The 56,263-nt window shown below is 71.3% G+C and carries 53 protein-coding genes (1 of these 53 cut by a window edge); 33 read left to right on the top strand and 20 right to left on the bottom strand.

Annotated elements, in window-relative coordinates:
* Positions 1-478, top strand: partial view of a glutamate decarboxylase gene (locus ACH4U8_RS44810; RefSeq protein ID WP_395784410.1) — the end only. Its footprint begins 896 nt before the window's first position; 478 of the gene's 1,374 nt are visible here — the last part of the coding sequence; its start codon lies off the left edge, out of view; the stop codon is at positions 476-478.
* A 12-nt stretch (positions 479-490) separates the two neighbouring features.
* Here the strand turns inward: ACH4U8_RS44810 and ACH4U8_RS44805 are convergent, their stop codons facing one another.
* The 4 genes from ACH4U8_RS44805 to ACH4U8_RS44790 all read right to left on the bottom strand — a co-directional run bounded on the left by ACH4U8_RS44805 (position 491) and on the right by ACH4U8_RS44790 (position 3,351).
* Positions 491-1,630 carry an enoyl-CoA hydratase/isomerase family protein gene (locus tag ACH4U8_RS44805; RefSeq protein ID WP_395784408.1) on the bottom strand — a complete coding sequence of 380 codons (1,140 nt, stop codon included), beginning with the start codon at positions 1,628-1,630 and terminating at the stop codon, positions 491-493.
* Positions 1,631-1,698: 68 nt separating this feature from the next.
* A complete protein-coding gene (locus tag ACH4U8_RS44800) occupies positions 1,699-2,292 on the bottom strand; it encodes a TIGR03086 family metal-binding protein (protein ID WP_395784406.1) in 594 nt (197 codons plus the stop codon).
* A 164-nt stretch (positions 2,293-2,456) separates the two neighbouring features.
* Complete coding sequence (locus ACH4U8_RS44795; protein WP_395784404.1) at positions 2,457-2,672, bottom strand: hypothetical protein; 216 nt, start codon at positions 2,670-2,672, stop codon at positions 2,457-2,459.
* Positions 2,673-2,805: 133 nt separating this feature from the next.
* Positions 2,806-3,351 carry a carboxymuconolactone decarboxylase family protein gene (locus tag ACH4U8_RS44790; protein ID WP_395784402.1) on the bottom strand — a complete coding sequence of 182 codons (546 nt, stop codon included), beginning with the start codon at positions 3,349-3,351 and terminating at the stop codon, positions 2,806-2,808.
* A 110-nt stretch (positions 3,352-3,461) separates the two neighbouring features.
* On the opposite strand from ACH4U8_RS44790, the gene ACH4U8_RS44785 reads away from it, so the two are divergent.
* The 9 genes from ACH4U8_RS44785 to ACH4U8_RS44745 all read left to right on the top strand — a co-directional run bounded on the left by ACH4U8_RS44785 (position 3,462) and on the right by ACH4U8_RS44745 (position 12,900).
* Positions 3,462-4,019: a TetR/AcrR family transcriptional regulator gene (locus ACH4U8_RS44785; RefSeq protein WP_395784400.1), complete on the top strand. Its 558-nt coding sequence runs from the start codon at positions 3,462-3,464 to the stop codon at positions 4,017-4,019.
* 181 nt (positions 4,020-4,200) lie between these two features.
* On the top strand, positions 4,201-5,340 hold the full coding sequence (locus ACH4U8_RS44780) for a PP2C family protein-serine/threonine phosphatase (protein WP_395784398.1): 1,140 nt from the start codon (positions 4,201-4,203) through the stop codon (positions 5,338-5,340).
* A gap of 232 nt (positions 5,341-5,572) precedes the next feature.
* Entirely contained in the window at positions 5,573-6,229 is a 657-nt protein-coding gene (locus ACH4U8_RS44775) for a hypothetical protein (protein WP_395784396.1), read from the top strand.
* A 417-nt stretch (positions 6,230-6,646) separates the two neighbouring features.
* Complete coding sequence (fabG, locus tag ACH4U8_RS44770; protein ID WP_360321846.1) at positions 6,647-7,426, top strand: 3-oxoacyl-ACP reductase FabG; 780 nt, start codon at positions 6,647-6,649, stop codon at positions 7,424-7,426.
* Positions 7,427-7,449: 23 nt separating this feature from the next.
* On the top strand, positions 7,450-8,598 hold the full coding sequence (locus tag ACH4U8_RS44765) for an acyl-CoA dehydrogenase family protein (RefSeq protein WP_395784394.1): 1,149 nt from the start codon (positions 7,450-7,452) through the stop codon (positions 8,596-8,598).
* The gene (locus ACH4U8_RS44760) at positions 8,595-9,704 is read left to right on the top strand and encodes an acyl-CoA dehydrogenase family protein (protein ID WP_360321840.1); all 1,110 of its coding nucleotides are present in this window, start codon (positions 8,595-8,597) and stop codon (positions 9,702-9,704) included. The genes ACH4U8_RS44765 and ACH4U8_RS44760 overlap by 4 nt, the downstream gene beginning before the upstream one ends.
* Before the next feature lie 61 nt (positions 9,705-9,765).
* Positions 9,766-10,218 carry a MaoC family dehydratase gene (locus ACH4U8_RS44755; RefSeq protein ID WP_395784392.1) on the top strand — a complete coding sequence of 151 codons (453 nt, stop codon included), beginning with the start codon at positions 9,766-9,768 and terminating at the stop codon, positions 10,216-10,218.
* A gap of 106 nt (positions 10,219-10,324) precedes the next feature.
* Positions 10,325-11,866, top strand: coding sequence for a long-chain fatty acid--CoA ligase (locus tag ACH4U8_RS44750; RefSeq protein WP_395784390.1), 1,542 nt, complete (start codon positions 10,325-10,327; stop codon positions 11,864-11,866).
* The gene (locus tag ACH4U8_RS44745; RefSeq protein ID WP_395784388.1) at positions 11,863-12,900 is read left to right on the top strand and encodes an NADP-dependent oxidoreductase; all 1,038 of its coding nucleotides are present in this window, start codon (positions 11,863-11,865) and stop codon (positions 12,898-12,900) included. Before ACH4U8_RS44750 ends, ACH4U8_RS44745 begins: the two co-directional genes overlap by 4 nt.
* 69 nt (positions 12,901-12,969) lie before the next feature.
* On the opposite strand, the gene ACH4U8_RS44740 is transcribed toward ACH4U8_RS44745, so the two are convergent.
* Together ACH4U8_RS44740 and ACH4U8_RS44735 are read right to left on the bottom strand one after the other, a co-directional pair.
* The gene (locus ACH4U8_RS44740) at positions 12,970-14,034 is read right to left on the bottom strand and encodes a hypothetical protein (protein WP_395784386.1); all 1,065 of its coding nucleotides are present in this window, start codon (positions 14,032-14,034) and stop codon (positions 12,970-12,972) included.
* A 179-nt stretch (positions 14,035-14,213) separates the two neighbouring features.
* Positions 14,214-15,185: a zinc-binding dehydrogenase gene (locus tag ACH4U8_RS44735; RefSeq protein ID WP_395784384.1), complete on the bottom strand. Its 972-nt coding sequence runs from the start codon at positions 15,183-15,185 to the stop codon at positions 14,214-14,216.
* A 185-nt stretch (positions 15,186-15,370) separates the two neighbouring features.
* On the opposite strand from ACH4U8_RS44735, the gene ACH4U8_RS44730 reads away from it, so the two are divergent.
* From ACH4U8_RS44730 to ACH4U8_RS44720, 3 genes are all read left to right on the top strand, one after another.
* Entirely contained in the window at positions 15,371-16,024 is a 654-nt protein-coding gene (locus tag ACH4U8_RS44730) for a M15 family metallopeptidase (protein ID WP_360321822.1), read from the top strand.
* A 236-nt stretch (positions 16,025-16,260) separates the two neighbouring features.
* Positions 16,261-17,631 (top strand): alkaline phosphatase, encoded by a 1,371-nt coding sequence (locus ACH4U8_RS44725; protein WP_395784382.1) that lies wholly within the window; start codon positions 16,261-16,263, stop codon positions 17,629-17,631.
* Positions 17,632-17,792: 161 nt separating this feature from the next.
* Positions 17,793-18,227 (top strand): GNAT family N-acetyltransferase, encoded by a 435-nt coding sequence (locus tag ACH4U8_RS44720; protein WP_360321816.1) that lies wholly within the window; start codon positions 17,793-17,795, stop codon positions 18,225-18,227.
* A 44-nt stretch (positions 18,228-18,271) separates the two neighbouring features.
* Here the strand turns inward: ACH4U8_RS44720 and ACH4U8_RS44715 are convergent, their stop codons facing one another.
* The gene (locus tag ACH4U8_RS44715) at positions 18,272-19,024 is read right to left on the bottom strand and encodes a helical backbone metal receptor (RefSeq protein WP_395784380.1); all 753 of its coding nucleotides are present in this window, start codon (positions 19,022-19,024) and stop codon (positions 18,272-18,274) included.
* 66 nt (positions 19,025-19,090) lie between these two features.
* Between ACH4U8_RS44715 and ACH4U8_RS44710 the strand changes: the two genes are divergently transcribed.
* The 3 genes from ACH4U8_RS44710 (at position 19,091) to ACH4U8_RS44700 (ending at position 20,941) form a co-directional block, all read left to right on the top strand.
* Positions 19,091-19,792, top strand: coding sequence for an MSMEG_1061 family FMN-dependent PPOX-type flavoprotein (locus tag ACH4U8_RS44710; protein ID WP_360321810.1), 702 nt, complete (start codon positions 19,091-19,093; stop codon positions 19,790-19,792).
* A 61-nt stretch (positions 19,793-19,853) separates the two neighbouring features.
* Positions 19,854-20,540, top strand: a complete 687-nt coding sequence (locus ACH4U8_RS44705) for a CatB-related O-acetyltransferase (protein ID WP_395784378.1) — start codon at positions 19,854-19,856, stop codon at positions 20,538-20,540.
* Between the two features lie 167 nt (positions 20,541-20,707).
* Entirely contained in the window at positions 20,708-20,941 is a 234-nt protein-coding gene (locus ACH4U8_RS44700) for a hypothetical protein (protein ID WP_395784376.1), read from the top strand.
* Positions 20,942-21,096: 155 nt separating this feature from the next.
* Here ACH4U8_RS44700 and ACH4U8_RS44695 read toward each other — a convergent pair whose 3' ends face one another.
* The 5 genes from ACH4U8_RS44695 to ACH4U8_RS44675 all read right to left on the bottom strand — a co-directional run bounded on the left by ACH4U8_RS44695 (position 21,097) and on the right by ACH4U8_RS44675 (position 26,750).
* A complete protein-coding gene (locus tag ACH4U8_RS44695; protein WP_360321801.1) occupies positions 21,097-22,014 on the bottom strand; it encodes an SDR family oxidoreductase in 918 nt (305 codons plus the stop codon).
* Between the two features lie 226 nt (positions 22,015-22,240).
* Entirely contained in the window at positions 22,241-23,422 is a 1,182-nt protein-coding gene (locus ACH4U8_RS44690) for an ROK family protein (RefSeq protein WP_360321798.1), read from the bottom strand.
* Positions 23,423-23,478: 56 nt separating this feature from the next.
* Entirely contained in the window at positions 23,479-24,741 is a 1,263-nt protein-coding gene (locus ACH4U8_RS44685; RefSeq protein ID WP_360321795.1) for an ABC transporter permease, read from the bottom strand.
* Positions 24,738-25,547, bottom strand: a complete 810-nt coding sequence (locus tag ACH4U8_RS44680) for an ATP-binding cassette domain-containing protein (protein ID WP_360321792.1) — start codon at positions 25,545-25,547, stop codon at positions 24,738-24,740. The genes ACH4U8_RS44685 and ACH4U8_RS44680 overlap by 4 nt, the downstream gene beginning before the upstream one ends.
* Before the next feature lie 96 nt (positions 25,548-25,643).
* Positions 25,644-26,750 (bottom strand): substrate-binding domain-containing protein, encoded by a 1,107-nt coding sequence (locus tag ACH4U8_RS44675; protein WP_360321789.1) that lies wholly within the window; start codon positions 26,748-26,750, stop codon positions 25,644-25,646.
* Positions 26,751-27,495: 745 nt separating this feature from the next.
* Between ACH4U8_RS44675 and ACH4U8_RS44670 the strand changes: the two genes are divergently transcribed.
* Positions 27,496-27,963 carry a MarR family transcriptional regulator gene (locus ACH4U8_RS44670; protein ID WP_395784374.1) on the top strand — a complete coding sequence of 156 codons (468 nt, stop codon included), beginning with the start codon at positions 27,496-27,498 and terminating at the stop codon, positions 27,961-27,963.
* A 118-nt stretch (positions 27,964-28,081) separates the two neighbouring features.
* Complete coding sequence (locus ACH4U8_RS44665) at positions 28,082-28,681, top strand: DinB family protein (protein WP_379992366.1); 600 nt, start codon at positions 28,082-28,084, stop codon at positions 28,679-28,681.
* Between the two features lie 91 nt (positions 28,682-28,772).
* Here the strand turns inward: ACH4U8_RS44665 and ACH4U8_RS44660 are convergent, their stop codons facing one another.
* Positions 28,773-30,503 carry a dolichyl-phosphate-mannose--protein mannosyltransferase gene (locus tag ACH4U8_RS44660; RefSeq protein ID WP_395784372.1) on the bottom strand — a complete coding sequence of 577 codons (1,731 nt, stop codon included), beginning with the start codon at positions 30,501-30,503 and terminating at the stop codon, positions 28,773-28,775.
* A 201-nt stretch (positions 30,504-30,704) separates the two neighbouring features.
* Between ACH4U8_RS44660 and ACH4U8_RS44655 the strand changes: the two genes are divergently transcribed.
* Complete coding sequence (locus ACH4U8_RS44655; protein ID WP_395784370.1) at positions 30,705-31,181, top strand: DUF6069 family protein; 477 nt, start codon at positions 30,705-30,707, stop codon at positions 31,179-31,181.
* 133 nt (positions 31,182-31,314) lie between these two features.
* On the opposite strand, the gene ACH4U8_RS44650 is transcribed toward ACH4U8_RS44655, so the two are convergent.
* Positions 31,315-32,208 (bottom strand): NAD(P)-dependent oxidoreductase, encoded by an 894-nt coding sequence (locus tag ACH4U8_RS44650; protein ID WP_360322142.1) that lies wholly within the window; start codon positions 32,206-32,208, stop codon positions 31,315-31,317.
* A gap of 106 nt (positions 32,209-32,314) precedes the next feature.
* Here ACH4U8_RS44650 and ACH4U8_RS44645 point away from each other — a divergent pair, with 106 nt between their 5' ends.
* From ACH4U8_RS44645 to ACH4U8_RS44630, 4 genes are all read left to right on the top strand, one after another.
* Complete coding sequence (locus ACH4U8_RS44645; protein WP_360322140.1) at positions 32,315-32,656, top strand: helix-turn-helix transcriptional regulator; 342 nt, start codon at positions 32,315-32,317, stop codon at positions 32,654-32,656.
* Positions 32,657-32,909: 253 nt separating this feature from the next.
* Positions 32,910-33,191: a hypothetical protein gene (locus ACH4U8_RS44640; protein ID WP_395784368.1), complete on the top strand. Its 282-nt coding sequence runs from the start codon at positions 32,910-32,912 to the stop codon at positions 33,189-33,191.
* Positions 33,192-33,360: 169 nt separating this feature from the next.
* On the top strand, positions 33,361-34,053 hold the full coding sequence (locus ACH4U8_RS44635) for an alpha/beta fold hydrolase (RefSeq protein ID WP_395784366.1): 693 nt from the start codon (positions 33,361-33,363) through the stop codon (positions 34,051-34,053).
* Positions 34,054-34,236: 183 nt separating this feature from the next.
* Entirely contained in the window at positions 34,237-34,986 is a 750-nt protein-coding gene (locus ACH4U8_RS44630) for an alpha/beta fold hydrolase (protein WP_395784364.1), read from the top strand.
* 1 nt (position 34,987) lies between these two features.
* On the opposite strand, the gene ACH4U8_RS44625 is transcribed toward ACH4U8_RS44630, so the two are convergent.
* Positions 34,988-35,476: an SRPBCC family protein gene (locus ACH4U8_RS44625; RefSeq protein ID WP_360322125.1), complete on the bottom strand. Its 489-nt coding sequence runs from the start codon at positions 35,474-35,476 to the stop codon at positions 34,988-34,990.
* A gap of 306 nt (positions 35,477-35,782) precedes the next feature.
* Here ACH4U8_RS44625 and ACH4U8_RS44620 point away from each other — a divergent pair, with 306 nt between their 5' ends.
* The gene (locus ACH4U8_RS44620) at positions 35,783-37,018 is read left to right on the top strand and encodes an alpha/beta hydrolase family protein (RefSeq protein ID WP_395784362.1); all 1,236 of its coding nucleotides are present in this window, start codon (positions 35,783-35,785) and stop codon (positions 37,016-37,018) included.
* Positions 37,019-37,386: 368 nt separating this feature from the next.
* Here the strand turns inward: ACH4U8_RS44620 and ACH4U8_RS44615 are convergent, their stop codons facing one another.
* The 3 genes from ACH4U8_RS44615 to ACH4U8_RS44605 all read right to left on the bottom strand — a co-directional run bounded on the left by ACH4U8_RS44615 (position 37,387) and on the right by ACH4U8_RS44605 (position 40,258).
* Positions 37,387-37,602 carry a DUF397 domain-containing protein gene (locus ACH4U8_RS44615; protein WP_360322119.1) on the bottom strand — a complete coding sequence of 72 codons (216 nt, stop codon included), beginning with the start codon at positions 37,600-37,602 and terminating at the stop codon, positions 37,387-37,389.
* Positions 37,586-38,368 carry a helix-turn-helix domain-containing protein gene (locus tag ACH4U8_RS44610; protein ID WP_395784360.1) on the bottom strand — a complete coding sequence of 261 codons (783 nt, stop codon included), beginning with the start codon at positions 38,366-38,368 and terminating at the stop codon, positions 37,586-37,588. The genes ACH4U8_RS44615 and ACH4U8_RS44610 overlap by 17 nt, the downstream gene beginning before the upstream one ends.
* A gap of 309 nt (positions 38,369-38,677) precedes the next feature.
* Positions 38,678-40,258, bottom strand: a complete 1,581-nt coding sequence (locus ACH4U8_RS44605) for a cellulose binding domain-containing protein (RefSeq protein ID WP_395784358.1) — start codon at positions 40,256-40,258, stop codon at positions 38,678-38,680.
* Positions 40,259-41,177: 919 nt separating this feature from the next.
* Between ACH4U8_RS44605 and ACH4U8_RS44600 the strand changes: the two genes are divergently transcribed.
* The 4 genes from ACH4U8_RS44600 to ACH4U8_RS44585 all read left to right on the top strand — a co-directional run bounded on the left by ACH4U8_RS44600 (position 41,178) and on the right by ACH4U8_RS44585 (position 47,170).
* Positions 41,178-42,080: a lytic polysaccharide monooxygenase gene (locus ACH4U8_RS44600; protein WP_379991344.1), complete on the top strand. Its 903-nt coding sequence runs from the start codon at positions 41,178-41,180 to the stop codon at positions 42,078-42,080.
* A gap of 302 nt (positions 42,081-42,382) precedes the next feature.
* Positions 42,383-44,482, top strand: a complete 2,100-nt coding sequence (locus tag ACH4U8_RS44595; RefSeq protein ID WP_395784356.1) for a glycosyl hydrolase family 18 protein — start codon at positions 42,383-42,385, stop codon at positions 44,480-44,482.
* Between the two features lie 831 nt (positions 44,483-45,313).
* Positions 45,314-46,252, top strand: coding sequence for an AraC family transcriptional regulator (locus tag ACH4U8_RS44590; protein ID WP_395784433.1), 939 nt, complete (start codon positions 45,314-45,316; stop codon positions 46,250-46,252).
* 78 nt (positions 46,253-46,330) lie between these two features.
* Positions 46,331-47,170 carry a carbohydrate-binding protein gene (locus ACH4U8_RS44585; protein WP_360322104.1) on the top strand — a complete coding sequence of 280 codons (840 nt, stop codon included), beginning with the start codon at positions 46,331-46,333 and terminating at the stop codon, positions 47,168-47,170.
* A gap of 207 nt (positions 47,171-47,377) precedes the next feature.
* Here the strand turns inward: ACH4U8_RS44585 and ACH4U8_RS44580 are convergent, their stop codons facing one another.
* Entirely contained in the window at positions 47,378-48,061 is a 684-nt protein-coding gene (locus ACH4U8_RS44580) for a TetR/AcrR family transcriptional regulator (protein WP_395784354.1), read from the bottom strand.
* 284 nt (positions 48,062-48,345) lie between these two features.
* On the opposite strand from ACH4U8_RS44580, the gene ACH4U8_RS44575 reads away from it, so the two are divergent.
* From ACH4U8_RS44575 to ACH4U8_RS44555, 5 genes are all read left to right on the top strand, one after another.
* The gene (locus ACH4U8_RS44575) at positions 48,346-48,909 is read left to right on the top strand and encodes a hypothetical protein (protein WP_395784352.1); all 564 of its coding nucleotides are present in this window, start codon (positions 48,346-48,348) and stop codon (positions 48,907-48,909) included.
* 107 nt (positions 48,910-49,016) lie between these two features.
* A complete protein-coding gene (locus ACH4U8_RS44570) occupies positions 49,017-49,967 on the top strand; it encodes a metal-dependent hydrolase (RefSeq protein WP_395784350.1) in 951 nt (316 codons plus the stop codon).
* 80 nt (positions 49,968-50,047) lie between these two features.
* Positions 50,048-51,097 (top strand): PDR/VanB family oxidoreductase, encoded by a 1,050-nt coding sequence (locus ACH4U8_RS44565; RefSeq protein WP_395784431.1) that lies wholly within the window; start codon positions 50,048-50,050, stop codon positions 51,095-51,097.
* Positions 51,098-51,250: 153 nt separating this feature from the next.
* Positions 51,251-52,081 carry a M24 family metallopeptidase gene (locus ACH4U8_RS44560; protein ID WP_395784348.1) on the top strand — a complete coding sequence of 277 codons (831 nt, stop codon included), beginning with the start codon at positions 51,251-51,253 and terminating at the stop codon, positions 52,079-52,081.
* Complete coding sequence (locus ACH4U8_RS44555; RefSeq protein WP_395784346.1) at positions 52,078-53,898, top strand: SDR family oxidoreductase; 1,821 nt, start codon at positions 52,078-52,080, stop codon at positions 53,896-53,898. Before ACH4U8_RS44560 ends, ACH4U8_RS44555 begins: the two co-directional genes overlap by 4 nt.
* On the opposite strand, the gene ACH4U8_RS44550 is transcribed toward ACH4U8_RS44555, so the two are convergent.
* Complete coding sequence (locus ACH4U8_RS44550; protein WP_395784344.1) at positions 53,801-55,078, bottom strand: Cmx/CmrA family chloramphenicol efflux MFS transporter; 1,278 nt, start codon at positions 55,076-55,078, stop codon at positions 53,801-53,803. The genes ACH4U8_RS44555 and ACH4U8_RS44550 overlap by 98 nt on opposite strands.
* Positions 55,079-56,263 lie beyond the last annotated feature (1,185 nt).

Here is a 56,263-nt window from a genome sequence, read left to right as displayed (position 1 = left end):
CCTCGGCGGGGTCACCCCCAGCCTGGCGCTGAACTTCTCCCGCCCCGGCGCCCAGGTCCTGCTCCAGTACTACCAATTCCTGCGACTGGGCCGCAGCGGCTACCGCGCCGTGCAGAAGTCGTCCCAGGACGTGGCCCGCCGGCTCGCCGAGGGCATTGCCGGGATGGACGCGTTCGAACTGTGGAGCGACGGCTCGGACATCCCGGTGTTCGCCTGGCGACTCAAGGCCGGCCACACCGAGAACTGGAACCTGTACGACCTGTCCGACCGGCTGCGGATGAAGGGTTGGCAGGTACCGGCCTACCCGATGCCCGACGACCTGGCCGACCTGACGGTGCAGCGGATCGTGGTCCGCAACGGCCTCGGCATGGACCTGGCCCGCGACCTCCTGGACGACATCCGCGAGGCGACCACCTTCCTGGACCGGCTCGGCGGACCGATGCCGACCGAGGCCCGGGCGCCGGGCTTCCACCACTGAGCCGCCACCCGCTCAGCCCGCCGTCGAGCCCGCTCCCGTCCTCGACCTCGGTGCCAACCCCAACTCCCGCTCGCCCAGCGGCGCGAAGAACGCCTCGACCTCGGCCGCGCCGACCTGTGCCAACGTCGCGGGCGACCAGCGCGGATCGCGATCCTTGTCGACCACCTGTGCCCGGATGCCCTCGACCAGGTCGGCCGTGGCCAACGACGCGCACGAGACCCGGTATTCCTGGTCCAGCACGAGCGCGAGCGAATCCAGCGCCCGAGCCCGACGCAGCGCGGCCAGGGTGACCTTGAGCGAGGTCGGCGACTTCGCCGCGATCAGTTCGGCGGCCTCCTTCGCCGCCGGTTCGCCGCTGCCGAGCAGCCGATCCACGATCTCCTCGACGGTGTCCGCCGCGTAGCACGCGTCGATCCACCCACGCCGCTCGGCGAGTTCGCCCGCAGGCGCGGCCTCGGCGAAGCGTGCGGCGGCGTCGGCCGGGGCCTCGACGGCGAGCGCGTCGAGCAGCGCCGGCAGGCGGTCGGCCGGTACGAAATGGTCGGCGAGCCCGCACAGGATCGAGTCGGCGGCGCCGATCGCCCCGGCGGTCAGGGCCAGGTGGGTGCCCAGTTCGCCGGGGGCGCGGGAGAGCAGGTACGTGCCGCCGACATCGGGTACGAAGCCGATTCCGGTCTCCGGCATCGCGACGGTCGAGCGCTCGGTGACGATGCGGACGTCGCCGTGGGCGGAGATGCCGACCCCGCCGCCCATCACCACGCCGTCCATGATCGCCACGTACGGCTTCGGATAGGCCGCGATCCGCGCGTTGAGCAGATATTCGTCGCGCCAGAACGCGCGCGCCGCCTGCCCGCCCCGGAGCGCGTCCGCGCGAATCGCCCGGATGTCGCCGCCCGCACACAACCCACGCTCGCCCGCGCCGGTCACCAACACCGCCGCGACCTCGTCGTCGTCCGCCCAGTCGACGAGCGCGGCCCGCATCCGGCGCACCATCGGGTGGTCGAGCGCGTTGATCGCGCGTGGGCGGTTGAGCGTGATCCGGCCGAGTCGGCCGCCCGGGCCGACCCGGTCGAGCAGCACGGTGTCCTCGTGCGGTGGCTGCGCCCGCTCCGGTTGCTGCGGCTGCTCGGGCTGCTCCGGTTGCGAGGTCATGGGCCGCTCGTTCCCTTCGCGGTGCGATCGGATTCGGTACGTCCGTGCACCGTACCCGGCCGCCCGGGCTACGCCTTCGACGGCTGCCAGGTCGGTGCCCGGCCGGCCAGGGCCACCACCCGGTCGAGCAGCGGGGCGTCGGCGGGCACAGGCAGCGGGCGGGCGAACAGGGCCTGCTCGTCGGGGGTGTCCTCGGCATCCGGCGCCGGGGTCAGGAACGCCAGCGAGGTCTCCAGGTTCGCCGGGTCCACCGTGTAGTCGCGGCCCAGCGCGCGGGCCAGGTCCCAACCGTGCAGCACCAGCTCGTTGTGGGCCACCAGCCCCATGATCTCGGCCGGCAGGGTCACCCCACCGGCCTGGGTGACGCCCGTCCACGCGTCCGGCTCGTGCCAGGTCTCCACCAACTCGTCCAGTTGTCGGGGCAGGACCGTGCGCCAGTCCGCGCCGAGCGGGGGCATCTCGGCGCCGGGGGCGGTCTCGGTCAGCACGCCGAGTTCCTTGCGCCCCGCGGCGCGGAAGGCGGCGGTCAGGCCGACCAGGTGGGAGAGCAGATCGCGGATCGTGTAGTGCGTGCACGGAGTCGGATCGTCGAGCCGGGAGTCGTCGAGTCCGACCACGAGCGCGGCGATGGTCGTTGCGGGCGGTTGCAGATCCGGTGTCATGGGGTGATTCCTTTGCGCGTCGTCGTCGCGGTCCATGAGGGGTGGACTGCGGCGGGCCGGAAAACTCATCGGGACTACCCGACCTCGACGGCGCGCATGCGGGACGCGATGTGGACCGGGTGCGCCGGCCGGACCCCCGTACCGGCCGGCGCGCCCGGGCCCGTTCAGTCCGAGGCACGCTCCGTGCGGTAGGTGATCAGCCGTACGGCCGGCGCCGAGACGATCTGGACGACAGCGGTACCGGGGATGTCCAGGTGCGCGAAGCCGCCCTCGACGGCCACTCGGACGGCCGGCACCGAAGCGGTGGCCGTGCCGTCGGCGTCGATCACCGAATAGCCGTCCACGAGTTCGACGGACGCGTCGTGCCAGGTGCGGTTCATGCGGGGGCTCCGATCGTGGTGGTGCGTTGGGCCGAGGCGGCGTGTTCGCCGTCGGTGGTGGCTCGGGGGCTTTCGGTGGCCGGGTCCGTGCCCGTGGCTCTTCGGCTGCCTTCGGTCGGGCCCGTGCCTTCGGTCACGCCGGTACCTCCGGGAAGTCCAGCTCCGGTCGGGCCAGGTGGTTGTAGTAGTTGGAGAGCGTGTTCAGCGCGATGTGCGCGACGATCTCGGCCTGCTCGGCGTCGGTGACGCCGGCGGTGTGGGCCGCCGCCCGGTCCGCGTCGGTGACCCGGCCGCCGGTGCGCATGATCGCGAGGGCCAGGCGCAGGACCCCGTCCGTGTGCGGGTCCGTGTCGTGGCCCTCGCGGGTGGCCCGGAGCTGCTCCTCGGTCAGCCCGATCAGGCCGCCGCGGAGGGAGTGCGCGCTGACGCAGTAGGTGCACTCGTTCTCCTGTGCGATCAGCAACGCGAGTTGCTCGCGCAGACGCGCGCGCAGCACACCCCGGGTGAGCTGGTCGCGCATCGCGAGGTAGCCCTCCAGGGCGGCCGGGCCGCTCGCGAGCGCCGCGTAGAGGTTGGGCACCCGGCCGAGTTGCCTGGCGACCCGGGCGAGGAGGTCCTCGGTGTCGGGCTGGGCGGGGGCGACCGCCGGAGCGGTGGCCGGGGCGGGTGTGGACGACATGCGGACCCCCGTGGGTGTGGCGCGGAAACAGAAACGGTACCGATCGGTGCCGTTTTCCAGACGGTACTGATCGGTACCGTTTCCGGTCAAGGGGGGTTAGGATTCCGAACGTGCCCGTCAAAGCCCGAGACCGCCTGCTCGCCACCGCCGAGGAACTCTTCTACGCCGAGGGGATCCGCGCCGTCGGCATCGAGCGCATCCTGGCCGAGTCGGGCGTCGGTCGGGCGTCGTTGTATCGGCACTTCCCGAGCAAGGACGACCTCGTGGTCGCCGTGCTGGAGGCGCGCGACCGGCGCTGGCGGAGTTGGCTCGCCGAGCGGGTCGAGGCGCTCGGTGGCCGGCCGCTCGCCGTCTTCGACGCGCTTGCCGAGCGCTTCGTCCGCAACGACTTCCGGGGCTGCGCGTTCATCAACACGATGATCGAGTCCGCCGACCCGGACAGTCCCGCGCATCGGGTCGCGGCGGCGCACAAGGAATCCGTGGTCGGCTACCTCGAACAGCTCCTGACCGCCGCCGAGGTCGCCGAACCGGCCCTACTCGCAAGGCAGTTCGCCCTTCTGATGGACGGCGCCGTGGTCACCGCCCTGCGCGAGCGCACCGCCGCCCCGGCCGAACGAGCCCGCCGGCTGGCCGAAACCCTGCTCGCGGCGGCCGGTTCCACCGCCTGAACCCGCCCGGCCGCGCCGTTGCCGGTCGCCGGCGCCGCATGGGGACGGTCGTCCGGTGCCGGGGACGGGCGTTTGCGATGGTCAGCCGTGTGGCGTAGCTGGACGGAGGGTGGATCGGGAAAGGGGTGGGAGGGCCGATCTGCACGGCCCCTTGCGGGTGAACCAGGGTGGTGGCTTCCCGATGAGCGAGACCCCGGCGGTCGGCGGGGGCGGTGGCCGGCCGACGCGGCGGCTGATCCCGCTGTTGCCGGCGCTGCTGTACATCGTGATCGTGGCGGTCGACTTCGGCACACCCGACGAGTTTCGGACCGACACGATGTTGTGTCTGGTGCCGATGACCGCGTCGAGCCTGACCACGGTGCGCGCGACCACCGTCTACGCGGTGCTGGCGACGTTGACGTTCCTGGTGTTGGATCCGTGGCTGGCGCCGAGCGGCTACACGCACGACTGGGCCGGGTTCGTGGTGGTGGTGTTGGGCGGCGCGATCGCGGTGGCCACGGTGTTGTTGCGGACCCGATTGCAGGATCGGGTGTCGCGGCTGGGCAATGTGGTCGAGCACGTGCAGCGCGCGTTGTTGCCGCCGGCGCCGCCGGTGGTGGGCGGGGTCCGGGTCGACCGCAGCTACCTGGCGGCCGAGCGCGACGCCGAGGTGGGCGGGGACGTGTACGACGTGGTGGCCACGCGGTACGGGACGCGTGCGTTCATCGCCGACGTGCAGGGCAAGGGCATGACCGCCGTCGGCGCCGGTGCGGCGTTGGTCGGCACCTTCGACGAGGCCGCGTTCACCGAGCCGGAGTTGCACCGGGTCGGGGATCGTATGGGCGAGGCCCTGGAGCGGTTCGGCCGCAACCAGGTGCTGCTCGGTGGGCCGGACACGGACTGGTTCGCCACGGCGCTGCTCGCCCGGTTCGGCCCGGACGGGCTGGTCGAATTGGTCAACCACGGCCACGAGGCGCCCGCCCTGATCGGCCCGTCCGGGGTGCGCTGGATCGACGTACCGCCCGAGTTGCCGCTCGGGTTGGCCGGGTTGGTCCCCGCCGAGGAGCGGGCGCCGGCCCATCGTTTTCGGATGGCACCGGACGAGTTGTTGCTGCTGTACACGGACGGCACCACCGAGGCCCGGGACGCCGAGGGGCGGTTCTTCCCGCTGCGCGAATGGCTCGCCCGGCATGCCGATCCGAGGATGTCCGGAGCCGAGTTGCTCGGCCTGCTGCAACGGGCGCTGCTGGCGCACGGCGGCGGCCGACTCACCGACGACGCCGCGCTGATGGTGCTGCGCCCGGAGCCGGCGGCCCCGGCCGGCGCCGGGTCGTCGGGATAGGGGTTGCGGAAGGGGTCGAACTCCCTTTCCGCTCCGCTATGTTCGCAGCATGTCGATTCCGGGAGAACCGCCTCGGCCGGTCCCACCGCACGGATATCCGCAGTCGGCCCCGCCGCCCGGTCCGGCGTCGGCGCCGCCGGGGCCCTACCAACCCGGCTCGTTCCCCTCGTCGGCCGACGTCGGGCCGGGGTTCGGACCGGCGGGTGGACCCTATGGTCGCCCGCCGGGATCCGTGGATGGGCGCGGCCGAGGGTGGTTGTGGGCCCTGGCCGGAGCGGGGGTCGCGTCGGCGGTGTGGGCGGGCACGCTGTTCGCCACCGGTGGATTCGGGGGTGGGGACGAGGGGCCCGGTCAGGCCGGCTACCGCTATACCGCGGACCTGTGCGCGGCGACCGATGCGGAGGTCTTCACCGGTTACGTGGTGACCGACGATCCCAAGCCGAAGGCCACTGGCATACGGGAGCCCAACCTCGAAACCATGGGCTGCAGCCTTCCGTTCGATCCGAAGGACGCGATCGGCGCCTCGAGCCCGACGGCTTGGATCACCGAGACGGTGACGCTGCACAAGAAGACCGATCCCAAGGCCGAGTTCGGCCCGTCCCTGCGTTCCTTCGAGGCGCAGAAGACGGAACAGACGCACTACACGATCGACCGGGTGCGCAACCTGGGCAGCGAGGCGTACCTGGTGGTCCAGGTCCCCGAACCGGGCAAGGGGGACACCGGGTTGGTGTGGGTGTTGCTGGCGGTGCGCGAGGGCGGCATGACCTACCAGACCACGTGGGTGAGTACCGGCACCGGAGGCGACGGCGCACCGAGAACCACGCCCAAGCAGGCCGGCGACATGCTGGTGGCCAGTGCCAAGGCGACGTTGGCGAAGCTCAGGGTCTGACTCCGGCGGGAATCGGTGTCTGGTTGCCCGCCGCCCGCCCGAGGCCGAGCAGGGGATGGTGCACGGCGGGTCGGTGAGCGCCGCGCAAGGGCGCCGCGCAGAGCCGCTGCGCCATGCCGTCGCGCAAAGCCGTTCTGTGAGCTTTCCACCCGATTCCACACCGTTTCGCTCGCGGCGGTAGCCCCGGTCCCGCCGCGACCACTCGAACGAGTTCGCGTTGCGCTCTAGCCTTGATACCGACCGGTCGGTACCGTGACAGGCACAGTAAGAATCCCGCTCCGCCGCTTCCGCCGCAATGCACATACCGACCGGTCGGCACTTCGTCGATCGGACGCGCGGGTCGGCTCCTCGGACGGTGGGGCGCGGTATTCGCCGGCCGACCTCGTGACCAGTGACGACCCGGAGGATCCAGCACCCATGACCGAGACAACCCCCGCGCCCGCGACCACACCGCGAGTGGCCGTGGTGACCGGCGCCGCGCGCGGCATCGGTGCCGCCACCGCGCGCCGGCTCGCCGCCGAGGGCATGGCCGTGGCCGTGCTCGACCTGGACGAGGCCGCCTGCGCCGATACCGTGGCCGCGATCGTCGCGGCCGGCGGCAACGCGCTCGCCGTCGGCGCGGACGTCACCGTCGGCGAGCAGGTGGACGCCGCCGTCGCGCGCGTGGCCGACACGCTCGGCGCGCCGACCGTGCTCGTCAACAACGCGGGCGTGATCCGCGACAACCTGCTGTTCAAGATGTCCGACGGCGACTGGGACACGGTCATCGACGTACACCTGCGCGGCGCGTTCCTGATGAGCCGCGCGGTCCAGGCGCACATGACCGCGGCCGGCTGGGGCCGGATCGTCAACCTCTCCAGTTCGTCCGCGCTGGGCAACCGCGGCCAGGCGAACTACTCGGCGGCCAAGGCCGGACTCCAGGGCTTCACCAAGACGCTGGCCTTCGAGCTGGGCAGGTTCGGCGTGACCGCGAACGCGGTGGCACCCGGGTTCATCGTCACCGACATGACCGCCGCCACCGCGGCCCGGGTCGGCATGGAGTTCGAGGCCTTCCAGCAGGCCGCGGCCGAGCAGATTCCGGTCCGCCGGGTCGGCCGGCCGGAGGACATCGCGCACACCATCGCGTTCCTGACGAGCGAGGGCGCGGGCTTCGTGTCCGGCCAGGTCATCTACGTGGCCGGCGGCCCGCTGTGCTGACGGCGGCCGAACTGGACGCGAGGGTGGGCGAGTTCATCGAAGCTCGCCCGGACACCGACGACGCGCTCGGCTATCTGCGGGCGCGCTTCGACGCCGGACTGGCCTGGGTGCACCACCCGGTCGGGCTGGGCGGGCTGGACGCGCCGCGAGCCTTGCAGGACGCCGTGGACGCGCGGTTCGTCGCCGCCGGTGCGCCGAGCAACGACCCGGGGCGGATCGGCATCGGGCTGGGCATGGCCGCGCCGACCGTGCTCGCGTACGGCACCGAGGAGCAACGCGCGCGCTGGCTGCGGCCGTTGTGGACCGGCGAGGAGGTGTGGTGCCAGCTGTTCAGCGAGCCCGGGGCCGGCTCCGACCTGGCCGCGCTGGGCACCCGCGCGATCCGGGACGGCGACGAGTGGGTGGTGGACGGCCAGAAGGTGTGGACGTCGATGGCGCACGAGGCGCGCTGGGCCATCCTGATCACCCGAACCCACCCCGAACTGCCCAAGCACCAGGGGATGACCTACTTCGTCTGCGACATGAGCGCGCCCGGCGTCGAGGTGCGTCCGCTGCGCCAGGCCACCGGCGAAGCCGAGTTCAACGAGGTCTTCCTGACCGGCGTGCGCATCCCCGACGCGCACCGGCTGGGCGAGGTCGGCGACGGGTGGAGCGTGGCGCGCACCACGCTGATGAACGAACGGGTGGCCATCGGCGGCGCGGCCGGACCGCGCGAGGGCGGCATGATCGGCATCGTCGCCGACACCTGGCGCACCCGCCCGGAACTGCGCGGCGCCGGGCTGCACGACCGGCTGTTGCGGCTGTGGGTGGAGGCCGAGGCGGCCCGACTCACCGGCGAGCGGCTGCGTTTGCAGTCGGCGGCGGGCGAACCCGGCCCCGAGGGCTCGGCGGCCAAGCTCGCCTTCGCCCGGCTCAACCAGGACATCTCCGGCCTGGAACTGGACCTGTTGGCCGAGGAGGGCCTGCGCCACGACGAGTGGACCATGCGCCGCCCCGCGTCGGTGGACTTCACCACCCGCTCGCCCGGCTACCGCTACCTGCGCGCCAAGGGCAACTCGATCGAGGGCGGCACCTCGGAGATCCTGCTCAATGTGATCGCCGAGCGCGTCCTGGGTCTGCCCGCGGAACCTCGGGTGGACAAGGACACCGCGTGGAAGGACCTGCCCCGATGAGCGTCACCGAGCACCTCCTCTACACCGAGGACGAGAACGAACTGCGCTCCGCCGTCCGGGATCTGCTCACCGAGCGGGTGACGCTGACCGCGCTGCTCGCGCGGATCGAGACGAACGAGCCGTACGACCCGAAGTTGTGGCGCGTGTTGACCGAGCAGATCGGCGTCGCCGGGCTCGCGATCGACGAGGCGCACGGCGGCAGCGGCGCCTCCTGGCGGGAAGCCGCGGTGGTCATGGAGGAGTTGGGCCGCTCGGTCGCGCCGACCCCGTTCCTGGGCAGCGCGGTGTTGGCGACCGCGGCGCTGCGGGCGGTGCCTGCCGACGCGTTGCTCGCCGACCTGGCCGGCGGCCGGCGCAGCGCGACCCTGGCGGTCTCCTTCGCCGCCGTGCCCGGTGCGGAACTCCCGTACCCGGTGCGGGCCGACGCGAACGTGCTGACCGGCACCACGACCTCGGTCGTGGACGCCGGCGGCGCCGACGTGCTCGTCGTCCCGGCCGATACCGCGCACGGGCCGGTGCTCTACGCGGTCGAGGCCGAGCAGGCCGGCGTCGAACGACGCCCGGTGGTCTCGCTCGACCTGACCCGGCCGCTGACCGACCTGGTGTTCACCGGCGCGATCGGCACCGTGCTGGCTCGCGGCGAGCGGGCCGCGGCGGCGTACGCGACGGCGCTCACCACCGGCGCCGCGCTGTTGGCGTCCGAGCAGCTCGGCCTCGCCGAACACTGCCTGGAGAGCACCGTCGCCTACCTGAAGACCCGGCAACAGTTCGGCCGCCCGGTCGGCTCGTTCCAGGGGCCCAAGCATCGGCTGGCCGCGCTGTGGGTGTCGATCACCCAGGCCCGCGCGGTGGCCCGGCACGCTGCGGCCTGTGTGGCCGCCGACGACCCGGACAGCGCGATCGCCGTCGCCGTCGCGCAGGCGCACTGCTCGGAGATCGCCGTCCGGGCCGCGGAGGAATGCGTGCAACTGCACGGCGGCATCGGCTTCACCTGGGAACACCACCCGCACCTCTACCTCAAGCGCGCCAAGGCCGACGCGCTCGCGTTCGGCACCCCCGACCGGCACCGCACGATCCTCGCCCGGTTGGTCGACCTGCCCGCCTGACCCGGCCCGGGGGCGGCGCACCCGCCCCCGGATCCCGCCGACGCCACCACGAAGGAGCATCATGCGCGTCTTCGAGACCATCCCCGAGGTGTTCGCCGCCCGGGGCGAACCGCTGGGCACCAGCGCCTGGTTGACCGTCGACCAGGACCGGATCGACACGTTCGCCCAGGCCACCGGGGACCACCAGTGGATCCACGTGGACGTCGAGCGGGCCAAGGCCGGGCCGTTCGGCACCACCATCGCGCACGGCTACCTGACCCTGTCGCTGATTCCGGTGTTGTCCGCCGACCTGTTCACCGTGCGCGGAGTGCGGATGGGCGTCAACTACGGCTCGGACAAGGTGCGTTTCCCCGCGCCGGTCCCGGCCGGCGCCCGCGTGCGCGACCACGCCGTGCTGATCGACGTGACAGAGACCGCGCAGGGTGTGCGGTTGACGGTGCGGCACACCGTCGAGATCGAGGGCGTCGCCAAGCCCGCGTGCGTCGCGGACACCCTCTCCCTGCTCGTTCCCTGAACACCCGTTTCCCGCTCGTCCCCGGAACGTTGTTTCCTGCTTGTCCCCGGGCCGCCGTTCCCCGACGGCCGGCCACCCCGGCACCTCGACCAGGTAAGGATCACGAGTGAGCTTCAACCTCGCCGTCATGCTGCGCGAGTCCCGCCTCGCGACCCCCGACACGGCATGTCTGATCTACCAGGGCAGGCCGATCACCTACCGCGAACTCGACGACCTCAGCACCCGGTTCGCCCGAGGGTTGCGGGCGAGCGGGCTCGGTCGCGACGACGTGGTGGCGATCTGCCTGCCCAACGTGCCCGAGTTCGTGGTGGCCTACTTCGGCGCGCTCAAGGCCGGCGTCACGGTGATGCCGCTGAGCCCGCTGCTCAAGGCGACCGAGATCGAGTTCCACCTCACCGACTCCGGCGCCCGGACGCTGATCGCCTTCGACGTGTTCGCCGCCGAGGCCCAGGGCGCCGCGGCAGCCGTACCCGGCACCACCGTCCACATCGTCACCCTGGCCGAGGACGGCCCGGTGCCGCAGGACACCCACGCGTTCGGCCTGCTGCTGCCGGACGGCCCGCCGGATCGGGCCGAGTCGATCCGGGGCGACATCGAGCCGACGGCCGGCGACGACACCGCGGTCCTGCTGTACACGAGCGGCACCACCGGCCGTCCCAAGGGCGCCGAACTGACGCACTTCCAGCTCTACTTGAACTGCACCACCTCGGGCGACCTGTTCGACGTGCTGCCCGGCGACGTCTCGCTCGGCGCGCTGCCGTTCTTTCACGTCTACGGCCTGTCCAGTGTGCTGAACGTGTGCGTGCGCTACGGCGGAACGGTCTCCCTGGTGCTGCGCTTCGAGGCGCAGGAGGTGCTGGACCAGATGGTCCGCGACCGGGTGAGCGTGATCGTGGGTGTGCCCACGATGTATGTCGCGCTGCTGGCCGCCGACCGCACCGGGCGGGATCTGTCCCGGCTGCGGGTGGGCAGTTCGGGCGGGGCGTCGATGCCCGGCGAGGTGATCCGCGAGTTCGAGAAGGAGTTCGACATAGTGATCCTGGAGGGCTACGGCCTCTCCGAGAGCGCGAGTACCGCGACGTTCAATCGCAGCGTCGACGACCGGCGGGTGTTGTCGGTGGGCAAGCCGATCTGGGGCGTCGAACTGCGGATCGGGGACCCGGACGACCTGCCGCTGCCGCCCGGCGCCGAGCACGTGGGCGAGATCCTGCTGCGCGGGCACAACATCATCACCCGCTACCGCGACAACCCCGAGGCCACCACCGAGGCGTTCCGCAACGGCTGGTTCCACACCGGCGACCTCGGGTACCTGGACGAGGACGGCTTCCTGTTCGTCGTGGACCGCAAGAAGGATCTGGTGATCCGGGGCGGCTACAACGTGTATCCGCGCGAGGTGGAGGAAGTGCTGTACACCCACCCGGCGATCGCCGAGGCCGCGGTGATCGGCAAGGCGGACGAGCGGCTCGGCGAGGAGGTGGTCGCGGTGGTGGCCCTGCGTCCCGGCCGGGCGGCCGACCCGGAGGAGATCATCGCGTTCTGCCGCGAACGCATGGCCGCGTACAAGTACCCGCGCGTGGTACGCATCCTGGACGAACTGCCCAAGGGCCTATCCGGCAAGATCATCAAGAAGGAGTTGCGTTCCGAATGACGATGGCCGCCGGCGAGCCGCTGCCCGCCGACCTGAGCAACCGACAGATCCGGCTGGCCGCACGCCCGTTCGGCCTGCCCAAGCCCACCGACTGGGAGCTGGTCACGGAACCGGTGGGCGAACCGGCGGACGGCTGGCTGCTGGTGGAGGTCTCGCACATCTCGCTCGATCCGGCGATGCGCGGATGGATGAACGACGTGCGTTCGTACATCCCGCCGGTGCGGATCGGCGAGGTGATGCGAGCCGGCGCGATCGGCCGGGTGCTCGCCTCCCGGCATCCGGACTTCGCCGTCGGCGAGCATGTGTACGGTCCGTTCGGCGTGCAGGAATACGCCGACTCGGACGGGCAGGGGCTGCGCCGGGTGGATCCGCAGGTGGCGCCGTTGTCGACCTACCTGGGCGCCCTGGGCGTCACCGGACTGACCGCGTACTTCGGGCTGTTCGACATCGGCGACCCGCAACCGGGACAGACAGTGCTGGTGTCCGGCGCGGCCGGCGCGGTGGGCAGCGTGGTCGGGCAACTCGCCGCGCTCAAGGGTTGCCGTACCGTCGGCATCGCGGGCGGCCCGGACAAATGCCGGGTCCTGGTCGAGGAGTTCGGCTTCGACGCGGCCATCGACTATCGGAACGAGGACGTCCGGGCGGCGCTGCGCAAGCATTGCCCGGACGGCGTGGACGTCTACTTCGACAACGTCGGCGGCGAGATCCTGGACGCGGCGCTCGCCCGGTTGGCCCGGGGCGCCCGGGTGGTGATCTGCGGCGCCATCTCGCAGTACAACAACACCGAACCCGCTCCGGGGCCGGCCAACTACCTTTCCCTGCTGGTGAATCGGGCGTCGATGACCGGGATGGTGGTGTTCGACTACGCCGATCGCTACGCCGAGGCGAGTGCCGAACTGGCCGGGTGGCTCGCGGACGGTCGGTTGCGCTCGCGTGAGGACGTCGTCGAGGGCGATGTGACCGCGTTTCCCCAGACGTTGTTGCGACTGTTCTCCGGCGCGAACACCGGAAAGCTGGTGTTGCGGATCCGGTGACCGACCGGCCCGCGGCGGCTGCCGAGCCGGTGGTACGGCCCCGTCGCGGTCCACGTCGCCGCCGGGGGATCAGGTGTGGTGCAGGGTGGCGAGTTCGCGGCCGAAGGCGATCACCAGGCGGTTGCCGGGGGCTACGGTCAGGGCGTCCACGGGCAGCGGGAAGAGCAGGCAGGGGCCGAGCGGGGCGCGGGCGGCCAGGTCCCACACGCGGACCGTGCCGCGCTCGTCGGTGGCGCCGGTGGAGCCGCCGATCGCCGCGACCGGCCGACCGTCGAGCAGTCCGGTGGCCACCGCGGAGGCCCGGCCGGCGAGGGGTTCGCCGATCGGCTCGCGCGTGGCCAGGTCCCACACCCGCGCCGCGTCCCGGCCGCCGGTCACCGCGACCGGGCGGTCCCGCACGACGGCCGTGGCCACCCCCGTGACCGCGCCGGTGTGCCCGGTCAGGGGTGCGCCGAGTTCGGCCCCGGTGGTCAGGTCGAACACCCGTACCGCGTCCGCGCCGGCCACCACGACCGGGCGCCCGTCCAGTACGGCCGTCGCCACCGCCCACACCGCGTCGGTCAGCGGTTCGCCGACCGGCAGGCCGGTGGCCGGATCCCACACCCGGACGCCGGCCGCGTCGCCGGTCACCGCGACCGGGCGGCCCGCCACCACGGCCCGGGCCGCGCCCACCCACGCGGTCCGGCCGACCAGGGGCCGGCACAACTGGTGCCCACCGTCGAGGTCGAACACGCGCACCGTCGCACCCCACCCGGCGGTGCCCGCGACCACGACCGTACGGCCGCCGACCCGCGCCGTGGTCACCGCGCCCACCCGCCCGTCGTGTCCGACCAGCGGCTCGGCGATCGGCTGCTCGGGCACCAGCGCTCGTACCCACGGGACGGCATCCGGGGCGCCGACAGCGGTCGGGTACGCACCCGCCGACACGACCGGACGGTCGGCCGCGGCCCACGGGCCGGTCACCCAGTCCAACCGCCACCGCGAGGGGAGTTCACGCCCGACGGGGTGGTCCGCCGACGCCGACCCCGTCACGGTGCCGTCGCCGCCGCGGACGTTCCCGACGTCGCCCGTCGCAAGCCCGGACGCGAGCCCGGGCACGAGCCAGGAAATATCGCCCTGCGCAACATTGGACATATCACCATTGTGCCCGTCTTCACCCCCCGGTCGCACGGCCGCCGGGCCGGACCGCACCCGAGAAATCGACGCCCGGACCACCGTCCCGTCCACCCGCCGCTCCCACGCGCACGGCCGGGCAGGCCCAGGAGTCGGGCGCCGGAGGCCGAGCGGGCGGACCGGGTCGCGTTTCGCCCCGGCTACACGGTCAACACCACTTTCCCCTCCGCCGTGCGATTCTCCAGCGCGGCATGCGCGTCCGCCGCCCGGGCCAGCGGGAAGCGGGTGATGGCCGGGACCAGCCGACCCGAGGCCGCCTCGTCCAGCGCCCGGGTGATCAACTCGCGCCCACCGCCCGGCGGCACCATGTTCGGGCCGATCGCCCAGGTCGCGCTCAGTTGCCGCTCGACCAGGTCGCGGGTGCCGATCTCGGTCGGCTCGCCGGACGCCCACCCGTACATCAGGAACCGCCCGCCGGGCCCGAGCAGTTCCAGCGCCTGCCGGCCCAAGGCACCGCCGACGCCGTCCAGGACGACGCCGACCTCGTGCCCGGCCAGGGCCTGGCGCACCCGCTCGGGCCAGTCCGGCACGCGGTAGTCCACCGCGACATCGGCGCCCAGCGTCCGCACCCGATCCACCTTCGCCGGGCCGCCCGCGACCCCCACCACCAGCGCGCCCGCGGCCCGCGCGGCCTGCACGAACAGGCTGCCCAGGCCGCCGGCGGCGGACATCACCAGCACCACGTCCCGCTCGGTCAACCCGGCCACGCCGAGGATGCCCTGCGCCGTGGCACCGGTGGTGATCGCCGCCACCGCGACCTCGTCGGCCAATTCCTCGGACAGCGGGTACAGCGCGCCCACGTCGGCGAGCGCCTGTTCGGCGTACCCGCCCACACCGACCTGGGCGACGACCCGGCGGCCCAGCCAGTCCGCGGCCACCCCGGGGCCGACCGCCCCCACCACACCGGCCACTTCGGCACCGGGTGTGATCGGCAACGGCGGCGGTCGATGCGGGCCGACCGCGATCCCGCGCCGAAGTCGGGCCTCGATCAGGTGCACGCCGCTCACCCGAACGTCGATGCGTACCTGCCCCTCGGCGGGCACCGGGTCGGCGACCTCCTCCAGGCGGAGGTTTTCGGCCGGACCGAAGGTGTGCAGTCGGATCGCGCGCATGACGGTGTCTCCCGAGTTCGACGGTGGGCGGTGGCGGGCCGGACGGTCCGCGAGCGCCGGGTACGGGGACCACTATCGAACTTCAAGCCGACTTGAAGTCAACCCTTCCTCGGCCGTCGCGTCGCCGATCCCGGGCACGGGTGGGGCGCGCAAGTGCGGTGGGCCCGACGCGAGATGATCACCGCATGAACCAGATTATTCTGATGAGCGATCCGCGCGTGGCGGCCATCCCGGTGCGCGACTGTGCCGAGGCTCTCGTGGACGTCCGCGCGGACGGCTCGCTGCCGGTGGACCTGCGCGAGGCGGAAGGCAGCGCGGCGTTCTCGTTTCTGCGCGTGGGCGTGCTCGACCGGTTGATCAAGGCCCAGACGGCACTGCCGCACGGGCTGCGACTGCTGTTCGTCGAGGGGTATCGGAAACCGTCCCTGCAACGGCACTACTTCGAGGAGTATGCGGCCGAGCTGCGCGCCGCCAACCCCGACTGGTCCGCCGACCGCGTCCACGTCGCGGCCAGCCGCTACGTCTCGCCGCCCGAGATCGCCCCGCACAGCGCCGGGGCGGCGGTCGACCTGACCCTGGTGGACCCGGACGGACGCGAACTCGACCTCGGCACCCCGATGAACGCCAGCCCCGAGCAGAGCGACGGCGCGTGCTACACCGGCGCCGCGAACATCACCGCCACCGCGCGGGCCAACCGCGACGTGCTGGGCGCCGCGCTGACCGCCGCCGGCCTGGTCAACTACCCCACCGAGTGGTGGCACTGGTCCTACGGCGACCGCTACTGGGCGCTGGCCACCGGCGCGGAGGCCGCCCTGTACGGCCCGCGCGAACTCGACTGACGTCGACATCGGGCGGCCGCGGACGACGACGGGCGCCGAATGGGCGGCAGACGGTAGTTGGTCCGTTACCATCGGCGATCATCGGCGTGGTGATTCGAGGCGTTTTTCGGCATCTGCGCGGGCGTTGAACGGACATCTGGTCGTACACGACACGTCATCCGTTCTTCGCCCCCTGGTTCCCGCAGGGCTGATGAACTCTGCTCCGTCGGCACAGCGTCGACCCAGAAGGAGGAGAAATGCCGGATCTGCGTTTGTCCCGCCGTCATCTCGCGTGGGGTGCGGCCGCCGTCCTGGCCGTCGGCGTCGCCGTACCCGGCGCGGCATCGGCGTTCGGTCAGGCGGATCAAGCACGGCACGCGATCAAGGACGGGTCGGCCAGGAACGTAATCCTGCTCATCGGTGACGGCATGGGCGACTCCGAGATCACCCTGGCGCGGAACTACTCGGTCGGCGCGGCCGGCCGGCTGAACATGGACCGCTTCCCGCTGACCGGCGCGTACACGACGTACGCGGTGGACAAGGAGAACCGCCCCGACTACGTCACCGACTCGGCCGCGAGCGGCACCGGGTGGGCGACCGGCCGCAAGACCGTCAACGGGCGCATTTCCAAGACCCCGGACACCGACCGGGCCATACCGACCATCCTGGAACTGGCCCAGCGCAACGGCTACGCCACCGGCAGTGTCACCACGGCGGAGCTGACCGACGCGACCCCGGCGGTGCTGGCCGCGCACGCCACGGACCGAAGCTGCGCGGGTCCGGCGGACATGGCCAAGTGCCCCACCGACACGATCGGCGCCGGCGGCCCCGGTTCGATCGCCGAGCAGAGCGTCGCGCACAAGGTGGACGTGCTCCTGGGCGGCGGCAAGGCGCGCTTCGACCAGACGATCACGCAGGGCCCGTTCGCGGGGAAGACGGTCACCCAGCAGGCCCAGGCCCAGGGCTACCAGGTGGTCACCGACGCCGACTCGCTCAAGGCCGCCAAGGCCGGCAAGCCGGTACTCGGCCTGTTCGCGCCGGTCAACGTGCCGGTCGAGTGGACCAGCAAGGCGGCTGCCGTGGGCGGTACCGAGCCGCAGCGCTGCGTGACCGCCAACCCGGCGCGGCCCGCCGGCACGCCGAGCCTGGTGCAGTCCACCACCAAGGCGCTGGAGCTGTTGGAAGCCAAGCAGTCCGGCCGCGGTCACGACCGCGACAAGGGCTTCTTCCTCCAGGTCGAGGGTGCCTCGATCGACAAGCAGGACCACGCCGCCGATCCGTGCGGCCAGATCGGCGAGACCGTCGCGTTCGACCAGGCGGTCAAGCTGGCCCGCGAGTACGCGGCCAAGCACCCCGACACGCTCGTGGTGACCACCGCGGACCACGGCCACACCAGCCAGATCGTGCCGCTGGAGGCCACCCCGCCGGGCCTGTCCTCGACGCTGGTCACCAACGAGGGTGGACAGTTGAAGGTCAACTACTCGACCAACACCCCCGGCAAGTCGCAGGAGCACACCGGCACCGAGGTAAGGATCGCGGCGCAGGGCCCGCAGGCGTTCCGGGTGCTGGGCGTCACCGACCAGACGGAGCTGTTCACCACGCTGCGCACGGCGCTTCGACTGCGCTGACGCGGCGACGCACGACCCGATGAGCGGCCTCGGCCGCCGCCCCGGCCCGCAGGCCCACCCGCCTGCGGGCCGCGGTGCGTTCGGGGCGTGTGGGTCGAGCCCTCGGCGCGGGCGAACGCCCGGATAGGGTGCGGCTTTCGGCTCATCCAAGGAGGCGGCACGTGGTCGACATCGGCAGGCTCACACCGGCGGACCGGGCGGACTGGCAGCTTCTGTTCGAGGGCTACAACACCTTCTACGAGCGCACCCTGGCCCCGGAGTTGTTCGACCGGGCGTGGACCGCGTTCCAGGAGGACACCCGGATGCACGCGTTGGGCGCGAAGGTGGACGGCCGACTGGTCGGCATCACCCACTTCCTGGTCCATGCCAGCACCACGACGCCCGACGTGTGCTACCTCCAGGACCTGTTCACCGCGCCGGAGGCCCGGGGTCGGGGCGTGGCCGGGGCACTGATCGCCGCGGTGGCCGACTGGGCCCGCGAACGGGAGTGCTCGCGGGTGTACTGGTCGACGCACCAGGACAACACCACCGCCCGTCGGCTCTACGACCGGGTGGGGCTGAACCGGGGCTTCGTGCTGTACCAGATCGGTCTCTGACCGGCGCACTCCCGGATCGCCGCCACCCTCGGCGACTGCCCCGGTCAGCGGGCCAGTTGCGCGGCCAGCAGGGCGGGGGCCTCGGCCAGGGACGGGCCGTACCAGGTGAGGTGGCGTCCGCTGACGAGGGCGGTCGCGATGCCCGGGAACGCCTCGGGGCCGTCCTCGGCGGTGAACGCGTAGGGCTCGTCCGGGAGGACCACCAAGTCCGGCTCGGTGGACAGGAGTTCGTCCAGGGAGAGCTTGGGCCAGCGCTCCGCGTGGGTGCCGAGCACGTTCTCGACGCCGAAGCGGGAGAGGACGTCGGCGGCGAAGGTGTCCCGACCCGCCGCCATCCACGGCCGCCGCCACACCGGGATGATCGCCCGTCTCGGCCGGGCCGGCGGCAACGCGGTCCACGCGGCCCGGCACCGGTCGAGCCACGGCGGGGCGGGCAGCCGGCAACCGAGCACGAGCATGCGCTCCAGCGCCGTGAACGCCTCGTCCAGACCACGGACTCGGGTCACCCACACGGCGATTCCGGCGGCGCGCAGGGCGGCCAGGTCGACCGCGCGATTCTCCTCCTCGTTGGCCAGCACCAGGTCCGGGGCGAGCGCGCGGATCGTGTCCGGGTCCGGATTCTTGGTGCCGCGGACCCGAACCACGTCCAGGTCGGCGGGGTGCGAGCACCAGTCGGTGGCACCGACCAGCAGACCGGGCGCAGTCGCCGCGACCGCCTCGGTGAGCGAGGGGACGAGCGAGACCACCCGGCGCACGTCGGCCGGCACGGACACGGTGAGGTCGAGGTCGTCGCGCATGCCTCGACCCTACGACTCGTGGGACTGCGCCGCGGTGGCGATCATGCTGTCTCCTAGGGTGGCGTCATGACGAGCACGGAAAACGGCGGTACGGGCAACGTCGGCGATATCGACGACCCCCTCGACCCCGGCCTGTTCGACGCGCTGCGCGCGGACGCGATAACCGATCTCACGGGCCTGGGCGAACTGTACGAGCAACCCGGCGCGGCGGCGGCCGCCAAGGAGATGGACCGGCTCACCGAGCAGACCCGGGCCCTGGTCGGCTGTGCGTCGCTGGTCTTCGTGGCCAGTGTGGACGCTCGGGGCCGCTGCGACGTGACCCCGCGCGGCGGGCCGGCCGGCTTCGTCACCGTGCTGGACGATCGCACGCTGGTCATCCCGGACGCCACCGGCAACAAGCGCCTGGACACGCTGCGCAACGTGCTGGAGACGGGCCGGGTCGGGCTGTTGTTCGTGATCCCCGGCCGGACCACGACGCTGCGCGCGAACGGCCGCGCGTGCGTGTCCGCGCGACCCGAGTTGCTGGCGCAACTGACCGCCGTGGGCAAGCCGCCGGTGAGCGCGCTCGTGGTGGAGCTGGACGAGGTCTACCCGCACTGCCCCAAGGCCCTGCTGCGCAGCTCGGCCTGGAAGCCCGAGGGCTGGCTGCCCGCCGACGCGCAGCCGAGTTCGGCCGAGGTGACGCTGGCCCAGTTGCGGATGCCGGGGCTGACCATCGACGACATCCGGCGGGCGGAGGAGGAGTCGATCAAGTACCGCTACGAATAGCCGAGGCGATGCGATCCGGCGCAGCGGACCACCGGGTTCGTGACGCCGGCGAACCGGTGAAATGCCGCCGAGATTCCTGGAGTACGCACCTGTGAATGCCCTGCCGCCCGCCGACCCCACGGTGCTGCACCCGATGCCCGAGCAGCCGCGCGTGGTCCTGCTCAAGCCGTTGGTGACCTCGCCGCTGATCGAGGTCGGCGAATTCTCGTACTACGACGACCCGGACGATCCGACCGCGTTCGAGACCCGCAACGTGCTCTACCACTACGGCCCGGAGCGGCTGGTGATCGGCCGGTTCTGCGCGTTGGGCGAGGGCGTGCGGTTCATCATGAACGGTGCCAACCACCGGATGGACGGGCCCTCGACGTTCCCGTTCCCGATCATGGGCGGATCCTGGGCCGAGCACTTCGACCTGATCGCCGGCTTGCCGGGGCGTAGCGACACGGTGGTCGGCCACGACGTGTGGTTCGGCTATCGGTCCACCGTGATGCCCGGCGTCCGGATCGGCCACGGCGCGATCATCGCGTCCGGCGCGGTCGTGGTGGACGACGTCCCGGACTACACGATCGTCGGCGGCAATCCGGCCCGCCCGATCCGCCCCCGACACAGCCCGGAGGACATCGCCCGCCTGCTCGAACTGGCCTGGTGGGACTGGCCCATCGCACACATCACCCGACACGTACGGACCATCATGTCCGGCACCGTCGACGACCTGGCGGCGATCGCCCCGGAGGCGGGCTCACGGTAGTGCGGGCGCCCCGGCCCCGGGTCGACACGCCGGGCCCGCCCGGAGGGCAGGGGCGCCACTCGACGCCACACGGGGCGTCACCCGATCGACACGTACCGCGAGGTGTCCTGCCCGCCGCCGTGCCATCGTGGCCGGGAACCCATCCCCCCTCGGAACGGAGTTCCCTCATGGGCATCAAGGACGAGATTCAGGCGAAGGCCCGGCAGACCAAGCAGAAGGCGCAGCCGCGGCAGGACGGGGCGAGCGAGCAGGAGCGGCTGCGGCAGCGCGCGGACGCGGCGCAGCCCAGGCTGAACGGGGCCGGCGAGCAGGAGCGGCTGCGGCAGCGCGCGGAAGAGGCCCGCCGGTCGGGCCGACGGAACGTCGACGACGTCGAGGACGAGTTGGAGCCCCGGCGCTGACATCCCCGCGCAGACGTGGGCCCGCTGCACCGCATCGGTGTTGCGGGCCCACACCCGTGGACCGCCGTGGGGGGCCGATGCCACGCCACCGCCCGAGTCGGGCGAGTCGGCATTCGAGGCCGGGGGTATCGCCGGGCCGGTTGCGCCGATGCGGGTCAGCGGTAGCCGGTCTGGTCGGCGGGCAGGCCCGGGTCCTGGACCTCGACCAGGTAGCGCCACGCGTCGGGTCGGCTGCCGTCCAGGTCGGTGAAGCCGTACACGCCCGCGAGTTGTCCACTGGACAGGGATCGGCCGTTCCAGCGGGCCACTTCGGGATCGGCCGCCAGCGCCACCACGGCCCGGCCGACGTAGGCGGGGGATTCGGAGATGCCGAAGTGCGGTTGGATCCGCGTCGCCTCCCGCCAATTCCGCTCGGTCACCCCGTAGTTGTCGAGCATCATCTCCGAGCGCAGCCACCCGGGAGTCAGCGCGACGGCGGTGGCGCCGCGCGGACCCAGTTCGTGGCCGAGCGCGAAGGCCATCCGCAACACCGCCGACTTGGCCAGGTCGTAGAAGAAGGACACCCGGTAGTTGTCCCGGTTGTACTCCTCGGTGCCGTCGGTCATCTCCACCACCAGGCCGCCGGGCGTACGCAACAACAGGGGCAACGCGTGGTGGTTGGTGATCGCGTGCGTGTCCACCGCGAGCCGCAACAGGCGCAATCCGTCGTCCAGGTCGTGCTCCCACACCGGGGTGTCCCACGCGAACAACTTCTCGCCGCCCCAGATGTCGTTGACGAGCACGTCCAGCCGACCCTGCTCGGCCTCGATCCGGGCGACCAGGGCCCGTACCCGGTCCGAATCCAGATGGTCCGTGGGCACCGCGATGCCCCGTCCGCCCGCCGCGGTGACCAACTCGGCGGTCTCCTCGATGGTCTCCGGCCGGTTGTACTCCGAGCGCCGCTCGCGGGTGCTGCGCCCACTCACGTACACGGTCGCGCCCGCCGCGCCGAGTTGCACCGCGACCCCGCGCCCGGCACCTCGGGTGGCGCCGGCGACGAGGGCGACGCGGCCCCGGAGGGTGCTCGTCGACATGTGGTTGCCCCCTTCGATGCGTCGGCCGCCCCGTTCGGCAGGTGCTCGGGCGCGATGCACCTGCCGAACGCGGCGGCCGACGCGGTCCATGAAACACGCAACGCCACGCCGATCGGCCCGACCACTCACCCATCCGGCCGACCCGGACGGCCGAGTCCACCCGATCGCGCACCCGCGCGCCCCCATCGCGCTGCGTCGTGCGCGCCGGGAGGCGGGCCGGGCCCGCTCAACCCACCGGTTCCACCCCGGGTTCCAACGGGTTGTCCAACAGCCGGGCGAAGGCCAACTCGGCGGCGCCGTACAGCGGGGCGTCGTCGCCGAGCGCGGCCGTGCGCAGTTTGAGGTGTTCGCGGGTGACCGCCAGCGAGGTGCGGTTGAGCCGACTGCGCACCTGGGCGGCGGTGGCCAGGTACACCTCGCGCAACGTCCCGCCGAACACCACCATCTGCGGGTTGAGGATGTTGACCAGGTTGGCCACGCCGAGCCCGAGCCAGTCCCCGACCCGACGCAGCCCCTCCTCCGCGTCCTGATCGCCGCGCGCCGCCGAGTCGGCCAGGCCGCCGATCGCGTGCTTGGCGGTGCCGCGGGTGAGCGCGAACTCGCCGATCTCGGTCTCCCAGCATCCGCGCGACCCGCACCGACACGGCCGGCCGTCCGGGTTGACCACCATGTGCCCGACCTCGCCCGCGTAGCCGTCGCCGCCGGTCACCGGTCGCCCGGCGGAGAGGATGCCGCCGCCGATGCACACGTCGCCGTGCAGGTAGATCACGTCGTCGCAGCCCACCGCCGCGCCCCGGGTGTGCTCGGCGACCACGCCCAGGTCGGCGTCGTTGCCGACCATGACCACCGTGCCGATCGCGGTCGACAACCGCTCGCCCAGCGGCTCGTCGCGCCAATCCGGGGTGTGCCCCTCGGGGATCGTGCCGTCCGACCCGCGCACCATCGCGCACACCGCGACCCCGGCGCCCACGCACACGCCGTCGCGGGGCGCGCTCAGCCGCATCTGCGCAACGAACCCGCCGAGTGCCTCGGCCACCTCCTTGGGCGAGAACCCGCTGCCGGGGCGTTGGATTTCGCGGCGATCCAGGATCACCCCGCCGAGCCCGACCCGGGCCGCGACCACCCGGTCCACGCCGATCGTGAAGGCGTACACGTACACCCGCTGCGACTGTGCCCGGACCACGAGCGAGGGCCGGCCCCGCCCGCCGCCGGAGGTGTCCCGCGGGGCCTCCTCCACGACCAGGCCGGCCGCCGCCAGGTCGGCGGTGAGCGCGCCGATGGTGCTGCGGTTGAGGCCCATGCCCGCGGTCAACCGGGCCCGCGAGGTGGGGCCGAGTACGTGCACGTGGCGAAGCAGCGCCCCCAGGTTCTGCCTGCGGATGTCCTCCTGGGTGGGCGCTGCGCGCATCGGACTGCGGACCCTGCCTTTCTCATCCGTGGCGTCGATCGAGGGGGAGGGCGGCGTCACCGCAGCCCGGCGGCTTCGGCCCGCCGCCGTGACAGGGCGTCGACCCCGGCGGCGAGGAGCAGCACGACGCCGGTCACAACGTACTTGACGCCCGCGCTGTACCCCATGAGCCCCATGCCGTTGTCGATCACCGCGACCACGGCGCCGCCGAGCACCGCGTCCAACACCCGACCCTTGCCGCCGAACAAGCTGGTGCCGCCGATCACCGCGGCGCCCACCGCATACAACAGCACATTGCTGCCACCGGTGTTGGAGTCCACCGAGTTGGCTCGCGAGGCGGCGACGATGCCGCCGATGGCGGCCATCGTGGAACAGATCACGAAGGCCGAGATCCGCACCCGGTCCACGTTGATCCCGGCCCGGCGGGCCGCCTCGCGGTTGCCGCCGACCGCGTACAGGCTCAGCCCGTACGGCGTGCGGCGCAGTACGAAGGTGCCCAGCAGGAGCAGCACCACCAGGACCGGCACCACGATCGGCACGCCGCGCAGCGAGGAGATCACCACGTTGCGGCTGCGCTCCTGGTTGAGCACGTACACCGCGAGGCCGACCAGGATCGCCAGCGTGCCGACCCGGATTCCGGTGATCGCGATCGGTTCGGCGCTCAGCCCGCGCCGCGACCGGTTGCGGTTGCGGCGCAGTTGCAGCGCCGCGTAGCCGCCCACGGTGGCGGCGGCCAGCAGCCAGCCGACGATCGGGGCGAGGTTGCGGTTGGAGATGGCCAGGATGGTCGAGTCGCGCACCGGCACGTTGGTGCCGCCCTTGACCAGGAGCAGCGACACGCCCTGGAAGGCCAGGAACGCGCCGAGGGTGACCACGAAGGAGGGGATGCCGACCTTGGCCACCAGGACCCCGAGCAGCAGCCCGATCACCATGCCGACGACCAGGGCGGCGAGTACGCCCAGATACCAGGGCCAGCCGTGTTCGGTCAGCAACACCGCCAGCACCGCCGCGCACACCCCGCTGGCGAAGCCCGCGGACAGGTCGATCTCGCCCAGCACCAGGACGAAGATCAACCCCATCGCGATCACGGTGACCGCGGCGCCCTGGGTGAACAGGTTGGCGAAGTTGCCCGCGCTCAGGAACCGCGGGCGCATGATCGCGAAGACGGTGCACAGCACCACCAGGCCGAGCACGGCGGGCATCGCGCCGGTGTCGCCGCCGCGCAGTCGGGCGAGGTAGTCCTTGACGTGCGTGACCACCGGCGACTCGGGCGCATCGGACTCGCTCTTGTCGGCGAGAGGCAGGACGCTGCTCGTCATCGGTTCACTCCGTTTCGACCCGCGCCGGGACCGAGTGCCTCGGTCTGCCCCGACGTGATGAGTTCGACGATCTGGGAATGGGTGATCTCGCTGGTGCTGACCTGTGCGGCGGTGCGGCCCAGGTAGAGCACGGCGATCCGGTCGGCGACCGCGAACACGTCGTTCATGTTGTGCGAGATGAGTACGACGGCCAGGCCGTTGTCGGCGAGCCGGCGCACCAGTTCGAGCACCTGCGCGGTCTGCGAGACGCCGAGCGCCGCGGTGGGTTCGTCGAGCACCACGACCTTGCTGTTCCACAACACCGCCTTGGCGATCGCGACCGTCTGGCGCTGGCCACCGGAGAGGCTGGAGACGCGTTGGCGGATCGAGGAGACGGTGCGTACGGACAGGCCGGCCAGGGTCTCCTCGGCGATCTGTTCCATGCTGTCCTCGTCCAGCACCCAGCCGCGCCGGCGTTCGCGGCCGAGGAACATGTTCTGCACGATGTCGAGGTTGTCGCACAGCGCGAGGTCCTGGTACACGATCTCGACGCCCAGGTCGGACGCGTCGCGGGGGCTGTTGACGGTGACCGGCGCACCGTCGAAGAAGTACTCGCCGGAGTCGGCGGTGTGGATGCCGCCGATGCACTTGACCAGGGTCGACTTGCCCGCGCCGTTGTCGCCGACGAGCGCGGTCACCTGACCCTCGTAGACGGACAGGTCCACGTCGCGCAGGACGTGTACGGCGCCGAAGCTCTTGTTGATGCCGCGCAGTTCGAGCACGGGATCGGACGCGGGCGGCGGGGCGGGGGTGGGGGACAGGGCCACGGTGCGGGCTCCTCGCGTGGGGGTGGCGGCAGGGTACGCGCCGGCCGGAACCGGCCTCGTGGGTGCGGTTCCGGCGCAACTGCGGAGTCTGGGCGGCTAGTTGATGCCGAACTCGGTGCACTTGGCGGCGTAGGCGCCGGTGCACAGGGTGTCCTTGGTGACGTACCCGTCGGCGACCACGTCCTTGACGTTCTCCTTGTAGATGGCCAGCGGCTCCAGCAGTACGGACGGCACGTCGCGCTTGCCCTCGGGGTCGCGGACGGTGGCGGGCACGGCCGGCTTCTGGCCCTTGGCGAGCGCGACGGCCAGTCCGGAGACCGCGTCGGCCTCCTTCTTGATCGCCTTGTAGACGGTCATGCACTGGTCGCCGACCAGGATGTTCTGCAACGCGGTGGTCTCCGCGTCCTGCCCGGTGACCGGGACCTTGCCGTTGAGCTTCTGCTTCTTCAGGATCGAGATCGCGGCGTTGCCCAGGCCGTCGTTGGCTGCCACGACGCCGGAGATGTTCGGCGACTGGGTGAGCATCTGCTCGAACATGTTGGCGCCCTCGGTGTTGTTCCAGTCCGGGACGGCCTGGTCCGGGCCCTTGACGTACTCGCCGGAGTCGAACTTCGGCTTGAGTACCGCGTCGTAGCCCTGCTTGAGCAGCGTCGCGTTGTTGTCGGTGGCCGAGCCGTTGAGCATCGCGACGGTGGGCTTTTGCGCCTTCGCGGCGGACAGGCACTTCTCGATGCCCTGGCCCATCAGCGTGCCGACCTTCACGTTGTCGAAGCTGACGTAGTACTGCGCGCTGCCGCCCAGGGTCAGTCGGTCGTAGTCGATGGTCGCGACGCCCTGGGACTTGGCCTTGTCCAGCACGGCCTTTCCGGTGCCGCTGTCCAGGTTGACGATGATCAGGACGGTCGCGCCGTTGGTGATCATCTGGTCGGCGAGGGTCTGGAACTGGGACTTGTCGCCCTGCGCGTTCTGGATGTCGTAGTCGACGCCGGCGGCCTTGAACGCGTCGGTGAGGTACTTGCGGTCGTTGGTCTCCCACCGGCCCGACGTCTTGCTGTCGGGCAGGATCACGCCGATCTTCGCCTTCTTGCCACCGCCGTTCGTGGCGCCGGACGAGCCGGTGCCGGAGTCGTCCGAGCAGGCGGAGAGGGTGCCGGCGGCCAGTACGGCGCAGGCGGAGACGGACACGAGGAACCTCTTGCGCATGGTGGATCCCTTCGGGCACGCGCCGGTGGGGGCCGGCGGGAGACGTGGAGGCGTCGCGGGATGGTGCGGCGTGCGGAGCTGCGCAGGACGGACGGGTAAAGCGGTCGGCACGGTCAACAAGGGAAGGCGGCCACGCCTTAAATGTTGTGGGCGACAACGTAATAGCCGGATCGGGCGTCCGCCAGACCCTGGAACCCCCGATGAATGCCGACTTCGGTAACGGTTGGGAAACGTAGGCGAACCAAAAACCGGTTGTTCGGAAAGGGGAGGGGTGTCGGGGCCCGGGATTGCGAAGTACGGGTGGGATGGCCCGGGTTCGGGTGGCGGGAAGGCATGGGTGCTGGTGGGCGGGGTGAGTGGGGTGGGTGGGGTGGGTGGAGGGATTATGTTTCGAGCAACAACTTAGATCGGCGGTGGGCGGGTTGCGGTGGCTCGGTGGGGTGACGGGGCGGGCGGGACAACGATTTCCGGGGCGGCCTCCGGTGGGGTGGGCAGTGGGCAGTGGGCGGTGGGTGTGTGGGGCGGGCGCGGCTGCGCCGGGCGCGGCGTCGGATGCGAGCCGGGTTTCGACGTCGAGGCGGTGCCGCGCCGAGGCCGACTCGGCGTCGTGCGGCGGCTGTTCGTGGCGGTGGTGTCCGGAGGATCACCTCCTTGACCTCAAGTCGACTTGAAGTTCTACGGTTTCGGCATGACCCGCGCCGAACGGTGAACGGGCTCCGTCGACCGACCGAGTGAGGAACTTCCCATGACGACCGAGCAGATCTCCGACGCCGAACTCGCCGGACAGCCCGCCGCGTACTGGACGGGTGTCGCCTATGAGGCGCTCATCGCGTACATCCGGGCCCGGCAGGTCGAAAAGGGTTACACCCAGCCCCAGTTCTGGCTGCTGCGCAACCTGTCGGTGAACGACATCTCCCCCGACGGCGGTGGGATGACGGTGCCCGAGCTGCAGGAGGCGATGACCTTGTACATCCGGCCCGAGGACGATCTGGCGGCGGAGGCCGAGGTGCTCGTGGGGCGTGGTTGGCTGACCCGGGACACCGAGGACCGGTTGTGGCTGACCGAGGAGGGGGAGCGGGCCCGCGTCGACTTCTCCCGCAACGCCCCGGCGATCCGCGCCGTCCTGCACGAGGGCATCGACGATGCGGACTACGTCACCGCGCTGAAGGTGCTCCGACGGCTGATCCACAACGCGGGCGGAACGGCCGCCTGACGGCGGGAGGATCGGGGCGGGACGCCTCGGGAGGGCATGCCTCCGAGCCCGGTGATTTCCCGGCCGGCGGCCGGGTGTGCGAGCCCGGCTGTCGGTGCCGGGTGGAAGAGTGGTCGACATGATCGAACCGAACCCGAAAGCGGACCTGCTGCGTTACCTCCAGGACGGGCGTGACGCCCTGGTGTGGAAGCTCGACGGGCTTTCGGACTACGACATCCGCCGCCCGCTGACCGGGACCGGCACGAACCTGCTCGGCCTGATCAAACATGTCGCCGGCGTGGAACTGGGTTACTTCGGCGACACGTTCGGGCGACCGTTCTTCGACGCGGAGCCGCCGCCCTGGTGGTACACGGAGGACGCGGAACCCAACGCGGACATGTGGGCCACCGCCGACGAGTCGCGCGAGGAAATCGTCGGCTTGTACCACCGGGCGTGGCAACACTCCGACCGTACGATCGCGACGCTGGCGCTCGATGCGATCGGTCATGTCCCGTGGTGGCCCGAGGAGCGGCGGGCGGTGACGCTGCATCACATCCTGGTCCGGGTGATCTCCGATACCCAGCGGCATGCCGGCCACGCCGACATCGTGCGCGAGCTCATCGACGGAACCGTCGGGCGTCTGGAAGACAACGACGGCCTGCCACCGGGAGATCGCACGTGGTGGGAGAACCACCGGAGCCGACTGGAGCGGGTGGCGCGGGAGGCCGGCAACGGCTGATCCCGCCCTGCCCCGCTCCGGCGTTGCCGGCCGGGGCGCTGCCCTGCTGCTGCCGCTGTCCCGTCTCGGTCGAAGCGACCACTTCCCCGGTTCAGATCCAGGTGCTGAACCACAGGCGGTCCAGCCAAGCGCTTCGACCGATGGTCTCACCGGCGAGGATCGGATAGAAGTACAGGAAGTTCCAGGCGATCAGGGCGATGATGGCGACCACGCCCGCAGTGCCCCAGGCGCGTCGTCGTTCGGATGCGTCGGGTGGGCCGAGGAGTGCGCCGAGCATCATGGTGACGGCCAGGCACAGGAACGGGACGAAGGCGACGGCGTAGAACAGGAAGATCGTGCGTTGCTGGTAGGCCATCCAGGGCAGGTAGGCCGCGCCGAGGCCGCACAGGACGGCTCCTGCGCGCCAGTCGCGGCGGCCGGCCCAGCGGAAGAGCAGGTAGCCGACCGCGATCACGCCGCTCCACCACAGCAGCGGCGTCCCGATGCCCAACACGGTCTGGTAGCAGTCCTGCTCGGTACACCCGGCCGTGCCTCGATGCACGGTCTCGTTGTAGTAGAGAACCGGTCGGCCGAGCACCAGCCAGCTCCACGGGTTCGACTGGTACAGGTGCGGCGCCTCCAAGTGGGTGTGGAACGACCACATTTCGGCGTGGTAGTGCCACAGGCTGCGTAGTGGCGCCGGTACCCAGGACATGCCGAATTGGGGCAGGGGGATGCCGAGTACCTCGTCGGGGGAGAGTCCGGAGCGGTCGTCGGCCCAGTGGCGGAAGTAGCCGCCGTCGGTCGTGAACCAGCCGGTCCAGGACCAGGTGTAGATGGCGACGGCGATGCCGACGGTGGCGAGGAAGGCGAGGAGTACGTCGTGGCGCAGGGTGGCGCGGTAGGGGCGGCGGGCGCCGCAGGCGCGTCGGGTGCCGGCGTCCCACAGGACGGTGAGGATGCCGAAGGCGGCGAGGACGTAGATGCCGCTCCATTTGGTGCCGCAGGCCAGGCCGAGGCAGATGCCGGCCATGACGCGCCAGGGGCGGAGTCCGAGTTTCATGGAGGCGGCGCGGGCGGGGTCGGGGCCGGATTCGAACATGCGGGCGGCGATGTTTCTGCTGTCGTCGCGGTCGATGAGCAGGCAGCCGAACGCGGCGAGGATCCAGAACATCAGGACCAGGTCGAGCAGCGAGGTGCGGCTCATCACGAAGTGCAGGCCGTCCAGGGCCATGAGCAGGCCGGCGACGCAGCCCAGGAGGGTGGAGCGGAAGAGTCGGCGGCCGATGCGGCAGAGCATCAGGACGGAGAGGGTGCCGAGGACGGCGAGGGCGAAGCGCCATCCGAAGGGGGTCAGTCCGAAGAGTTGTTCGCCCAGTGCGATGGTCCATTTCCCGATGGGCGGGTGGACGATGTAGGAGCCCTGGGTCTGGAGGGTGTCGGTCCGGCCGGCGAGGATCTGGTCGTTGGCCTCCTTGGGCCAGGTGCCCTCGTAGCCGAGCTTGAGCAGCGACCAGGCGTCCTTGGCGTAGTACGTCTCGTCGAATATCACCGCCCGCGGCTTGCCCAGGTTCCAGAACCGGATGAAGCCGGCCAGGAGGGTGACCAGGATGCAGGGCAGCCAGCCGCCGCCGGTGTAGGGGCTGTTGTCGGTGTACGAGGGCACCAACCGCTCGCGCAACGACGTCGGCGGCCGATCCCGATACCCGAACCGAGCCGGCGACCAGGCCCACCCGCGCGGCTCCGGACGTACAGCCCCGGAACTACGGCCGTCGGGGAACTCCTCATTCCCCTGCGGTAGTTGGCGGTGGGTCGGCTGATCGGTCGCCACGTCACTCGTCACCCGGGCATCGTACTGACGTACGAATTCGCCGATGGCCGTTGTGCGAGGTTCCGAACTGCGGCGAAGCGATGGCGGGCGTGACGCCTCCGGCGGTGTCGGTGGCGTCGGTGGTCTCGGTGATGCGGTGGTGATGTCGAGAAGCGGGGAGCGCCTCCGACCCTCGGGCAACGGGAACCGCCCGGATGTCAGAGGAGAATGTCGATGAACACCACGATGCACCCGACCTCGACCGATCGTTCGCCCGCCGCGTGGGAGTCCTGGTCGGTGTGGTCGGTGAGCGTGGCGGCCGGGGTGGCCGCCGCGATCGGCACGGAGTTGTACGGGTTGCTCGCCCGGGGCCTCGGCGTGCCGATGCGGGCCGGGAACATCGGGGCGGCGACGGCGGAACCGATCACCGTCGGGATGTTCGCGATGGGCACGGCGGTCAGCCTGTCGATCGGGACGCTACTGGCCGTACTCCTCGCACGCTTCGCGACCCGCCCGGCCCGGACGTACCTGGTGGCCACGCTCGTGCTGACCGCGCTGTCCATGGCCGGCCCGCTGTGGGCCGGTGACACGCCGGCCTCGACCAAGGCGATGTTGTGCGGCGCGCACGTGGTGGCCGCGGCGATCGTCGTTCCGGTGGTGGTGCGCCGGCTCGCGAGCGCTCCGGGGCGTGGGCGTGATGCGCGCGGCTGACCGGGTCCGCGGGCGCAGCGGCGGTGTCGATCGCATCCCGCCCGGTCGGCCGGGCCCACATGGTCGCGTGCGCCGCGACGTGCCCGGTCGACCGAATGCGGGTCGCCGTACGGGGTTGCTTGTCGAAGTGGGTCTACTGGTCGAAGCCGGCGAAGTAGCCGGCCGCCATGTCCTGGTCGCCGTGGCCCTGTGCGGAGGCGCGGCGGAAGCGCTCCGCCCCGGCAGCGACGACGTCCATCCGGACACCCACGCGTTCGGCGGCCTGAAGCACCAGACGGGCGTCCTTCTCGGCGTTGTCCACCGAGAAGCTGGTGGTGTAGTCGTCGGAGAGGATCGCGGCCGACTTGAGCTGGAAGTAGGCGTTGTCCATCGGGCCGCCGCCTACCACGTCCAGGAACAGTTGCGGGTCCACGTCCAGGCCGCGGGCCAGGGCCAGGGCCTCTCCGACGCCGTGGGTCAGCGCCAGGACCCAGGTGTTGAGCACGAGCTTGAGGCGACTGGCCGTGCCGGCGGTACCGTCCTCGCCGACCCACAGGGTGCGCCGACCGATCGTGTCGAACAGCGGCTGGACCACCTCGCGGGCCGCCGGCGCGCCCGCCGCCAGAACGACCAACTGCCCCTGCTCGGCAGGCCCCCGGGTGCCCTGCACCGGGGCGTCCACCAACAGCAGCCCGTGTTCACCGGCGAACGCGGCCAGTTCGTCCAGTGCGTCGACGCCGACCGTGCTGACCTGGACCCACACGGCGCCGGCGCGCAGCCCGGGCACTGCGGCTCGCATCGCGTCCAGGACCCGGGGGCCGTCGTTGAGCACGGTGACCACGATGTCCGCACCGGAGACCGCGTCGGCCGGTGTCTCGACCGCGCGCACGCCGTCGGCGGTCAGGGCCGCGGCCTTGGCGGGCGTACGGTTCCAGGCCCGCACCTCGAAGTCGTTCCGGGACAGGTTGCGGGCGATGGCGGCGCCGATGATGCCGGTGCCCAGTACGGCGACGGTGGGATGAACGGGGGTGGGTCGGGTGTTCGTCATGGTGTGCGCTTCCCATCGGGGTGGTTCGAAAATCTTCGTACCCCGGTACCGTAGACACCCACGGCCTGCGCCGGCAACCGTGGACCCAGGCAAGGAGCGGATCGGGATGCCCGTCCAGATGCACCACCCGTCGCTCGACGAGGTGTCGCTGAGCGACGTCTTCGCCGCGCTCTCCGACGAACACCGACGCGGCGTGGTCGTCGCACTGGCCGTGGACCCGACCCGCGAACTCCCGTGTACTGCACTCACGGTGCCCGGTACCAAGTCCACCCGCTCGTACCACTGGAAGGTGCTGCGCGAAGCGGGCCTGGTCGTCCAACGCAACACCGGCACGGGCATGACGCTCCGCCTCCGCGAACCCGAGTTCGAACACCGCTTCCCCGGCTTCCTTGCCACCCTCCTCCACCTCGAAACCCAACCCCCGACCGAACCGGAAGCCCCGCGCTGACAGGACCGACCCCGACCGCGTGATCTCCCGACCGCTGATGCGGTCGGCCGTTCGGCCGGCCGGTTCACCGGGGGATCGCCGGGCGCGGCGCGTGGGTGTGCAACCGCAGGCGGAGCCGACTCGGCATCGCGGGTGTCGATCGCGGCCTTTGGCGTCACCCGGGCGATGCGGTACTGGCGGAGGTCGTCCCGTGGTTCAGGAGCCCGCTCGTCTTTCTGTCGAGCCCGGGGCGGATGGAGTCGAGTCCCGTTCGATGGACATGTTCGCCGACGACGAGCACTGTGCGTTTTTTCGCGAGGCACGTGGAAGCAGGGGCGCCGTCCCGCTCGAACTGCCTTGGCTCGACGTTGAACAGGCGGTGCTGATTGCCGTCAATCGCACCCCTGGTGACGACGTTGCCCTGGCGCTCGACTACCGCACCGATCAATCGGATCCTCGCGTGGTCGGCAGTGATTTCTGGACGAACCCCCAGCTCTGCGAGTGGAGGGTCGTAGCACCTGCCTTCTCGGCCTTCGTCGCAAGCCTGGGCCTGTAGGTTCCGCGCCCTCCTCATCCGGGTGCCCCAGGTGGGCTGCGTTGGGGGCGTGTCCGGGGATGGTGGGGAGGTGGGGGATCCGGTGCGTGGCGGCTGGTCTCCCGTGGGCGGCGGAGGTAGCATCGTGAAGTGATGCTGAATCGTGTCAGCGTAGAGGGGAGCGTGTTCTGTGAAGCTGCATGTGCATGAGCGTGGGGTCGGGGACAAGGTTGCGGTGCTTGTTCATGGTGGGATGTCGGACCACGGGACGTGGCACGCGTTGGAGGATGTGCTGGTCGGGCGCGGCTACCGGGTGTACGCGCCGGACCTGCGTGGGCACGGGCTGAGCGAGCGGGCGCAGTACAGCCCGGAAGCGATGGCCGACGACCTCGTGGAGAACCTGCCGGTCGGCGCCGACGTGGCGATCGGGCACTCGCTCGGCGCGCTCGCGCTGTCGCTCGCGGTCGAGCGGTTGCGGCCGAAGAAGGCCGTGTACTCCGACCCGGGCTTTCGGATGGGCTCGGTACCTGCCGGGGCCTTCGAGGGGATGCGGGCGATGGTGGCCAACGCCTCCCTGGAGAGTATTCGTGCGATGAACCCGCGCTGGTCCGCGGCGGACGTACAGGCCGAACTCGACGGATTCCGGAAGTTCGACCAGGACTTCCTGACCCGGATGGGCGACTTCGACCCGGACTACGTTCCCGTCGCGCCCGTGGTGCCCAGCCTGGTCCAGTCCGCGTCGGACAGCTTCATCATGACGCCGGAGCTGAACGAGGAACTGCGCGGGAACGGCTTCGAGGTACGCGTGGTCGAAAACGTCGGCCACTGCATCCACCGCGACGATTTCGACGCGTTCCTGAAGTCGCTCGACGGCTGGATCTGACCCACCGCGCCCGCGCCGCATCGCGCCCGAGGCGCATCGCGCAAGAGTGCTGCCCGCGCGGTACGCCGCCCGCTCGATCGCCCCGAGCCGGCGTGGCGCGCGGGATCCGGCGCCCGCCGCAGCCCATTCGGCCCGCAGCGAACGACGTTCCGTCGCCGCCGGTCGCACGGCTATGGTCCGAATATGGGTGAACCGAGTGGTGCGTCGAGCACGGTGGAGGTCGGCGGGATTTGCCTGGCGTACGACGTGTGGGGCACGCCGGAGGCCCCGCCGCTGGTGCTGTTGCACGCGCTCGGTGAGGACGCCTCGCACTGGGCCCGAATAGCCGGGGCCCTGGCCGAGCGGTGGCGGGTGTACGCGGTCGATCTGCGCGGGCATGGGCGCAGCGATTGGCCCGGCGACTACTCCGTCGAACTGATGCGGGACGACCTGGTCGCGTTTCTCGACGTGCTCGGCCTCGATCGGGTGGACCTGATCGGCCATTCGATGGGTGGCGTCGTGGCCTACCTGTTCGCGCAGGAACACCCGCATCGGGTGGGCCGGTTGGTACTGGAGGACGTCTCTGTGCCGCTGCCGCGCGATCCCGTCCCGCCGACCCGGCCCGAGGGCGAACTCGGCTTCGACTGGGACATGGTCGTCGCCGTCCGCAAGCAGATCGACACCCCCGATCCGGTGTGGTGGGAACGCCTGGCCCGGATCACCGCCCCCACCCTCGTGGTCGCCGGCGGCTCGACGAGCCACATTCCGCAGGACCGGGTCACCGAGTGGACCCGCCGGCTGCCGGACGCCCGGGTGGTCACCATCCCGGCCGGCCACCTGGTCCACGCCGCCGAGCCCCAAGCCTTCACCGAGGTCACCCAATCCTTCCTGCGCACACCGACAGATCCCACCGGCGCCGCAGGCTCCACCGACCCCACCGGCTCCAAGCGCTGAGCTACGCGCCGAAGCGCAAGGTCTCGCCGGTCTCCAGCATCGTCTTGAGGTTGGACAGGATCATCGGCCAGCCCTCCCGGATGCTCTTGAGCATCTCGGATTCCGGTGCGAAGCCGTCATGCAGGACCCGCAGCGCGACCACTTCGCCCAGCGGTACCAGGTCGAAGGAGACCCGAGAGATCGGCTCACGGCGCTGTTCGGCGAGTTGTTCCGGGCTCCAGCCGAACATCTCGGCGATCTCCGGCTCGTAGTTGTGCCACGTATAGGCCAGTCGACGCGGCGGCTCGGCCGCCAGGACCACCTGACCGGCGTCCCGCGGCGCCGTGCGCGGTGCCATCGACCAGCGGACCGGCGAGCCGACCCGCCAGTCCGATTCCGGCCCCGATCCGTCGAAGTAGCGGTCGATCTCGGTGCGCTCGGTCAGCGCGCGCCACAACTCCTCGGGGGTGGTGCGGACGTACATGACATAGGTGAACTGGGTGTCGGACACGGGGTTTCTCCCAACAGAGGCGGCATCGAACGCGGGCGCGACCGATGCCCGGGGATCGCCTTCGTCCCACTATCCGCCGCTTCGACCCGACAGCCCGGCACCGTGCGTACGCCACGCCGAAGGACCGCACGGACGGTTCGGCGGTGCTCCGATCGGCCGATCCGGACCGGGCCGCGGGTCCGCCGACTTTCCCCGAACCATCGGTCGTAGGGCGGCCGGATGCGCCCGAGGATGTACGCCGGGCCCGCGCCGCGGTGCGACCGCCGGCCGATGCCCGCAACCGGCTCCGAAGCCCAGGATCGGTACATGAAACGATCCTCGCCGAACCCGACGGGCGCGCTTTCCGCGTTCGCCCTGGCCCTGGCCCTCGCGCTGGCCGTGCCGACCGCCCTGGCGCAACCCGCAGCCGCAGGCGTGACCTCCGCCGCCTCCGCCACCATTGCCGCCGCCGACCTCCCGGCCTCGGCCGATCGGACCTCGTTGCCGCACCCGACCGGCCCGTTCGCCGTCGGTCGGGAATCCCTGCACCTCGTCGACCGGACCCGCCGGGACCCGTGGGTGCCGGAAGCCGGTGCACGCGAGCTGATGGTCGGCGTCTACTACCCCGCCCAGCGCGGCACCCGCACCCGCACGCCCGCCCCCTACGCCACCGTCGAAGAGGCCCGCCTGCTGCTCGCGGACCGGGGGATGGGCGACGCCTTCCCCGCCGAGACGCTCAGTGCCACCGCGACCGACGCTGAGGTCGATGCCCGGCCCGCCTCCGGCCGGTTTCCGCTCGTCCTGTTGTCCCCGGGATTCGGGGTCTCCGCGTACACCCTCACCGGCCTGGCGGAGGAACTGGCAAGCCGCGGCTACGTGGTGGCCGCCGTCGACCACGCGTACGAGTCGGTGGGAACCGCGTTCCCGGGCGGCCGGATGCTCACCTGCGTCGCGTGTGACAAGGTCCGGACCGAAGCGGACCTGGAGGCCGTTACCGCCGGTCGGGCCGAGGACGCGTCCTTCGTACTGGATCGACTCACCGGACCCCGGTCGGCCTGGCGCTACGCCGCCCTGATCGACCGCAACCGGATCGGCATGGCAGGGCACTCGATCGGCGGCGCGAGTTCGGCGGCGGCGATGGCGGCCGATTCCCGGGTCCGGGCGGGCGTGAACATCGACGGCGCGTTCCACTCTGCGGTACCCGAAACGGGCCTGCGCGGGCGCCCGTTCATGCTGCTCGGCACGGGCGACGAGGTGCATCGGCCGGGAGGTACGGATCCCAGTTGGGACCAGGCGTGGGCTCGACTGGACGGGTGGAAGCGGTGGTTGACGGTGACCGGCGCGAATCACTACAGCTTCAGCGACATCCCGGTCTTCCTCGACCAACTGGGCCTGCCCGGCGGCGGGTTGCCGACCGGGCTCGCCGGGGAGCGCGGGCTGGCCCTGACTCGGGCCTACGTCGGGGCCTTCTTCGACCTCCACCTGAAGTGCATCCCGCAGCCCTGGTTGGTGGGCGCGACACCTGCCAACCCGGAGGTCCGGTTCAACAATCCGGGTCGGTGATCGCTCGGAGGCCGGCCAGGCCGGGCCAAGACATGCGAACGCGCGTCCATCGGGCCCGGTGCCCGGGTCGACGTACGCGCGTAAAAGACCTACGAGGTGGGACTCCCTGCGCCGGCATTGTCCGAATCAGGTGCTAGGGGTCGCGATCCGGTCCATTCGACCTTCTCGCCTCTCAGCCCGACCGCCCGACCTCGGCATGAGCTGAAGCTCCCTTCTCCAAGGCCACCCACTGATCGGTCGAACTCCCTCGCTCGCCCCGTAGGCCACTAACCACCATACTCCGGTACAAAAGCCCTGCCAAGAGATTGGCCCGATATGTGACGTGGTTGGAGTCCCGGGGCTGTTGGGCTTCGGGACTCCAACCGTTGTCAGTGGGTCGCGTGGTCGCCGGCTGCGAGGTCGGACAACAGGGCCGACCAGCCGTCGTTCTCGAAGACGAGTGTGGGGCTGTCGAGGACCTTGCTGTCGCGGACCGGGACGATGCCGGGCAGGCCGCCGGCCACCTCGACGCAGTTGCCGCCGTCAGCGTTCGTGTAGGAGGACTTGCGCCAGCGGGCAGTGCTCAGGTCATGTGCGATGCTCATCGGTTGCGAAACCCTTCGCTACGGATTCGATCAGGAGCAAGGAAGCCGCCGGCGAGAGCGCGGCCGCTCTGGCCAGATCGTATGCCTTCCGATATCTCCCGGCCACGGTCGGATCATCGATCAACTGGCCCGTGTATGCGCCCTCGACGTATACGACAGGTGAGGAATCCGCGAAGGACATCAAGGAGACGACGCCCGTCATGAACGGGTGTGGGCCGCCTGTGAACGGATGCACCTGTACCAGGTAGCGCCGACTTCGGCCCGCCTCGACGACGGCCAGCAACTGCTCGTGCATGATCTCGGGCGACCCCACGACGACGTGCAGCGCAGCCTCGTGAATGATCTCCCAGACTTTGGGCGGGTGTTCCTTCTCCAGCAACCGCGCTCGTTCCATGCGTGTTCGCACGAGTTCTTCGATTTCGTCCTCGGCAGCGAAAGGGCGAGCGGACTTGGTGAATGCGCGTGCGTACGCCTCGGTTTGCAGGAATCCCGGCACCAGCATCGGTGAGTACTCGCTGATCGTCAGCGCGCGTTCCTCCAACTCCGCAGCGTCCGCGAAGTATTCGGCGTGTCCGGACCGGCGGGCCAACGCGCACAGGCGTTGGAGGTGTTGCCCGGTGTCGAACACCTCGTCGAACATTTTCGAGGTCTCCACCTGGGGCCGCCGGGTACCCGATTCGAAGTGGGCGATGTTCGAATCGTGGCAGAACACGTGTTCGGCGAGCTGGGCCTGGGTCAGTCCCGCGGCCTCGCGCAGTCGGAGCAACTCCGAGGCGTAGAAGGCTCTCGGCGACTTGTACGGGTCCGGATTCCTGCGTGGCATGGGTCATCACTCCGCTTCGTACGCGACGTCAGGGTCGGCCCCGGCCCGCGATCAACGTAACGGTTGAAAGTGATGTGTTGCGTACGAATCCTGATATCCGACCCCATCGGTACCGCGGCGGGCCTGCGACCGGCGGTTGCCGCCGAGATCGATCGGGCCCGGTGAGAGGGTGGCCCGGCGGCGTCGCGTGGGCGCCGCCGGGCGCGGGAGGCACCGGCCGAAAGGGGGTCGACCGATGCCGGGCAGGTGGGTTCAGCCGGTGAAGTTCTTGAACAGGTTGGTGAACTCGTAAGGCGATTGACTGATGCTGCTGCACGTGGGCGACACGCCGCCGCCCGGGCAGGAGCCGTTGTCCCGGCCTACCGACCAGAACGCCAGCCGGCCGATGTGGTTGGTGTTCGCCCAGGCGACCAGCTTGTTCGCGTCCGACTGGACGAAAGTCTTGCCGTTGAAGTTGCGGCCGATCATCGGGGTGACCGCGAGCATGCTCTTGAGTTCGGCGTCCGACTTGGTGGGCCAGATCTCCTTCATCTGACGCAGCGTCGATTCGGCGGCGGTGATCACCGCGTCGCCCCACACCGGGCGCGAGGTGCCGAATTCCATCGCCATCGGATTGACGATGTCGACCCGAACTCCGTTGTCCCGCGCGTTCTTGAGCAGGTCCACGCCCAGGGACGGGGTCAGCCCGTAGTCGTCGCCCTGCACCATCAGGGTGAAGCTGACGGTGGTGGCGGGTCGGTCCCGTTGCACCTTGGCCAGCGCCTTGTTCATGGTGTCGAGCGGGATGGACGCCTCGATGTCGATGTCGAGGTGCTTGACGCCGAGGGTGTCGATCACCTTGGTGTAGGCGGCGGCGAGCGCGTCGGGGCTGCCGCAGGACGCCTCCAGGTACGGCCCGGCCGCGCCGCCGAAGGCGACCACGACATCGCCGCCCTGGGCGCGAAGTGCGGTGATCTGGTTGACGATACGTGGTTCGTCGAGCGCGATCGTGCCGCCCCACTTGGGGTCGCAGCCGCTGTTGCTGCCCAGTACGAAGGCGAGCGTGAACAACTTCTGGCCGGTGGCCGCGGCGACGTCGGTCAGGGTCGGGGTGGGTGCGGTGATGTCGATGTACGGGACGCTGCGCACCGATCCCGGTGGGGGATTGCCACCGCCGGTCGTGGTGGTGGCGATCAGCTCGGGAGTGAACGGGGACACGTTGCCCGCCGCGTCCTTCGCGCGCACCTTGACCGCATAGGCGGTGCCGGGGGTGAGCCCGGACAACGTCACGCCCGGACCGGCACTGGTCGTGGTCGCGGCGCCGTCGACCTGGATGTCGTAGCCGGCCACCCGGTCGTTGTCGGTGGACGCGGTCCAGGACAGGGCCAGCGCGTTCGGGCCGGCCGTGGTCACGCGCAGGTCGGTCGGTGTACTGGGCGGGGTGGTGTCGGGGACGGCCGGTCCGACGCACGGGTTGCCGTTGAGCTTGCAGCCGGCGGGAGTTCCCGGGCCCGAGCCGAGGAAGCCGAAGGTGACCGAGGCACCCGGGGCGAGGGCGCCGTTGTACTCGCGGTTGGTGAAGACGTAGTGGCCGCCGGTCGATCCGGTCTGCACGGCATCCCAGTACGAGCCGACGGTGGTGCCGGCGGGCAGGTCGAACTCGACCCGCCAGGCGGTGAGTGCGACGGTTCCCTGGTTGCGGATCGTGTACTGCCCGGTGAAGCCGGAACCCCAGTCGGACGCCTTGGCGAACGTCGCCTCGGGAGTCGCGGCGTGCGCGGCACCGGTGGGCAGCACGACAAGTGCGAGCGGTGCGACGACGGTTGCGGCCAGGACCCGGGCGAGCGTGCGCAACGATCGGCGACGAGCCCCGGGAGGAGGCGTGCCCTGGTCGGAACGAGCCCTACCGGGACGTGGGTCGCGGGGAGGCGAGTTGTGGGAAAGCGCGGTGCTGGGGCGCGAGTTGCGGTGTGGGGCGGGGAACGCAGAGATCATCGAGCCGGCTCCTGGACACGTCTTGGGACACGAGTCGGGGGACGAGAGCGGTGGTGGACATGCCGTGCGCACGCCGCCGGTTGGCGTGCGCCACCGCTCGCGGCCGGGCGGTGGGGCAGTCGGTGTCGGAGTGCTGGGTGTTCGGGCGTTTGGCGCTTGGTGCTCGGGGGGTCTGCGGTGGCGCCGATCTTCGGAAAGGCCGGACGATCGCCGTCCGCATCGCGCCGACGAGCGTCCTTGCACGGACAATGGTCTATACCAACCTGGTTCCCGTCCATAGGTGTGCGGGCACTTTTTGGGGTTGCCCGGCAAGTATTGGCAAGGCGGCCGGCAATCGCGGAAAATTTTTCCTCGCCACAATGACGACACAACTGACGGTGTGTCAGAAACAAGGTCGCGCAGGCCATCCCGACTTTTCGGCGCAGTTCGCAACGTCTCGGTTGGGGAGTAATGACGGTCCGATCGGGCCGTCCCGCCGGAAAGACCGGCTCCGTGCTCTTGCGCGACCGGACGAGCACGGCGACTCTGAGTACCGCCGCAGCCATTGGTCTATACCTGTCCCCCCGGACCACAGGCGTCGGTACCCGTATGCCGGAACACCCGGATCCGTCGCGGCCATCGCGGATCCCGTCCCATCAGTGCCGACTCACCCCGTCCGCGCCGACCGTCCCATCCGCGCCGATCCGCCCCATCCGGGGGCTCCTTTCCCGAGCGAGCCCCCGTCGTGAGGCCCCCGCACGTCCCCCGATATTGGCAATTCCCTTACCCGGAGGGCTTCATGAAGTCTCGCCGCAAGGTTGCGGCATTCGCCGCGGCCTGCTGTCTGACGCCCCTGACGATCACCGCGCTCGCCACCGGAACGGCGCAGGCGCACGGCACGCTGAGCAATCCGCTCAGCCGGACCGGCACGTGCCGCGCCGAGAACCCGGAGAACCCCACGTCCGCCGCGTGCAAGGCGGCTGTCGCGATCGGCGGCACGCAGCCCGTGTACGACTGGAACGAGGTCAACCTCGCGGACGTTGCCGGCCGGCATCGTCAGGTGATTCCGGACGGCAAGCTGTGCAGTGCCGGGCGGGACAAGTACAAGGGCTTCGACCAGGCGCGCGCCGACTGGCCGGCGACCTCGGTCTCCGCCGGCAGCACGTTCAACTTCCTGTTCCGAGCCACCTCGCCGCACCGCGGCACGTTCGAGTTCTACGTGACCCGGGACGGCTACGACCCGACGGTGCCGCTGAAGTGGTCGGATCTGGAGCCCACGCCGTTCCTGACCCAGACCGATCCGCCGCTGGACAACGGGTCGTTCGTGATGAACGGGCGGATGCCCGCCGGCAAGACCGGTCGGCACCTGATCTACGTCGTCTACCAACGCACCGACAGCCCCGAGGCGTTCTACTCCTGCTCGGACGTGGTCTTCGGAGCCGCCGCCGCCCCCGCCGCCGCGCGGGTGAACCCCGCGACCGCACCGCTGGCCCACGAGACCGGCGCGCCGTACATCGAGCCCGCCGGGCGCAACCCCGCGACCATCAACGAGGCGCCGGTCGCCGCGGCCGTATCGGACACCGGCCCCGCCGGCGTCCCGCGCGCGGCCACCGTCGGCGCGGCGGGTGCCGGTGCGCTCGTCGTCCTCGGCGGCGCCGTGGTGTTGACCAGTCGACGCCGAGAGGCCCGCGCCCGGCGCTGACCACGCGCCCGGCACCCCACAGATGCCACCTCCGGTCCGGACGAAGCCGACGGGCCCGACCAACCCGACGGCCGCCGCCGGGCCGGAGGTGGGCCATACCTTGCCCGATCACCGATCACCGTCGTCTGTCGCTCGACCTTTGCCCCTCCGCCGCCCCGCCGCCTCCCGCTGCCGCGCAGCGACGCACGGCCACCGTCCCGCACCGCGCACCGTGCTGCACCCCGCACCGTCTCGCACCGCGCACCGCCCCGCACCGCCCCGCGCCCCGTCCTCTTCCCGTCCCACCGAATGCGGGAGTACCCATGCGACGACCAAGTCCGCTCCGTACCCTGGCGACCGTGCTGACCACCGCAGCCGCGTCGTTGGGGCTCGTGTTGTCCGCAGGCGGCGCGGCGCAGGCTGCGCCGGAGGCGGTGCCCGAGACGACCGTCGCCCAGGCGGTCGGCACACCGATGCCCACCCAGGTGTTCGCGCCGTACTTCGAGGCGTGGACCGGGGAGAACCCGGCCACGCTGTCCGCCGCCTCCGGCGCGAAGTACCTGACCATGGCCTTCATCCAGACCCCGACCAAGGGATCGTGTACGCCGTATTGGAACGGCGATACCGGGATGCCGATCTCCCAGGCCACGTTCGGCGCCGAGATCGCCTCGATCCGCGCGGCCGGCGGCGACGTGATCGCGTCGTTCGGCGGCTACACGGCGGACAACACCGGTACCGAGATCGCGGACAGTTGCACCAACGTCAACTCGATCGCCAGTGCCATCCAGAACGTCGTCTCGACCTACGACCTGACCCGGATCTGCCTCGACATCGAGGACAACTCGCTCACCAACCCGGCCGGCATCGACCGCCGCAACAAGGCGATCAAGCAGGTCCAGACCTGGGCGGCGAGCACCGGCCGGCCGTTGCAGATCCAGTACACGCTGCCGACCACGACGCAGGGTCTGGCCGAGAGCGGCCTGGCCGTACTGCAGAACGCGGTCTCCAACGGGACCAAGGTCGACGTCGCCAACATCATGACGTTCGACTACTACGACAACCAGCCGCACCAGATGGCCAACGACGCCAAGTCGGCGGCGACCGGCCTGAAGAACCAACTCGCGCAGCTCTACCCGAACAAGACCCAGGCCGAGTTGTGGGCCATGGTCGGGATCACCGTGATGCCCGGTGTGGACGACTTCGGCCCGGCCGAGACGTTCACCACCGCCGACGCGGTCACCGTCTACAACTGGGCCAAGACGCAGGGCATCAGCACCCTGTCGATGTGGGCCCTCCAGCGCGACAACGGCAACTGTCCCGGTAGCGGGGCGGCCGACAACTGCTCCGGAATCCCGCAGGACCTCTACCAGTTCACGCACACCTTCGCGCCGTTCACCAGTGGCGGCGGACCGGTCACCAACGACTTCTCGCTGACCCTGAACCCCGGCTCCGGGTCGGTCGCCAAGGGCGGGAGCACCTCGGCGTCGATCAACACGGCCGTCACGGCGGGTACCGCGCAAAACGTCGCGCTCACCGTGACCGGCGCGCCCAACGGAGTCGGCGCCACGGTCAGCCCGACCTCGGTGACCGCGGGCGGGTCGGCGACGCTGAACATCACCGCCTCCGCGTCCGCGACGCCCGGCACCTACCCGCTCACCGTCACCGGCACCGGGCCGTCGGCGACGCACCACGGGACCTACACGCTCACCGTCACCTCCGGACCGGTGATCGACGACTTCTCCGTCACCCTCAGCCCGGCCTCGGGCACCGTCGCCCAGGGCGGCACCACGTCGGCGTCGATCAACACGGCCGTCACGGCGGGCGCCGCGCAAAATGTCGCGCTCACCGTGACCGGCGCGCCCAACGGGGTCGGCGCCACGGTCAGCCCGACCTCGGTGACCGCGGGCGGGTCGGCGACGCTCACCATCACCGCCTCCGCGTCCGTGCCGGCCGGCAGTTACCCGCTCACCGTCACCGGCACGGGTCCCTCGGCGACGCACAACACGGTGTACAACCTCACCGTGACCGGCGCGCCCACCGGCGGCCTGCTCAACGCCGACCTGGAGAGCGGCGCGCTCAGCCCGTGGACCTGCCAGCCGGGCGGCGCGGTGGTCACCTCGGTGGCGCACGGCGGCACCCACGCGATCGAGGCCGCGGCCGGCGCGGCCCAGACCGGCGAATGCCGGCAGACCCTGCAACTGGCGCCGAACTCGGCCCACACGCTCACCGGTTGGGTCCGCGGCAACTACGCCTACCTGGGTGTCAGCGGCGGCGCGACCGCGAGCACGTGGGCCTCACCCGGCGCCGCGTGGACCAAGCTGACCATCCCGTTCACCGTCGGTGCCTCCGGTTCGGTGACCGTCTACCTGCACGGTTGGTACGCGCAGGGTTCGGTCCACGGGGACGACTTCGCGATCAGTTGAGACCGGGCCGCCGGGGCGGGCCGTGCGGATCCGCACGGCCCGCCCCGAACGCTCCGTCGATCGCCCAGGAACGCCGGACGTCGGCTCGCGACCCCACCGTGAGCCGGCGGCCGGTGCTCGGCGTGGGTACACCGGCCGGCTCCTCGGTTCGGGGTGATCGGGCAACACCTGCGGACGTCACCCGCACGACGCCCGCGGGTGCTGCCCGATCACCCCGAACCGCCATGGAGACCGCCGCGCAGATCCGCCGGAGGGAGCCGCGCACTGCACTTGGACCGAACCGCCCTGGACCCGGTCCACGAGCTCCGGGCCGACGGCCGACTTTACGAGGCGTCGGCCGGCCGACGGCGGGCCACGCGCCCGTGGTCGCCGAGCTGCGCGCGGCCGACTTCACCGCACCGGCCGCCGCGACGGCGTCGGCAAGGTGATCCGCGTCGAGCGGAACGGCGGAGTCGCACGAGAATATCCAACCATTTGGTTTCCTTTCGGATCCGGCCGACGAAACGTCGGTCGGGTCTCCTTTGTGCGGAATGGCTGGTTCCTGCCGATCGTGGTGTCCGGCACGGTGTACTTGCTGTCGGCGCGCACCCGGGTTCGGGCGCGGGTGGGTGTCGAGAGCGGGTGATCCGGGTCTCCGATGTACCGGTCGGCGTTTGACAGTTCGTGACGGAGGGTGCGAACTCGCCGACGGCGGGTATCGAACGGTCTAGCGTGAACCGCTGATCGAGCGCCGGCCGCATCGTCCGAGAACCGCCAGGGGGCCGACATGGCATGGGACTTCCGCAGGAACAGCAGGCCGGGCAGGCCCGACGCACCGGTCGGGAGGGGCCGATGAGCTCGCCCACCCAGCTTCGACCGGCGGTCCCCCTGCATCGGCTGGACGTACCCGCGCCGAGCATCCTGCCGTTCGCGATCGGGTCGTTCGACACGATCGGACCGATGTCGCGGGCCGACTTCCCGCATCGGCACACTTTCTACGAGATCGTCTTCGTCACCGGCGGGCGTGGCACGCACGTGGTCGATCTGGCGCCGAGAACGGTCAATCCGCCGCACCTGTTCTTCGTCGCGCCGGGCCAGGTGCACTTCTGGCATCGCATGCAGGGACTCACCGGCTGGGTCGTCCTGTTCAACGACGATTTCCTGCTTGCCCACCCCGAGGACCGGGACACGATTCGCGAACTGGCCGGATACGCACGGCTGCGCCCCACACCCGACGCGGCGCCGGGGCTGGCCGGGGTGGTGGCCGAGATGCGCCGCGAATACGCCGAGCAGGGCGAGGGGTTCATCCCGATCCTCCAGGCGTACCTGCATGTGCTGATCCTGAGGGCGGCCCGACTGGCCGCGCACGACGACCCGGATGTCGAACCCGAGCAGGATCCGGGTCCGACCGCCGTCATCGCGCAGCGTTTCGCCCGGCTCCTGGACGGGCCGGTGGATCTGGATCCGGTGGAGCGTACGGTCGGTGCGTACGCCGCCCAATTGGGTGTGTCGGTGGGTCACCTCAACCACGCGGTGAAGAGTGCCACCGGACGTACGCCCGGCCGGATCATCCGCCAGACCCAGGTGGTGGAGGCCAAACGGCTGCTGGCGGGCAGCGATCTGACGGTACGTCAGGTCGCGGATCGGGTGGGTTTCGCGGACCCCGCGTACTTCTGCCGGTTCTTCCGCCGGGAGACCGGGAGCACGCCCGGCGAGTACCGCAGAGAGATCAACGCGAAGCACCACGAGAGCCTTGCTTTGTCCATCGACGCGCCCGATCGCCGAGCATAGGTTCAGACCAATCGCGAGTGCGCCGGATCGATTCGCCTCGATCCCGGTCACCCGTCCCCTCGCCGAGAAGAGGTCGCTGTGGGCACCGACAACACCGATCAGGACGAGCCCGTCAGGCGCGGCATCACCCGCAAGAACCTGCTCAAGGCGGCCTTGGTGGCCGCACCCCTCCCGCTGCTCATCGGCGGTGTGCCGGCGCTCGCCCGAGCGCAGCGCGACCAGGGCCACACCCTGGAGCCGACGCCCTTCTGCCACGACGGCGACGAGCCGACGATCGACCAGACCGAGGGCCCGTACTTCAAGCCCAACTCGCCCGAGCGCTCGGTGCTCACCGGCGCGGGCACGCTGCTGACCGTGTCGGGGTACGTGTTCGGGCGGCAGTGTCAGCCGCTGGCCAACGTGCTGCTCGACTTCTGGCAGGCGGACACCAACGGCAACTACGACAACGTCGGATACACCTTCCGCGGTCACCAGTACACCAACGCCCAGGGCGCCTACAAGCTCACCACGGTCGTGCCCGGCCTGTACCCGGGCCGCACCCGGCACCTGCACATGAAGGTCCAGGCGCCCAACCGCGGCATCCTCACCACGCAGACGTACTTCCCCGGTGAGCCGCGCAACAACACCGACACCATCTACGACCCCCGACTGCTGATGACGGTCCGTACGGTCAACACCGGCAAGGAGGCGTCCTTCGACTTCGTGCTGAACGTCAACGGCGTTCCGCCGACGACCACCCCGCCGACGAGCCAGCCGCCCACCAACCCGCCGGGCGGCGGGAGTTGGGCCGCGGGCACGAACTACCCGGCCGGGGCCACAGCGAGCTACGGCGGTCAGAACTACCGCTGCCTGCAGGGCCACACGGCACAACCGGGCTGGGAGCCGCCCAACGTGCCGGCTCTGTGGCAGCGGATCTGATCGACCGACCTCGGGGGGAGGCGAGTCGATCACGGGCCCCGGCGGCGCCACCCGCCGGGGCCCGATGCCGTGCCCCGATGTCGTCCTTCGAAGTTGTGCCCGATGCCGGGACCGTGCCGAGCCGCCGGTGTCGAGTGCCCGACCCGGGGTCGAGCCGGACGCGGCCGGCCGGGTCGGGCCCACCCCGACCGCCACTCGCGGTGCCCGCTACTGCGAAGGTGCGCTCGCCCGGTGCAGGGCGAGGGCGGCCTCCGGGGCCGGCCAGGCCGGGTCCAACCGGGCGATGGTGACGAAGGTGTCCAGGAGCAGCATCACCAGCAGGTGGTGGATCTCCTCGCGCGCCAACTCCCGGCGGGCCAGCCAGTCCAGGGTGACCCCCTCGACGCAGTACAGCCAACCGACCAGCGCGGCGCGGGCGATCGGCGACGGGTCGGCCCGGCCGTAGGCGCCCTCCGCGAGTGAGGTGAGCATCTCCTCGCGGACACGTTCGCGGATGGTGAGCACGTCCGTGTCGAAGCCGACGCCGCCGCTGACCACCGTGCGGTAGGCGGCCTCGTTCCCCTGCGCGAAGCGCAGATAGCCGTCGAGCACCTTGCGCAGCCGGTCGGCCGCGGGCTGATCCGCATCGCTGCGGGCCCGGGCGACCAGGTCGGCCACCGAGTCCTCGATCACCGCGAGGTAGTAGCCGCGCTTGTTCCGGAAGTAGTAGTAGAGCAGGCCCTTGGCGACATTCGCCCGGCCGGCGATCTCGTCCACGGACAGTGCGTCGTACGAGGTGTGGGCGAACAATTGCCGTCCGATGGCCACGAGTTCGGCCCGGCGGGCCTGCGAGCGTTCGGATTCGGGCGGGGTCCGGCGGCCGTCCCGGCGGGATCGTTGACTTTGATTCAAAACGACGCCTAGTCTCGGTCGCGGCAAGGTACGTGCACGGTTGGCGGCAACGTGGTGCGGGCGATCGCGCTCCGCGTGCCACGTCCACGGCAAGAGTACCGGCGCAGCCCTCGGGCGGTTCGGGGAATCCTCCCGGTCGCCTCATTTCTCGGCAAGGCATCGCGGTTCGCGGCAGGCAACCCGCCGCGGCATCGTGCTTTTCGACCGACGGCACCCGCATCGTCGTCGGCCCCGATCCACGGCACCCCCGCAGCGCGACCGATTCCGACGAGGACGGACTCGACATGGATTCCAGCCCGCGGCCGCACCGAACCCATCCTTCCGCCCTCCCGGCGGCGGCAGTTGCGGTGTTGATCGCCGCCTCCGCGGTCGTCGGCCCGAGCGCCGAGCGAGCGCGTGCCGCACCGCCGTCGCGGACATCGGCCGCCGCACCGGCGCCCGGCGCGCGGGCCAACGCGAAGCCGGTGGACATCACCGCGAGCGTGTTCGCGCCGAACGGCTTCGCCCTGGCGGGGGTGACCACCGTCGACACCGCCGCCGGGCCGCGCAAGGTGCTGGTCCTGACCATGGATTCGGCGCACCTGAAGGACTACGCCCTCACCACCGTCGACCCCGGCGGCAACGTGAAGCTGACCACCCGCAGCCTGGATCTGGTCGGCCATGTGCGGATCTACCTCACCCGGTTGCACGGCTGCATCGAGGGCCTGATCTGCCTCGACTTCGCGCCCGACGCGTTGCCGCTGCCGCCGATCATCCCGCCGTTCGTGTTCATGACCGACGTGCGCGCCCAACAGGCGTTCGTACACGCGGACAAGCTGACCACCGACATCGTGCTCAAGCCGTCCTGACCCTCCTCCCGGAGCGGCCGAAGGCGACGTGCGAGCGAAGTATTGACTTTTGTTCAACACTCCCTACTGTGGGGTAACAAGAGTCCTTCCGACGAAGGAGCACCGCCATGTCCCCGGCTCCCCCCGCCGCAGCGGTCCCGCGGATCACCCGGCGCTCGATCCGAACTCCCCTCGACGGCCCCGTCGTTCGCGACGAACACCGCGACCTGGCGCTGGATCCGCGCGACGTGCGGTTCGACTGGTCGCGCCTGCCGATGCACTGGGTGCCGGACGAACCGATGGCCACGCACACGATGAACGTGCTGCACCTGTTGTTGCCCGAGGGCGAGCGCTGGTTCGTGCGCACCTTCCAGGAGGCGCTGCCGCTGATCACCGACGAGCGGCTGCGCGAGGACGTGATCGGCTTCATCGGCCAGGAGTCCGTGCACGCCGAGGCGCACCAGGGCGTGCTGGACCTACTGCCGGCCAAGGGCCTGGACCCGGCGCCGTTCCTGCGTCAGGTGGAGTGGCTCTTCCATCGGGTGCTCGGCGCCCGGGACGACCTCGCCGGCGCCGCCGGCCGCGAACACCTGATCGAGCGGGTCGCGATCATCGCCGCGATCGAGCACTTCACCGCGTTCCTCGGCGACTGGGTGCTCAACGCGCCCGGCCTGGACCGGGCCGAGGCGGATCCGACGATGCTCGACCTGCTGCGTTGGCACGGTGCCGAGGAGGTGGAACACCGCAGCGTCGCCTACGACCTGCTCGTGCATGTGGACCCGAGCTATTCGCGTCGGATGCGCACCATGGCGGTCACCGGCCCGGTGCTGATCTGGCTGTGGGTGCGCGGGGTGCGCTTCCTGATGTTCGCCGACCCCGAGGCGGCGGGCCGGGGCAGGCCGACCTGGCGTGCGTACGTACAGGCGTCGAGGCGCGGGTTGTTGCCGGGGCTCACCGGCGTCGCGCGGTCCGCCGCGCGCTACGTCAAGCCGCGCTACCACCCCACCCAGGAGGGCTCCACGAGCCAGGCCGTCGCCTACCTGGCCTGCTCGCCCGCAGCCCGGTCCGCAGCCCGATGAGCCCGGCCACGCCGCCGACTTCGGTGCCGTTGCCGACCGGTGCGCCGCCGGACCTGTACCGGCGCGAGCGCGGCGACCGGATGATGCGCGCGCTGACCGTGCTCGGCCGGCTGCACACCGGGGCGCTCGCCCACCGGGGACGGCGCCGAGCCCGCGTCGCGGGGTCGCCCACCGCGCCGAACACCCGACCCGGATCACTCGAACTCGTGGTGCGCGAACGGGTCGTCGAGGCGCGGGACGTGCTCTCGCTGCGGTTGGGCGCACCGGCCGGCGGCCGACTGCCCGGCTGGCAGCCCGGCGCCCACCTGCTGTTGGAACTGCCCTCCGGACGCCGCCGGCACTACTCGTTGTGCGGCGACCCGCGGGATCGCTACACCTACCGGATCGCGGTCCGCCGACTCGCCGAGGGCGGCGGCGGATCGGTGGAGATCCACGACGCGCTGCCGGTCGGCGCGACGTTGCGCACGGCCGGTCCGCGCAACGCGTTCCCGTTCGCCGCCGAACCGGCCGTGCTCTTCCTGGCCGGCGGCATCGGCATCACGCCGATACTGCCGATGGTGCGCCGGGCCGAACAGGCCGGTCTGGACTGGCGGCTGATCCACCTCGGCCGCACCCGCGCCTCGTTGCCGTTCGGCGCCGAGCTGACGGAACTGGGCGGAACCAACGGGCGGTTCGAGGTGCGTACGGACGACGAGGCGGGACTGCCGGACGGCGCCGAGCTGCTTCGCCGGGCGCCCGCCGGGGCGGCGGTGTACTGCTGCGGCCCCGCGCCCATGCTGGCCGGGATCCGGGCGGCGATCGACGCGAGTCCGGCCCGCGGGCTGCACTTCGAGCGGTTCGCGCCGGCGCCGGTGGTCGACGGGCGGGCCTTCGAACTGCGGCTCGCGCACGGCGGGATGGACCTGTCGGTGCCCGCGGACCGATCCGCCCTCGACGTGCTGCGCGAGGCCCGGCCGGACACCGCCTACTCGTGCCGGCAGGGGTTCTGCGGAGTGTGCCGGGTCCGGGTGTCGGCCGGTGTCGTCGAGCATCGTGATCTGCGGCTGACCGACCGGGAGCGGGCGGCGGGCGCGATGTTGGTGTGCGTGTCGCGGGCCGCCGAGGGGGAGCGGCTCGTACTGGATCTGTGAGCGGCCGGGCGAGCCCTCCCCCCGAACGGCCGCGTGCCGACCACTCGGGCGCGGATCACCCGGCTGCATCCGACTCGGTGTCATCCCACCTCCACGAAGGCGGAGTTCATGAGCACACGGCTACCGGTTCCGGCGCAGCGAACGACGCGAGGGATGCCGACGTTCGCCTACGACGAGGTCGATCTGGCGCGATTTCGCGACGTGCAAAGGCTGGCGTACCGATGCGCCGAGCGCGTCGCGGCCCGGATCACACCGGGGGTGACGGAGCGTCGGGTCGCCGCGTGGCTGCGCCGGGAGTTGGTGGCGGAGGGCGTCTGGGACTTCTTCCACATCCCGTTCGTGTGGTTCGGCGACCGCACCGCGTTCCGCGGTTTCCGTACCCCGCTCCAGTTCTTCCCCAGCGGCCGGGTGCTCACCGAGGGCATGCCGTACGTACTGGACTGCGCCCCGATCGTGGACGGGTACACCGCCGACATCGGCTACGCCGGCAAGGTCGGCGAGAACGCGGTGTGGGACCGCCTCGTCGCCGACCTCGGCGCCTACCGCGACCTGATCCTGCGCGAGGTCAAGGCGGGCAGGCCGCTCGACGACGTGTACCGCGCGGTGGACGCGCTGATCCTCGAACACGGCTACGACAACCGGCATCGGGTCTACCCCGGGCGGGTGATCGGCCATCGGGTCACCCGGGTGACGCTGCGCGGGCCGATCGGGGTGAGTGCGCTTGGCTTCGGCGTGCGCACGCTGCGCACCCTGGGCCGGGAGCTGATCGGCGAGCGACTGCACGGGCGTTCGCCGCTGTGGGCGGACGGGCGGGCCTCGCGGCACGCGCCGACACCGGGCCTGTGGGCGGTCGAACCGCATCTCGCGCTGCGCGGAGTGGGCGCCAAATTCGAGGAGTTGCTGGTGGTCACCGACGACGACGCGTATTGGCTGGACGACGACCTGCCGCACGTGCACCGCGTGCGTGCGGCGGCCGGCCGATGACCGCGCCGGCCGGGAGTGCCGCCCGGCGCGTGGTGGAGGTGGTCGGCGGGCTGCCGACCCGCACCGTGGTCTCCGCCGGGGTCTCCCTGGCGGTGTACGAACAGGGGCCGGAGAGCGGCCCGTTGGTGCTGTTGGTACACGGGTATCCGGACACCCATCGGGTGTGGGACGACGTCGCCGCCGATCTGGAGCGCGACCATCGGGTGGTGCGCTACGACGTCCGGGGCGCGGGCGCGTCCGGTGCGCCCGGGAATCGGTACGGCTACCGGCTCGAACAGTTGGCCGCCGACCTGTTCGCGGTGTTGGCCGAGGTCGCCCCGGATCGGCCCGCGCACGTACTGGCCCACGACTGGGGCTCGATTCAGGCGTGGGAGGCGGTCACCGACCGGGCCGGCCCGCGCCGGATCGCGTCGTACACCTCGATCTCCGGGCCGTGCCTGGACCACGTCGGACACTGGATGCGCAGCCGATTCGCCCGACCCACGCCCCGGCACGTGCGGCAACTCGCGGCCCAGTCGCTGCGTTCGTGGTACATCACCGCCTTCCACCTGCCGGTCCTCGCACCGGCGACCTGGCGGCTGGGCCTGGCCGCGCACTGGGGCCGGGTGTTGGCCGAGGCGGAGGGCGTTCGGCCGCGCTCCGCCCACCCGCAGCCCACGCTCGCCGACGACGCGGTGCGCGGCATCGCGCTGTACCGGGCCAACATGTTGCCCCGGACGTTGTTGCCGGGTCGGCGCGAAACCACCGTGCCGGTACAGCTCGTCACCCTCACCGAGGACCGCTACGTCGGCGCGGCGCTGTCCGAGGACCTGGAGCGGTGGGCACCCGTGCTCTGGCGGCGCTCGATCGCCGCCGGCCACTGGTCCGCCCTGCTGGAGAAGGCGACGATCGTGGCCGGGATGACCCGCGAGTTCGTCGACCACATCGAGCACGGCACCGCGACACCGGCCCTGGACCGGGCCCGTCGGCGGCAACCGCCATCGGGCGAGGACCCGTTCGTGGGCCGGCTGGCGGTGATCACCGGCGCGGGCGGCGGGATCGGGCGGGCCACCGCGGTCGCGTTCGCCGAACAGGGCGCGGACCTGGTGCTGTGCGACCTGAACCTCGCCGCCGTCGAGCGCACCGCCGAACTGGCCCGGCTGTACGGCCGATCGGCGCACGCGTATCGCGTCGACGTGGCCGACGGCGCGGCGATGGACACCTTCGCGGCGCAGGTCGCACACACCCACGGGGTTCCGGACATCGTGGTCAACAACGCGGGCGTCGGCCACTCGGGCACGTTCCTGGCCACGACCGGTGCCGAGTGGAAGCGGGTGCTGGATGTCAACCTGTGGGGAGTGATCCACGGTTGCCGGGCCTTCGGCACCTTGATGGCCGAGCGCGGTACGGGCGGCCACATCGTCAACCTCGCGTCGGCGGCGGCCTATACGCCGTCCAAACCGCTGGCCGCGTATGCGACGAGCAAGGCCGCCGTGGCGATGTTGTCCGACTGCCTGCGCGCCGAGGTGGCCGGCTCCGGCGTGCGGGTGAGCACGATCTTCCCGGGCATCGTGAACACCGGCATCACCCGCACCACCACCTTCTCCGACACCGACGACACCGAGCAGAACGCCCGCCGGGAACGCTTCTCCCGACTGTACGCACGGCGCGACTACCCACCGGAGAAGGTCGCCGACCACATCGTCCGCGCGATCCGCCGGCGCCGCCCGACGGTCCCGGTCACGCCGGAGGCGAGGCTGGGCCGCCTGCTGAGCCGGCTGTCTCCCGCGACGATGCGGGCACTGGCCCGGATCGGCGGGCCCGGGTCGTCACGGTGAGGGCCGTGAGCAACAGGGCGGTCAGCATCAGGGCCGCGCTGACCCACAGCGGGGCGCGGTAGCCGAAGTCGGCGTCGATGGCCAGCCCGCCGAACCAGGGGCCGAGCGCCGCGCCCACGTTGAACGCGGCCGTGGCGGCGGCGCCGGCCAGTGCGGAACCGGCCGGGGCGAGTCGAAGCACTCTGGCGATCAGGGCCGTTCCGGTGCCGAAGGCGAGCATTCCCTGGATCGGGACGAGCACGATCAGGGCGATCGGCCGGTCGGCGGTCAAGGCGAGTGCGGCCCATCCCGCGGCCAGGGCCGCCGCGCCGACCGTGATCAGCGTGTTCGGGCGGGCGTCGACGATCCGGCCGGCGATGGTGACACCGACGAACGAGCCCACCCCGAACAGCGCGAGCGTGACCGGGACCCAGCCGGCACCGAGGCCGGCGACCTCGGTGACGACCGGTTCGAGGTAGGCGAACGAACCGAACGTCGCGCCCTGGACCAGAGCGCTCAGCAACAGCGTGAGCAGCAGCGACGGCGTACCGAGGGCCCGCAGTTCGCCGCGCGCGCCGCCGCCCACACCGGCGGCCTCGATCGGACCGTCCGCCGCGCCGTCCGCCCCGCCGTCCGCCGCGCCGTCCGCCGCGCCGGTTCGATCCGGCACCGTCCGGGCGATCGCGAAGACGGCCGGCACGGACACCAGGGCCACCGCCCAGAACGCCGCCCGCCACCCCCACCAGCCGCCGAGCAGAGCACCCGCGGGCACTCCCACGATGCAGGCGAGCGTGACACCGCCGACCACCACGGAGGTGGCCCGCGCCCGCCGTTCGGGCCCGACCAGATCGATCGCGGTGACCAGCGCGACCGCCCAGAACCCGGCGTTGGCGAGCGCGCCGACCACGCGGGTGGCCAGCAGGATCGGGTAGTTCGGGGTGAGCGCGCCGACGACGTGCACGGCGACGAACACCCCCAGGAAGAACAACAGAGCCGGCCGGCGCAGCCGGTTCCGGCTCAACAACGCCATCGTGGGCGCGCCGATCACCATCCCGATCGCGAACGCCGAGGTCAGCAACCCGGCGGTGGGCACCGATACGTGCAGATCGGCGGCGATGTCCGAGAGCAGCCCGGACAGCATGAACTCCGAGGTGCCTTGGGCGAATACCGCGAGCCCGAGCACATAGACAGCGAATGGCATGACGAAACCCCATGAACGTGCGACGAATCCGACCGGACGGGGGTGGGCCGCGCCGCCCGTTCCGCACCACACGCCGGGAAACCGTCCGGGCAGGCCGGAACGAAGGGCGGAGGGAAGGGGCGAGAGGCCCACACTTCACCACTCCGGTACTGCCGCGGCCCAGCCGTGCCCGAAGACGCCCGCAGCCTGATCAGGCCGGGCGGTTCGCGTTCATCGGCTCATCGACGAGAGGAGGGCCACCGCAACACCGGCGGCCGGCGTCTGTCCGATTCGGGACTGCACACGCTCGGGAGCGTACCAGCCACCGTTCGCCGGGGCCTTCCCGAGTGGGTCGGGTGCTCGCGGCGGGCGGTCGCGTTTTGGTCGGGTCGGGCGCGGGTGGCTTTGTGCTAAACGGTCGGCGTGGATCGGCGGAGGTGGGCCCGGTCCCGGGGTCGCCGGTGGCCGGGAGCCTTGGGTTTCCCGGCGAGAGGTGGGTGTTGCTTGCCGGAAAGGCGCCGGCAACGGCGGAGCGGGTGCGCGGTCCGGTTGGGTTCGCCGGGGAGCGTTTCCGAGTGGGTCGGGTGTTTGCGGCCGGCGGTCGCGTTTTGGTCGGCAGCGGGTGGCCTTGTGCTAAACGGTCGACGTGGGCTGGTGGAGATGGACCCGGTCCCACGGTCACCGGCGGCCGGGAGCCCTGGACTCCCCGGCGAGACGCGGGTGTTGCTTGCCGGAAAGGCGCTGGCAACGGCGCGGAGGGAGGGCGGCCCGGTCGGGTCCGCCGGGGAGCCTTCCCGAGTGGGTCGGGGCGTTTCGGCGGGCGTTTCGGGGTGGGTGCGCGGGTGAAAGGGTTGCCGGTGGGTTGGGAGGGTCTCGATCCGGATAGCAGGACGCCTTCGGACCCGCTGTTTCGCGCTGACCTGCGCTTTTGTGGGACCGAGCGGCGAAAGCAGGTGCCGAGGGCCGGGTTGCGCACCCCGGCGGCGGATTCTCCCTGCGCTGTGCCCTCTCGGTGGGCGTTTCGGGTCTGCACCGCCGGGCGAAGAGCCACCCGTGAGCCGGAAGGGTCACGGCCCGGATCCCGAGACGGCTTCCCGCACCCGGGGGTTCCACTGAGGTGCCCTTGATCTTCCGGACAGCGACCCGCGTAGGGTTGTAGGAAACCGGAAAGAGAAAGCACGTGCCAAAGAGATATACACAGCAGTT

It is taken from the genome of Embleya sp. NPDC020886, from assembly GCF_044333915.1.
GTDB lineage: Bacteria > Actinomycetota > Actinomycetes > Streptomycetales > Streptomycetaceae > Embleya.
This window is presented reverse-complemented; position numbering and strand designations above follow the sequence as displayed.

Bases quoted from the DNA above. Each gene is read 5' to 3' on its own strand.
- ACH4U8_RS44805 (WP_395784408.1), bottom strand. From the start codon at position 1,630: ATGACCTCGCAACCGGAGCAGCCCGAGCAGCCGCAGCAACCGGAGCGG.
- ACH4U8_RS44800 (WP_395784406.1), bottom strand. From the start codon at position 2,292: ATGACACCGGATCTGCAACCGCCCGCAACGACCATCGCCGCGCTCGTG.
- ACH4U8_RS44795 (WP_395784404.1), bottom strand. From the start codon at position 2,672: ATGAACCGCACCTGGCACGACGCGTCCGTCGAACTCGTGGACGGCTAT.
- ACH4U8_RS44790 (WP_395784402.1), bottom strand. From the start codon at position 3,351: ATGTCGTCCACACCCGCCCCGGCCACCGCTCCGGCGGTCGCCCCCGCC.
- ACH4U8_RS44780 (WP_395784398.1), top strand. From the start codon at position 4,201: ATGAGCGAGACCCCGGCGGTCGGCGGGGGCGGTGGCCGGCCGACGCGG.
- fabG (WP_360321846.1), top strand. From the start codon at position 6,647: ATGACCGAGACAACCCCCGCGCCCGCGACCACACCGCGAGTGGCCGTG.
- ACH4U8_RS44760 (WP_360321840.1), top strand. From the start codon at position 8,595: ATGAGCGTCACCGAGCACCTCCTCTACACCGAGGACGAGAACGAACTG.
- ACH4U8_RS44755 (WP_395784392.1), top strand. From the start codon at position 9,766: ATGCGCGTCTTCGAGACCATCCCCGAGGTGTTCGCCGCCCGGGGCGAA.
- ACH4U8_RS44745 (WP_395784388.1), top strand. From the start codon at position 11,863: ATGACGATGGCCGCCGGCGAGCCGCTGCCCGCCGACCTGAGCAACCGA.
- ACH4U8_RS44740 (WP_395784386.1), bottom strand. From the start codon at position 14,034: ATGTCCAATGTTGCGCAGGGCGATATTTCCTGGCTCGTGCCCGGGCTC.
- ACH4U8_RS44735 (WP_395784384.1), bottom strand. From the start codon at position 15,185: ATGCGCGCGATCCGACTGCACACCTTCGGTCCGGCCGAAAACCTCCGC.
- ACH4U8_RS44730 (WP_360321822.1), top strand. From the start codon at position 15,371: ATGAACCAGATTATTCTGATGAGCGATCCGCGCGTGGCGGCCATCCCG.
- ACH4U8_RS44725 (WP_395784382.1), top strand. From the start codon at position 16,261: ATGCCGGATCTGCGTTTGTCCCGCCGTCATCTCGCGTGGGGTGCGGCC.
- ACH4U8_RS44715 (WP_395784380.1), bottom strand. From the start codon at position 19,024: ATGCGCGACGACCTCGACCTCACCGTGTCCGTGCCGGCCGACGTGCGC.
- ACH4U8_RS44710 (WP_360321810.1), top strand. From the start codon at position 19,091: ATGACGAGCACGGAAAACGGCGGTACGGGCAACGTCGGCGATATCGAC.
- ACH4U8_RS44705 (WP_395784378.1), top strand. From the start codon at position 19,854: ATGCCGCCGAGATTCCTGGAGTACGCACCTGTGAATGCCCTGCCGCCC.
- ACH4U8_RS44700 (WP_395784376.1), top strand. From the start codon at position 20,708: ATGGGCATCAAGGACGAGATTCAGGCGAAGGCCCGGCAGACCAAGCAG.
- ACH4U8_RS44695 (WP_360321801.1), bottom strand. From the start codon at position 22,014: ATGTCGACGAGCACCCTCCGGGGCCGCGTCGCCCTCGTCGCCGGCGCC.
- ACH4U8_RS44690 (WP_360321798.1), bottom strand. From the start codon at position 23,422: ATGCGCGCAGCGCCCACCCAGGAGGACATCCGCAGGCAGAACCTGGGG.
- ACH4U8_RS44685 (WP_360321795.1), bottom strand. From the start codon at position 24,741: ATGACGAGCAGCGTCCTGCCTCTCGCCGACAAGAGCGAGTCCGATGCG.
- ACH4U8_RS44675 (WP_360321789.1), bottom strand. From the start codon at position 26,750: ATGCGCAAGAGGTTCCTCGTGTCCGTCTCCGCCTGCGCCGTACTGGCC.
- ACH4U8_RS44670 (WP_395784374.1), top strand. From the start codon at position 27,496: ATGACGACCGAGCAGATCTCCGACGCCGAACTCGCCGGACAGCCCGCC.
- ACH4U8_RS44665 (WP_379992366.1), top strand. From the start codon at position 28,082: ATGATCGAACCGAACCCGAAAGCGGACCTGCTGCGTTACCTCCAGGAC.
- ACH4U8_RS44655 (WP_395784370.1), top strand. From the start codon at position 30,705: ATGAACACCACGATGCACCCGACCTCGACCGATCGTTCGCCCGCCGCG.
- ACH4U8_RS44650 (WP_360322142.1), bottom strand. From the start codon at position 32,208: ATGACGAACACCCGACCCACCCCCGTTCATCCCACCGTCGCCGTACTG.
- ACH4U8_RS44645 (WP_360322140.1), top strand. From the start codon at position 32,315: ATGCCCGTCCAGATGCACCACCCGTCGCTCGACGAGGTGTCGCTGAGC.
- ACH4U8_RS44640 (WP_395784368.1), top strand. From the start codon at position 32,910: ATGGACATGTTCGCCGACGACGAGCACTGTGCGTTTTTTCGCGAGGCA.
- ACH4U8_RS44630 (WP_395784364.1), top strand. From the start codon at position 34,237: ATGGGTGAACCGAGTGGTGCGTCGAGCACGGTGGAGGTCGGCGGGATT.
- ACH4U8_RS44620 (WP_395784362.1), top strand. From the start codon at position 35,783: ATGAAACGATCCTCGCCGAACCCGACGGGCGCGCTTTCCGCGTTCGCC.
- ACH4U8_RS44615 (WP_360322119.1), bottom strand. From the start codon at position 37,602: ATGAGCATCGCACATGACCTGAGCACTGCCCGCTGGCGCAAGTCCTCC.
- ACH4U8_RS44600 (WP_379991344.1), top strand. From the start codon at position 41,178: ATGAAGTCTCGCCGCAAGGTTGCGGCATTCGCCGCGGCCTGCTGTCTG.
- ACH4U8_RS44595 (WP_395784356.1), top strand. From the start codon at position 42,383: ATGCGACGACCAAGTCCGCTCCGTACCCTGGCGACCGTGCTGACCACC.
- ACH4U8_RS44590 (WP_395784433.1), top strand. From the start codon at position 45,314: ATGAGCTCGCCCACCCAGCTTCGACCGGCGGTCCCCCTGCATCGGCTG.
- ACH4U8_RS44575 (WP_395784352.1), top strand. From the start codon at position 48,346: ATGGATTCCAGCCCGCGGCCGCACCGAACCCATCCTTCCGCCCTCCCG.
- ACH4U8_RS44570 (WP_395784350.1), top strand. From the start codon at position 49,017: ATGTCCCCGGCTCCCCCCGCCGCAGCGGTCCCGCGGATCACCCGGCGC.
- ACH4U8_RS44565 (WP_395784431.1), top strand. From the start codon at position 50,048: ATGATGCGCGCGCTGACCGTGCTCGGCCGGCTGCACACCGGGGCGCTC.
- ACH4U8_RS44560 (WP_395784348.1), top strand. From the start codon at position 51,251: ATGCCGACGTTCGCCTACGACGAGGTCGATCTGGCGCGATTTCGCGAC.
- ACH4U8_RS44555 (WP_395784346.1), top strand. From the start codon at position 52,078: ATGACCGCGCCGGCCGGGAGTGCCGCCCGGCGCGTGGTGGAGGTGGTC.
- ACH4U8_RS44550 (WP_395784344.1), bottom strand. From the start codon at position 55,078: ATGCCATTCGCTGTCTATGTGCTCGGGCTCGCGGTATTCGCCCAAGGC.